The following is a 57,671-nucleotide window of genomic DNA, read 5'->3' as shown; positions in this document are numbered from 1 at the left end:
AGGGAACTATAGTTTTGAAGAAAGTTACCAATCAGATGTCACCACTTTGCTGGCGAAAAAAGCCAATCTTTGGTTAGCCCAAAGCTGCGCAGATATATCTAAAACAACAGGCTTAAACCTAGGTTTAAATGTTATATTTGCTGCCAGTGACAGCCCTAATTTTAAAGATTCTGATGAGGCATATTTACTCACTATCTCGCCGGAGCAAATCAGTATTCAGGCCCAAGCGAAAGCTGGTTTCTTTTATGCTGTCATAAGTTTGGTTCAAATAATTCAAGCCCAAGTCAAACAAGGGAAGTCTTTCATTGAGTGCCAAAAAATATTGGATGTCCCAAGATTTGGGCATCGCGGCATGATGCTTGATTGCGCGCGTCATTTTCATAGCATTGAGACCATCAAGCAGCTCATAGATACGCTTGCACAGTTAAAATTCAACCGCTTTCATTGGCATTTAACCGATGATGAAGGTTGGCGTATTGAGATCAAGGCATTCCCCGAACTGACGCAAGTTGGCGCATGGCGTGGAATTGATAAAACGCTTGAGCCGCAATATAGCCATTTGGCTGAGACCTATGGTGGTTTTTATACTCAAGATGAAATCAAGGATGTGATTGCTTTTGCTAAGGCGCGTCAAATTGAAGTGATCCCTGAAATTGATATCCCAGGGCACTGCCGCGCGGCAATAAAGTCTCTGCCACATTTACTTGTTGAAGATGCTGATAAGTCTATCTATCGCAGCGTCCAACATTATTCAGATAATGTGTTAAACCCAGGTTTAGCGGGAACTTATACCTTTATTGATACGGTTCTTGAAGAGGTCTGTGACTTGTTTGAGTCAGACTATGTACACATGGGCGCAGATGAAGTGCCACAAGGCGTATGGGAGAAAAGCCCAGCCGCGCAAGCTTTGATACAAAAAGAGCAACTTGATGATCCAAAAGCGCTGCAAGGTTATTTTTTACGTTATGTTGAAAACAAACTTAAAGCCTTAGGCAAACGCATGCTTGGTTGGGAAGAGATTTGTCATGGCGATAAAATCTCAACTGAAACCATTATTTGCTCATGGACCTCAGAAGAAGCCGCTTATGAATGTACCAAAAATGGGTTTGATGTGATCTTGCAACCTGCGCAATATACGTATCTGGATATTATTCAATCCAATAAAATTGATGCAATGGGCGCTAACTGGGCAGGTTTCACCCCAATTGAAAAAACTTACAGCTATGATCCGTTAAACCAACTAGACAGAGACAGCGCTGAGTTTAAGCATGTATTAGGGGTTCAATGTGGCCTTTGGTGCGAGCTTGTTAAAGATGAAAGCAGACTTAAACATATGCTCTTCCCGCGCCTGTATGCTGTCTCAGAAGTGGCATGGAGCGCAGCGAAAAATAAAAATTGGCAAGACTTTCAAACTAGGCTTGAGCAGCTTAATTAAAAATCACCGCGCGTGAGGTAGTTAAACTCAAGCGCACCTTCTCATCTAAGGCAAGGCATTGATCATGATAGACTTTCAATATCTTGCCTTGATATTCAATTAAATAATGGAAAATATCACCCATAAAGGTACGCTCGATGATTTGCCCTTGCCCCTCTTCATCCAAACTTAACGCCAGTTGACTTGGGCGGATCAAAGCTTGATAGGCATGGTTTGGCATCAATTCTTGATGACTTATATTGGTACAAATAGCGCCAAACTCTCCAAATAGGCTAAGAAACGCCTGCTCACCAATATAAGTGGCTGAGATATAATTGGCTTCGCCTAAGAAATTCGCGACAAACTTAGTTTTAGGCGCATGGTATAAGTCTTGCGCCAAGCCAAATTGCTCAATTCGCCCCTGATTCATCAGCGCCACCTTATCACTAAACGCAAAGGCTTCTTCTTTATTATGCGTGACAAAAATCGCGCTCACGCCTTGAGATTTAAAAATCTTTCGTATTTCCATAATGAGCTTTTGACGCACTTGCGAATCGATATTTGAAAACGGCTCATCGAGTAAAATCAGCTCAGGCTCATAAGCAAGACTGCGCGCAATAGCGACACGTTGCTGCTGACCGCCAGAAAGTTGATGTGGAAACTTATCGGCAAACTCTTCTAAATGCACTAGATTTAGCATTTTTTGAATCTGTCTTGCTTGCGCAGCTTTTTCTAGGTGAGTTAAGCCAAAGCCAATATTTTGCGCCACTGTCATATGTGGAAATAAAGCATAATCTTGGAAAATCAGCCCCATATTACGCAGCTCTGGCGGCACTTGCTCATTTGGCGAAGAAACTTGTTTCGCCCCAAGGAAAATACCGCCTTTGGTAATGGGCTGCAAACCTGCAATGACTTTGAGCAGTGTTGTTTTACCGCACCCGCTCGCACCGATAAGACATAAGATTTCACCCTTTTCTAAAGATAAATCAATATCTTCTAAAATCGTTTTATCTTGATAAGCACTGGCGATATTTTGCACAACTAGCGCATGTGTCGAGGCAATCATAAAGATCCTTTATCAATTGAGCGATGAATAAAAATAAGCGGTAAAGTGCCCACCACCACCAATAAAATCGCAGCCAAAGATGCGTGCTCTAGCATTTCATCAGAGGTGTAGTTGTAGACATAGGTGGCTAAGGTTTCAAAATTAAATGGGCGTAATAATATCGACGCATTAAGCTCTTTCATTGATTCAATAAAAACAAGTAAGAAGGCAGTTAAACTTGCACGCATAAGCAAAGGAAGATGTACTTTTTGTACCACCCCAAACCAAGACTCGCCCATGCTTCGCGCTGCGTAATCTAAATTTGGTGAAAGTCGTCCAAGGCCACTTTGTACACTACCAATCGCGACTGCGCTAAAACGCACCACAAAGGCAAAAATTAGCGCGACAATAGAGCCAGAAAACACTAGTCCAACAGGTGAAAAGCCTAATGCTTTCAATCCATTATTAAGAGCATGATCTAGCCCAAGTAACACCGTCATCGAACCAATCGCAAGAATCGTTCCCGGTAATGCATACCCTAAAGCGCCCATCAAACTCGGCGCCTTTGCCAAGCGATTAAGTTTAAATAAACCTATGCTTGAATGATGAAAATCATGATATTGATAATAGCGCTGATAGAAACATGCAGATAACGCAAAAATCAGTGCCACGCTGGCAGCAAGCGTCGAAACCATCAAGCTATTTTGAGTATAGATAAAAAACTCATTATTAAGGCTTTGCGAGAAATAACGCCACGCATAACTCAAAAGCTGCCATAAAGGAAGAATAAAGCCTGCGAATACAAGAAGGTAACACCAAACTACAATGCAATATTTCCTCCATCCATGCAGTGGCTTTTTTAGCGGCGCTTGGGGGCTAGACTCTTGAAACACTTTTTGCTTTCTGCGGCCATAGGTTTCAAAACCAATCAGCAAAAAGATCACCAGTAACATAAAGCTAGCAATCTGCGCGGCTGCGCCTAAATTAGAATAACCAAGCCAAGTATCATACACGCCTGTGGTTAAGGTATTGAGCGCAAAGTATTTTACTGTGCCAAAATCTGCTAGCGTTTCCATCGCAACTAAGGACAAACCAACCATGATGGCAGGTCTTGCTAAAGGCAGTGCGATTTTGAAAAAACTTTGACTCGAACTAGCTTTTAAAATACTCGCCGATTGCAGCAAACGCGTGTTTTGACTTAAAAAAGCACTACGTGCTAATAAGTAAATATAAGGAAATAAAACGAGCGAAAGGACTAAAATCGCGCCACTTAAACTGCGCATTTCAAAAAAAGAATAATCTTGAACTTGCCAACCTGTGATAGATCGTAGTGCAAGTTGAATTGGGCCTGCGACATCAAACCAATCGGTATAGATATAACCAATGATGTACGCAGGCATAGCTAACGGCAGCACTAAAAGCCATTGCAAATAACGTCCAGTTGGCACTTGATACATGGTCAAGCACCAAGCGGGCGGCAGCGCAAAGCATAAACTCAGTACACATACGCCAAGTACTAAGGCAAATGTATTGAGCGCATAGGTAGGTAATACGCTCGTGATTAAATGCTCAAATAAGGCACCTGTTTCAGCAATAGACTGGTAAAAGATTGCCACAATCGGCAAGCATAAACTCAAACTAAATAACCAAAACAGGCTTTGCAACGAAGCTTTTTTTAAGTACTGCAACATAAATTAAAGATCAAACTGCACTTCATCGAGCAACTTAACTGCTTTCTCTTTGTTATTCGCAATTTCATCTAAAGCTAGGTCATCCACTTTAAACTCACCCCATGACGCAACAAGTTCAGAAACAGGCGCGCTTGGTTTCACTGGGTGTTCATAGTTAACTTCAGCGTACATAGCTTGCGCTTTGTCTGAAGAAAGGAAGGTCATGAGTTTTAAAGCGTTTTCTTGGTTTGGTGCATGTTTTGCCATCGCCATACCGCTGACATTGACGTGCGTCCCGTTCGCTTCTTGACCAGGGAAGTTTAACTCTACAGCTTCTGCCCATGTTTTTTGCTCTGCATCTTCAAGCATTTTGCCAAGGTAATAGCTATTCCCTAGTGAAACATCACACACGCCCTCTTTAATTGCCTGAACTTGCGCGCGATCATTGCCTTGAGGTTTACGTGCAAGGTTTGCTTTCACGCCTTCTAGCCAAGTTTTAGCTTCTGCCTCACCGTGATGTGCGATCACTGACGCAACTAAAGATACATTGTAAGGATGCTTACCACTACGGGTACAAATTTTGCCTTTCCACTGCGGATCAGCAAGGTTGATGTAATCAAAGCTAGCCGGAAGTTTACCAACGCGCTCTTTTGAAGAATAAACCCCACGCGCACGAGTGGTTAAGGCAAACCATTCATTGTCAGCGCTTCTAAATTGCGCGGGAATATTTTGCTCAATTTCTTTGTTTTTAACTTGCTGGACTAAGTCATTCTTCGCAAGATCAGAAAGACGTGCAATATCAACAGTTAATAGTACATCTGCTGGGCTATATTCACCTTCTTGTTTAAGCTTTTCCACCAAGCCATCTTTGGCAAACTGAACATTAACTTTGATCCCTGTTTCTTTGGTAAAGGCATCTAGCATAGGTTCAATTAAAAAAGGTTGGCGGTAAGAATAGACATTGACTTCCTCTGCTGCAAAAGCTGGCGCAATACTGCTTAGCCCTAAACCAGTCAGCAAAGATAGTTTAACTGCAGATGAAACGTTAGAAGTTTGCTGTCGTGATGGTTTTGACATAAAAGATAGCTTTAACATAAGACTTTCCTTGTTTTTTGTAAGTGATAATAATTCTCAATGCGATTAATATTAAAGAACAAACCTAAAAAAACAAGATCTCATATTGCAAAAATGCAAAAAGCCCCGCGTTTTTTAGCGAGGCTTTTGTAAGCAAATATTTATACTCTTTATTCTTGAGTTTTTAATCTGTTATTACTTATTCACAGCAAACTCAGGGTAAGCAACCACACCACAATCGTGAATGTCCATGCCTTCCATTTCTTCTTCTTGTGTTACGCGGATACCCATTACAGATTTAAGAACCTGCCACACAATCAGACTTGCGATGAATACCCAAGCGAAGATAGATACTGCGCCTAGAAGCTGTGCACCGAATGTTGCATCTGCGTTGCTTAGTGGCACAACCATTACACCGAAGAAACCACATACACCGTGAACAGATAACGCACCCACTGGATCATCAACTTTGATTTTGTCAAAGGCTACGATACTTGCCACAACAATCACACCAGCAACCGCACCAATTACAACAGCAAATAGAGGTGATGGAGAAGCTGGGTCTGCAGTGATTGCCACAAGACCTGCTAATGCACCGTTCAGAATCATACTTAGGTCAGCTTTGCCCCAAATAGATTTAACAACAATTAGAGCACCAATTGCGCCAGCAGAAGCTGCTGCGTTAGTGTTTACAAAAACAGTACCGATAGCTGTTGCATCATCTGCACTTGCAAGTGCAAGTTGTGAACCACCGTTAAAGCCAAACCAACCCAACCATAGGATAAATGTACCTAAAGTTGCAAGCGGCATGCTTGAGCCTGGGATTGGGTGAATTTCACCGTTTTTACCATATTTACCACGACGCGCGCCAAGTAGTAGTACACCAGCTAGAGCCGCTGCTGCGCCTGCCATGTGAACAATACCAGAGCCTGCAAAGTCACTAAATCCAGCTGCAGATAGGAAACCGCCGCCCCATGTCCAGTAACCTGAAATTGGGTAGATAAATGCAGTTAGAATCACTGAGAAAACAAGGAAAGCAGAAAGCTTCATACGTTCAGCAACTGCGCCAGAAACTACTGACATTGCTGTTGCAACAAATACTACTTGGAAGAAGAAATCAGAACCAAGTGAGTGTGATGCATCTTCTGCTTGAGAGCCAATAAGTAGGCCAATTGAAGGTAGGAAACCACCTTCTGCGTTATCTACGTACATGATGTTATAGCCAACAACCAAATACATGGTGCAAGCAATTGCAAATAGCACAAAGTTTTTAGTTAAGATTTCAGTGGTATTTTTAGAGCGCACCATGCCTGCTTCTAACATTGCAAAGCCTGCTGCCATCCACATGACTAAAGCACCAGAAATGAGTAAGAAAAATGTATCAAGTGCGTATTTTAATTCACCAATCGTTGCTACTGTATCCATGCTCTTATCTCCCTTACAGTGCTTCGTTATCTGTTTCGCCCGTACGAATACGGATCGCTTGTTCTAAATCGTAAACAAAGATTTTACCGTCACCGATTTTGCCGGTTTGCGCAGCTTGTGTGATCGCTTCAATCACGCGATCAACGTTATCTGCTTGAGTGGCGATCTCTAGCTTCACTTTTGGCAAGAAATCAACTTGATATTCTGCGCCACGATAAAGCTCTGTGTGACCTTTTTGACGGCCAAAGCCTTTTACTTCAGTCACTGTCATCCCTTCAATGCCTACATCTGCAAGCGCTTCACGAACATCATCGACTTTAAATGGTTTGATGATTGCGGTAATTTGTTTCATAACGTTCCCTCTTTCTTAGGCGTCCGAGCAATTTTTTAAGTGGCCAGTGCAATCTAAAATAATGACTGCTACAACGAAGCCAATTTTTACAACTGATAATAGATATACAATATGCGTGCCAAAAAACCAAAAACCATCAAAAATAAAACATAAATAATTGATAAACAAATAAAAATAAACAAAACCTAGATGCATTTAGTTATTCATCACACTGTTTAATCACAAAAACCTCGATTGACACTAGGCACCAAAATACCTCAACGCACCAAAATAGTGCCAACAATTCAATCTAACTCACAAATAGTTGGAAAAGCGCAAAAAACAAATGCACAAAAATAGTGCAAACCTATTTAAAACTATCAAATGAAAAAAATAAGCATCAAAAATAGTGCGGATTTGCACCGGATCTGAGCAAGAGAAAGCTCAGTCAAAGGACAATGAAATTGTTATACTTATACAAAATCGTACGTTTAACGAAACAAAAGGCAAAGCTATGGACTTTGAATTTAAAAAAGATATTTTAGATGGCAGCTATCGCGCCGAGTTTTCACAAGGCCATGAAGCCATTGGTTTATGGTTAATTGAAGAAATTGGAAAAGATAAACAAAAGTTGGCCGCCATCCTAGCTGCAGCAAAAGCGCACCACGATAATTTGCAGACTTGGACTTATCAAGGAGATCAATGGCGCCTTCAAATTGAAAATAATGAAGTGCATATTCAGGCGATTTCCTTATTAGAAGAAAAAGAAACAGAAGCCTATGCTGATATTTTGGATGAAGTAGAATTTGTCGAGACTCAGAATTTTGATCCCGATGATATGCTCGATGAGTACCCAGATGAGAGCGAAGCTTTTTGCGGCGTCGAAGATTTTGAGCAAATGCTTGAATCTTGGGATGAGTTTGTACGCTAATCGCCCTTCAATAAATAAAAAAACAGCCCCTGAATGAGTATCATCACAGAGGCTGGTTTAGTTATCTAAGCTGTTAAGTTAAAACCAATCAACTAGACTGCTTTTTGGATAATCACTTCATTCGCAGGTTTCGTATAAGCATCCATACGGTGGAAGTTTAGATAGCGATAGGTATCCGCAGCAGTTGCATTGATCTTATCTGCAAACTCTAAGTATTCTGCAGGGGTTGGAATGCGTCCTAAAATCGCCCCGACCACAGCAAGCTCTGCCGATGCCAAGAAGACATTCGCGCCAGTACCTAAACGGTTCGGGAAGTTACGCGTTGAGGTTGAGATAACTGTTGCGCCATCTGCAACACGCGCTTGGTTACCCATACATAGCGAGCATCCCGGAGTTTCTAAACGTGCCCCAGCTTTACCGAAGATACTGTAATAGCCTTCATCAATCAGCTGATCTTTATCCATCTTAGTTGGTGGCGCGACCCAAAGTCTGGTATCAAGCACTGCGTTATGGCTATCAATCAGCTTACCTGCCGCTCTAAAGTGGCCAATGTTGGTCATACATGAACCGATAAAGACTTCATCAACTTCAGTATTTTGCACATCAGAAAGTAGACGCGCATCATCTGGATCATTTGGCGCACATAAAATTGGCTCTTTGATTTCAGCCAGATCAATGTCGATCACATGGGCATACTCAGCGTCTTTATCTGCTTCCATCAAGCTTGGGTTATCCAGCCACTCTTGCATCGCGACAATGCGGCGCTCAATAGTGCGGCGATCGCCATAACCTTCTGAGATCATCCACTTCAGCATAACGATGTTGGATTCAAGGTATTCAGCAATCGACTCTTGTGACAGTTTAATCGTACAACCCGCAGCTGAACGCTCCGCCGATGCATCTGAAATTTCAAACGCTTGCTCAACCGTTAAGTGCTCAAGGCCTTCAACTTCAAGTACGCGACCTGAGAATTCATTGATTTTGCCAGACTTTTCAACTGTTAATAGGCCATTTTTAATTCCGTAATAAGGGATCGCATGGACTAAATCACGCAAGGTAATACCTGGTTGCATCTTGCCTTTAAAGCGAACCAATACAGATTCAGGCATATCCAGAGGCATTACGCCAGTTGCCGCGGCAAAGGCAACTAGACCAGAACCTGCAGGGAAAGAAATCCCCATCGGGAAACGGGTGTGCGAGTCACCACCTGTACCGACTGTATCAGGCAAGAGCATGCGGTTTAGCCATGAGTGAATAATACCATCGCCCGGACGTAGCGATACGCCGCCACGGTTGGTCATAAAATAAGGCAATGTTTTATGCGTCGTCACATCAACAGGTTTTGGATAAGCTGACGTATGACAGAAAGACTGCATTACCAAATCTGCTGAAAAGCCAAGACATGCGAGATCTTTTAGCTCATCACGGGTCATTGGACCTGTGGTATCTTGTGAGCCAACCGTTGTCATTTTAGGTTCACAGTAAGTGCCCGGACGAATGCCTTCTACGCCACATGCTTTACCAACCATTTTTTGCGCAAGCGTAAAGCCTGCTGTTGAATCTTTGGCAGGCGCAGGACGGCGGAACACATCGCTTGGCTCAAGACCAAGTGATTCACGCGCGCGGTCCGTTAGCCCACGGCCAATGATAAGCGGAATACGGCCACCGGCGCGAACTTCATCATAAATCACATCGGTTTTTAGCTTGAAGGTTGAGAGCACTTCATCTGTGCCGGCTTTACATACCTTGCCTTCAAATGGGTAAACATCAATCACATCACCCATATTTAATTTTGAGACATCAAACTCAACTGGCAATGCGCCCGCATCTTCCATCGTATTGAAGAAGATTGGTGCAATTTTACCACCAAAGACAAAACCACCTGCGCGTTTGTTTGGCACGTAAGGAATATCTTCGCCCATAAACCAAAGCACTGAGTTGGTTGCAGATTTACGTGAAGAGCCGGTGCCCACAACATCGCCAACATAAGCGAGTGGATAGCCTTTTTCTTTTAGTTTATCAATGGTTGAAATTGGGCCAACTTCACCTGCTTTGTCAGGTTCAATCCCATCACGGGCATTTTTAAGCATTGCGAGTGCATGCAAAGGAATATCTGGACGTGACCAAGCATCTGGCGCTGGCGAAAGATCATCTGTGTTGGTTTCACCTGTGACTTTAAACACAGTCAGCGTGACTTTTTCATCAAGGTTTTTACGGTCAAGGAACCACTGCGCATCCGCCCAAGATTGCATGATCTTTTGTGCGTGTGGATTGCCGGCTTTGGCTTTTTCTTCAACATCATAGAAAGCATCAAAAACGAGTAATGTATGCGACAGCGCTTTGACTGCGATCTCAGCTAACTCTTCATCTTCTAAACATTCAATCAGTGGTTCAATGTTATAACCACCTTGCATAGTACCGAGCAGGCGCGTCGCTTCTTTGCGATCAATTAATGGTGAGCTTGCTTCTTTTTTGATGATTGCTGCAAGAAAACAGGCTTTGACATAAGCGGCTTCATCAACACCTGGCGGGATACGATTAACAAAAAGATCTAGAATAAAGTCTTCTTCGCCTTGTGGCGGCGTTTCTAACAATTTAACAAGTTCAGCAGTTTGCTCTGCATTTAGCGGCTGCGGCACCACACCTTGCGCAGCACGCTCTTCTACATGTTTACGATAAGCTTCAAGCACGACATCTTCCTCATATTGCGGTCTTCTCTCTTGATTTAGTTATATGAGAGAAAACTTCCTTGGATACTTGGCATTTTTGTAAGGATATCAATTACTCTTAAATGCCAAGATGTAAGAACTAAAGTAACAAATTTCACATACAATTAAAATCTGAGTTACATTTAAGATATTTTAATTTGAGATCAAACTTACAAAACAGCGAGAAAATTTTCTTTTTATATCAATAAAAAAATAACTTTGTATGACTAATTTAGCTTAGTTTATATCCAATTAAAATAGCGTGATCCTTTCTTGTTCTTTTAAACTCCCCTAGGCTATTTATTTAAAAGGGTGAACCTATCAATAAATAAACCGAGTCATAATTATTTTCTGTGCGTCCATAAGAGAAAATGATCGGTCCTAAAGGCGAGTCAATCCCAGTAAAAATTGAACCACCGATATGCATAGCATCAGAGTTGTAGTAATCATCTGGATCATTCCATACCCCAGCATATTCGACGGATGCACCGAGATAAACCGGTGAACGGAATAGCCCAAAGTCATTCTCAAACCAGCGGTAGCGATACACCAAACTGGCTAAAGCTTTATTGCGCCCAGCCAAGCTATCTCGCGGGATCCCTGACAAATTCAAAAAGCCGCCTAATTCATATAAAGTCACTGGGAAAGTGGAGTCTTGGCCTGTCACGACACCATATTCAAGCTGAGTGGAAATACTATGTTGTAAATAATTCTTCGCCGCCAAGAAGGTGCCACTGTACTCACTGACCCAGTTGCGCGTGCGGCCGTCATCAAAGACTCCATCGTCATCGATTTCATCATTTGAATATAAATAATTTAAATCAACGTAATAGCCATTTGTTGGGAAGCTAAAGCTATCTAAAGTATCGTTTCGATAACGGGCAAAAAAACCATAACGGCGATAGTTAAAGTCGACGCCTCCGGCAAAATTATCAACTTCGGTTTCACCATAAGTATAACGAAACCCTGTGCGTATATCTTGGTCCAGATCCGGCTGATAACCTAGCGCGAGCTCACCTTCATATTGAACATATTCAACATCATACGCATTGTCTATGTCATCAAGCGAACTACTAAAGCCATCTTCCAGATTATCCGCAAAAGCGAGTCGTGACATCTGATTGGTATATTTTAAGCTCGTATTGGCAAAGTAAGTTTGATCCGCGCTCAGTGGAGTATACAGCTCAGCCCCTACCAATTTATCTGTACCGAGCTCAAGGCTGGTGCGTACTTCGGTACCATTGTCGCTGAGATCGGTGAAGTTAGCGCTCATCCCCAGAGCATATTTACTCGTGCCAGCAAAGTCATCCTCAAGTGAAAATCTAAAATCAAGGTAGTTCGGCCCCCAAGACTTCTCTTCAACCTTGATATTTAAAATATCTCCTTTACGACCACCATCAACAAAGCTGTAGGTGACTTTTTCAAAACGATCAACAGAGTAAAGACTGCGCACCTTGGTTTCGATTTCTTCTTGAGTATAGCTTTCGCCGGGTTTGATGCCTAAACGGTTTTCAACCAAAACATCATTGTAATGGGTTTGATTATCCACCTTAACTTTGGCAATTTTACGCGACGTTTTTTGCTGTATTTTGGCGTACATATTACGCTTTTTAAGCTGATAGGCTTGGTAATCTAAGTTCGATAAGGCAAGTTTCTTGAGTTTATATGCTTGTGCAGTTGTCGCTTCTTCTCCAAGCTTAAAGGCGCGTGACATTTCAAAAAAGTCCGTAGTTTCCATTTTTCCCACTGCCGGCTTTAATAAAATGTCTTGATCTGACAATTTCTCAATTTGTTCTTGGGTGCTGCGGCGCACCATATAGTTAGTAAGCTGATCGGCTACCGAGATTAAGGTTTCGAGCTCTTCTTTGGTTTTATAATCGGTACTAATATCAACAGCGATCACCACATCTGCGCCCATGGCTTTGGCAACATCAACCGGCATGTTGTTGGTCACGCCACCATCGACCAGCAGCATATCTTGATATTCATAAGGTGGTAGCGCGCCCGGCACAGACATACTTGCCATCATAGCGTCTACCAAGTTGCCTTTGTCCAGAACCACAGGTTTTAGGTTCACCACATCGGTCGCCACCGCGCGATAGCGTACAGCAAGGTGGTCAAAATCTCTAAAAGTACTTGGATTGCCGGAGGTTTTACGGATAATTTGCAGCATGTTTTGTCCTTGCACCACACCTTTAGGCACCCGTATGCCTTTTTTATCTAACCCTAAGTCAGTTTGCAACTGGTAGGTATCATCGTAAGCTTTTTCACGTAAGCGCTTTTCATTGCGATTAACGCGATCGCGATAACCTAAATTCCAATCGACAGAAGTCATGGTATCTTCGATTTCTTGTGCATTCATCCCCATCGCGTATAAAGCGCCAACATACGCCCCCATACTCGTACCGGTAACGATATCAATTGGAATATTCATTGCTTCAAGTTGCTTGAGCACCCCAGCATGCGCCGCCCCTTTGGCGCCACCACCGGCAAAAACTAAGGCAATCGTTGGACGTACCTGGCCACTCGCGGTTTTTTCTGTCGCAAAACTAGGTATGGAAAAAAGAAGCGAAAATAGGGTGACCCAAAGTAAGAGATAACGAACTTGAAACCTAATGCTGCACATGTTGATGATCCTTCCCACAAAGCATATTCAAATATAGGGAATTTATAGTTGATTGGCGATCTAGAGTAATCAAAAGCATTGGCTTTGAAAACCACAAAGATAATGAGATGCGAATTATACCCGTAATTAGCCAAGATATAGTCGAAATAATTAGTCCATTTAGGTATAAAAAAGCTCAGCCTGTATCACACAAACTGAGCTTTTAGTTTTAGCTTTTTATATAACTATTTACTTATTCAGCAAACAGGCTTTGGAACCAATCACTGCTTTGATCTTGTGGCGCAGGCTTAGCAGCTTGTTTGCATTTCGCGCTTAGCTTGTCTGCATCTTCCCAAATCGGCAATTCTTGATTTCCTTTACAATCAAAGACCAAGGCACCATTTACCGAGCGGTATTTGGCTGTTGTGACGCCACTTGGCCACGGCAGAGAAAGCGTCTGCGGCTTACGCAAGGTTAAATACTCATCATAAGTACGTAATGAACCACTTGCACCAGTGAGTTTCATTGGCTTGTCATCATCACGCCCCGTCCAAATAGTTACCACTTCACGTCCGTCGACGCCGACAAACCAGCTATCACGTTCATTGTTACTGGTACCTGTTTTGGCTGCCAGCAAAGCTTTACTAAATTTAGCTTGCAGTGAACGACCTGTTCCTTCTGTGACCACACGTTTCATAATATATGTGGTCATCCAAGCCGCTTGATATGGTACCTGCTGTGACGCTTTTGGTAGTGAGCGATAAATAATTTCGCCGTCTTTATCAACCACATTACGCAGCGCTGTTAAAGTCGCACGTTTACCGCTATTGGTAATGGTCTGGAACATTTGCGCCACTTGATACGGCGTTAGACTATAAGCACCCAAGAACATAGACGGCACAGGCGTCACCGCATCTCTTGGCACGCCAAGTTTAGTCAAAGTATCTAGCACATCAGAGGTGCCAATTTGCATCCCCAAATTAACCGTTGGCACATTGAGTGATTTTGCCATCGCTAAATACAAAGGCACTTGACCACGATATTTACGATCATAGTTTTGTGGCTTCCATTGTTTACCATCTCCTGTTTTTAAGCTAATTGGCTTATCTTCAAGAGTGGTTGCAAGGTTAAACTTATCTGGATATTGGAGCGCAGTTAAATACACTGATGGTTTTGCCAGTGAACCAATTTGACGCTTAGCATGCAAGGCGCGGTTATAACCATCAAAACCTGCTTGCTTACTTCCCACCATAGCGCGGATCTCACCGGTTTTACGATCCACAGCAACCGCTGCGGTTTGCAGACCTTCACCAACACGCGCTTCAAGCTTAGGTACGCTTTGCTTAACCGCTTGCTCAATGTAACTTTGTGACACAGGATCAAGCGTAGTAAAAACGCGTAGACCAGAATCAGGCGTGAATTTATCGCCTACTTTTTCTGTTAGCTCATTTTTAAGCTGCTCAAAATAGTCCGGCTGACGGCGCGCCATATGCAAGTTCTGCTCGACATCTAGCGGTGCAGAAATAGCAGCTTTATACTCATCTTCAGAAAGAAGATCTTGTTGATTCATAAGCATTAATACAACATCTCGGCGCTCTTTAGCACGCTCAGGATAACGCTTAGGATTATAATAAGATGGGCCTTTTACCATACCAACAAGTAACGCCATTTGATCAACGCGCAGCTCATCAATCGGCACGCCAAAGTAATAGCGTGATGCTAACGCAAAACCGTGGATCGCTTCACTCCCATTTTGACCTAAATACACTTCGTTTAAATAAGCTTCAAGCACACGATCTTTGCTATAACGATAATCAATGATCAGCGCAATATAAGCTTCTTTGATCTTACGCCAGAGACTACGCTCACGGGTCAAAAATAAGTTTTTGGCTAACTGCTGGGTTAAAGTACTACCACCTTGAACGGTGCGACCTGCTTTAATATTCGCAACCAAAGCACGCATGATCCCAACCGGAGAAACCCCGTGATGGTGGTAGAAGTTCTTATCTTCTGTTGCGACTAAAGCTTCAACCATCACATCCGGAAATTGCTCACGTTTTAAGAATAAACGCTGCTCTTCTTGACCGGCTTCAAGCGAACCTAACATCTTCGGCTCTAAACGTACAAAGCCAAGATCGCCACGCGCTCCTTCTTCAAGAGATTCAATCCGCTCAATCTTATTTTGATTAAAGCTAACTGACAGATGACGCTCATCTTCAGGGCCATCAGTAAACTCAAATGGACGGCGGATCAGCTCAATTTTATTTGACCCAACACTGTACTCACCCGCGCGATTTGGCGTGCTCACTTTTTTATAGTTAAGCACATTCAATTCTTGTTGCAGTTCAGACTGGCTCATATCGCCGCCAACTTGCAAGTTCATGATGCGCGCATAGACAACAGTTGGAATCGAGAAAAGCTGTCCTGCAAAACGCTGAGTGACTAAATTATTAAGATAAAAACCTAGCGCAGCCACCAAGACGATGCCAACAATCGCTAACTTCCAGAAAATACTCCAAAGAGTACCTTTCCAAGAAGATTTTGGCGCCTTCTTTTTGGGGGCTTTTTTGCGCGTCGTTTTTTTCGCAGTCGTCGTTGACTTGCGGCGACGTGTCGCTCTCATACCGGATTCCTCTTTTGGGTCCATCGCAAATTTTTTGCGCCCAGAGGCCAATGCTTTATTTTTCAATACTTTCATTTTAATTCCATTGCCTAATTTAAATCCCTTGGCGAAATGTCGTCCCTTGGATCATTTTATGAAAAATGACGTTTGGTTTTTCGTGTCGCTTGATGATTTGCGGGATCATCAGGCCAAATATGTTTAGGATAGCGCCCTTTCATCTCTTTTTGGACATATTGATACGATCCTTGCCAAAAACTTGCAAGATCTTTGGTTCGCTGTAACGATCGCTGCGCTGGCGAAAGCAGATCCACCAAAATCGCTTGTCTGCCTTTTGCGATTAATGGTGATTTGGCTTGGCCAAACATTTCTTGCATGCGCACCGATAATACAGGATCTTGGCCAAATTGATAATCAATCCCCTGCATTCGACCGGTTGGCAGCAGCCAATGTGTCGGTAGTTCGGCATCTAAAAGCTGCATCAGTTCCCAGCCAAGGTAAGCTTTTAATGCTTCTTCTAAATTGACTTTTAAAAGTGCTTTTAAATCATGGACGCCGTTTAAATATGGCAAAAGCCACGCATCTAAATGAGCTTGCAGCGCCTCTTCGCTCATATCTGGCCAATCTTCCTCTGGTAGCCAAAGCCTGGCGCACAAGACGCGCTGCTGCAAATTTTGCGCACCTTTGTTCCAGTTCAGCGCAGCTAACCCATGACGACTGAGATAATTTATCAAGCCTTGCGTTTTTTGCGCGCTGGTTAAGGATTTTTGTTTATCAAAGGCTTGTTTGGCATAACAAATTTGCCCGATAGTTTGCACCTCCCAACCCATCATCTGGCCACGCTTTTGATCCCATTGGATCAGCTCTGAGTCTTGAAACCAATGCTGGCTTTCAAGATCGTGCGTTTGACTCAAATCTTTTAATAACTCAAAATCCAAATCAAGCGCGCTAAAGATCTGACTGCGTCCTTGCCCGCCTGAATGACGCAAAAGATCGATCACTACAATCCAATGCTGCTTAGCAAGGTTAGATAGCGGATCAAGAAACGCGCCATGCCCATTGGCAAGTAAAAAGCTCGCCTCTTGCCCCATTTGTGCTTGATAAGCGATTCTGTCTGGATAAGCAAAACTTGCCAGCACCCCAGCGTAATCTCTCTCTAAATGTTTAAAATCAGCCTTAAAGTTACGAAGCTTGAGAGCTGGGTAAGTAGGATTTAACTCTTTGATTTGTGAAAGTTGCACGCTCAAACTCAAGCTACGCTGAAGCAGTTGTCTTTGATTTGGATGCTTACCACTTTGAAGTAAAGCTAAATCACTCGCTAAATCCAAAGCTTTGCGTCTTTCTTCGAATAAGCAAATTAAGGCGGTACTGGTATCAAGCAAATGTGGCAAGTTTGCCGATTGTGCGAGCTCAAGGGTTTGGATCAGCATAGCCAAAAAACGAGGATCTAAGGATACCGCTCCCATGCGCAGCATTTTTGCGCTCAAATCACCTTTTTGATCCAACAAACCTAAGTTGCGAAGTAACTCATCCGCTTTATGTATTGCCACCGCCGGCGGTGGATTGAGCCAAGCCAGTTCATTCACATTTCGCGCGCCCCATTTAAGCGTTTCTAAGCGCAGCGAGGTCAAGTCACTGCGTAAAATCTCAGGTTGAGTTTCAAGTGGCTGGCGCTCAAATACTTCTTTGCTATATAAACGCACACAAATCCCCGCTTGCAAACGCCCTGCACGGCCGGCGCGTTGAACACTTGAAGCTTGCGAAATACGTTTAGATTCAAGGCGGGTGATCCCTGTTTTAAGATCAAAGCTTGCTGACTGCTCCATCCCAGCATCGAGCACCATGCTGATCCCATCTATGGTTAAACTGGTTTCAGCAATATTGGTTGCTAACACAATTTTACGACGATTAGCTTGAGTTGGCGCAATCGCAGCTTGTTGCGCTTTAAGATCCATCTGCCCATATAAGCAATAGAGATCGACATTTTGCAGACTAAGATCCTGCGCGAGTTGCTGGCTTAAATTGCGCTCAACGTATCGAATTGAACGCGTTCCATCTAAAAAGACTAATAAAGAGCCTTGCTGAGTGCGCAGCATATCTAGACTCGTTGCAATTACAGCATTGTTCAACTCTTGGTTTGGCTTGAGACTTTGATACGTTATCGCAACAGGAAAGGTGCGACCTTCACATTCAATAAAACAGCCATCTTCTAAAAAGTCAGCTTGATTCGATTTGGATGAATTAGCAAAAAAAGTTTCCTTTTCTAAAGTCGCCGACATAATCAAAAGCTTTAAATCCTCGCGCAAGGCCGCTTGGCTTTCCAAGCAAAAGGCTAAGCTAGTGTCTGCATTTAAACTGCGCTCATGAAATTCATCAAAAATAACTAAGGACACCCCAGTTAATTCCGGATCGCTTTGCAGCATCGCAAGCATAATGCCTTCGGTGACAATTAAAAGTTGGGTGTCCTGAGATTTAGCTTGCTCACCACGAATTTGATACCCCACCTTTTGGCCGACTTTCTCTCCCAGTTGCTTGGCTAAATAACTGGCAATGCTTTTCGCCGCCAAGCGTCTTGGTTCAAGCATAATGATTTGGCCTTGAAACTGCCCAGATGAGAGCAAAGCAAGTGGCAAAGCGGTGGATTTCCCTGCGCCGGTTTCAGCTTTTAAGACCACCTGAGCATGGGTGTCCAAACTTTGTAGGATATCTGCTACTTTGCTTGCAATCGGAAGTTGGCTTGAGATCTGGTGGGTTGTCATAGTCAATTTGAGTTCATCATTTGGATAAAAATGTATGGGTGTCCCATATATCAATTAGATTTAAATTCATGGGTGTCCCGTATATCATATCAAAAGAAACGATTAAAAAACGAATTGGAAACTGAAAGACTTATGCAATTTGATCCCCCTTTAAAGCCTGCGACCTTAGTGCGTCGGTATAAACGATTTCTCGCCGATGTGCTTTTGCAAGATAACGATGCGCTTTTGCCAGACAATAAAGTTAAAGAAACGACCATTCACTGCGCCAATACGGGCAAAATGACGGGATGTGCCGCGCCCAATAGCCAGATTTTTTATTCCACTTCTCCAAACTTAAAACGAAAGTATCCGCTTTCTTGGGAGTTGACCTTAACCGATAAAGAGCATTTTATTTGCGTCAATACCGCCAGAGCCAACCAACTTGTGGTCGAAGCGATACGCGCAGGTAAAATTAGTGAACTGTTGGGTTATGATGAGCTAAAAACTGAAGTTAAATATGGTGATGAAAATAGCCGAATTGATATTTTGCTCCAAGATGCGCCTCAACCTGATATCCAAAATGGCAAAAAGAGACCAAAACCAGATTGCTATATAGAAGTAAAAAGCGTGACTTTGTTAGATGAAAAGTCACTAGGACAAGGTTATTTTCCTGATACGGTCACGACCCGTGGGCAAAAACACTTACGAGAATTGACTCAAATCGCAAAAAAAGGGCAACGAGCAGTACTTTTTTACATTATTTTGCACACAGGTATTGAAAAAGTCGCTCCTGCACACCATATAGACCCAGATTATGGAAAGTTACTTATTCAAGCAATGGATGCTGGGGTAGAAATCATCGCTTATCAAACGCAAATCTCCCCGCAATCAATGGAAATTTCGACTGGTTTAAATTTCGACAAATATGCAAATTAATAGTCATCTTTGTCACCCATTTAACAAAACTGTCAGTCAAAGTTTGCCTAGAGCTTGCCTTTTTGATATAGATACCGCCCTTATTAGCTAATGGATAGCTAAAGGTGTAGTAATTAGGAGCGCTGTATGCCAGAAACAAATAAGAAAAAAACGCTAGGCATTCTAGCCATTGCAGGTGTTGAACCATATCAGGAACAGCCGGGTGAAGAGTATATGTCACCTGAGCAAGTGGAGCATTTTTCAAAAATTTTGACTGCTTGGCGTGATCAACTACGTGTTGAAGTTGACCGCACAGTAAGCCACATGAAAGATGAAGCTGCCAACTTCCCTGATCCAGTGGATCGCGCTTCGCAAGAAGAAGAATTTAGCCTAGAGCTGCGTAACCGTGACCGTGAGCGCCGCTTGATTAAAAAAATTGAGAAAACACTCAGCAAACTAAAAGAAGATGACTTTGGTTTTTGTGAGTCTTGTGGCGTAGAGATCGGCATCCGTCGTCTTGAAGCGCGTCCAACTGCTGATCTTTGTATTGACTGTAAAACACTTGCAGAAATCAAAGAAAGACAGATGCAAGGCTAAACTTTAGTTAAGTCTTTTGATAAAGAGGAGGGCTTGGTGTCTTCCTTCTTTACTCTTCAAACTTGAAGAGCGATGACTTGATCCAGTCATATATTCTTATATCCCCTAAAAGTTGAAAGCGATAAAGCATTGATGATGAATGAATATATCGGCCGCTTCGCCCCTTCTCCATCCGGCCCGCTTCACTTTGGCTCCTTAATTGCCGCCCTTGGTAGTTATTTTCAAGCCAAGGCAAACCAAGGTAAATGGCTCGTGCGGATTGAAGATCTCGATCCTCCCCGTGAAATGCCCGGCGCAGATAAACTCATCTTAGATACGCTTGAAGCCCACCAACTTTTTTGGGATGGCGAAGTCATCTATCAAAGCCAGCGCCATGCTGCCTATCAAGCGCAAATCGATGCTTGGCTCGCCAATGGCATGGCGTATTACTGCAACTGCACGCGCAAACAAATTAAAGCCGATGGTGGTTATTATTTAGGGCACTGCAGAAATGCAAATGTCCCTGCTGGCGACGCTGCAATTCGCTTACAACAAACCCATTGCATTGAAAGCTTTCAAGATTTAGCTTTAGGGGAAATCACTATCCCGCGCGCGCTGGCCCAAGAAGACTTTATTATTAAACGTCGTGATGGCTTATTTGCCTATAATCTTGCAGTGGTGCTAGATGATATTTATCAAGGCGTGACTCAAGTGGTACGTGGCGCTGATTTATTAGAACCCACTGGGCGTCAAATTAGCTTGTACCATTTATTAGGCCAAACGCCTGTTTCCTATTTGCATTTACCGCTTGCGCTTGATGAATCAGGAAACAAGCTTTCCAAACAAAATCATGCCCCTGCTATTGAAAATCAACATGCGAAGCAAAATATTATCCACGCGATGCAGTTTTTAGGTTTTGAAACGAGCAGTTTGATGGATCTCAGTCTTGCGGAGATCTTAGATTTTGGGATCAAACACTGGACGATACCTTAAATATCAGCCTCTGGAATTTCTAAAATTAAACAAATACGCTAAAAAGTGAATCAATTTGCTCAAAAAGCGTAGAAAAATGAAGTTTATTTTACAAAGCTAATTAAAAACTCAGCTTAGATTTTTCAAATCGCTCAACCTAAGTTATGATGTAGCAATTATTTTTACGATCGAGCTGATATATACCCAAACTTAAGGGTATCGCAAGCAATGGAGACATTCCTCTGAATATTATCACCCGTGACGCGCACCCTATTTCACGTAACCATATCAGTGATAATGCGCTCAAAGTTTTATATCGCTTAAATAAGTATGGCTATGAGGCATTTCTTGTCGGCGGAGGTGTGCGCGACCTCTTGCTTGGGCAAACCCCAAAAGATTTTGATATTGCCACCAATGCAACCCCAGAGCAGATCGAAAAAATATTTCGTAACTGCCGCTTAATTGGGCGTCGCTTTCGTTTAGCACATATTATGTTTGGGCGTGAAATCATCGAAGTCGCGACGTTTCGTGGCCACCATGAAGCGCCGCAAGAAGTCACCAAAGCGAAGAAAATTAAAGACGTTTCAGCGCAATCTAAAGAAGGTATGCTGCTGCGAGACAATGTCTATGGCACAGTTGATGAAGATGCGCAGCGTCGTGACTTTACGATTAACGCCATGTATTACAACATCAAAGATTTTAGCATTCATGACTATGCTGGCGGTGTTGAAGATTTAAAAGCTGGCCTTGTCCGTATGATAGGCGATCCTGAGCAGCGCTACCGTGAAGATCCCGTACGCATGCTGCGCGCGGTGCGCTTTGCTGCCAAATTAAATATGAAAATCGAGACGCAAACCTCTGCGCCGATTCGAAATATGGCAAATTTGCTGACAGAAATTCCACCCGCACGTTTGTTTGAAGAATCATTAAAACTGCTGCAATCAGGCCAAGGTGAAGCCACTTATTTAATGCTACGTGATTACAACTTGTTCTCACCGCTGTTCCCATTGGTTGCAGAGCACTTTACGCCCGATCATAGCTCAACCACAGAGCAGATGATTGACACTGTGCTGCGCTCAACCGATAAGCGCCTGGCAACAGGTAAGCGAATCAACCCTGCATTTATGTTTGCGGCATTTTTGTGGTATCCGCTTGAAATTTTAGCCCGCGATCTAATGAATGACCGCAAGCTTAGTTATTATGATGCGATCATGATGGCGAGTAACTTGATCTTAGATCGACAAGTCAAAAGCATTGCGATCCCACGTCGCCATACGACGACCATCCGAGATATTTGGATGCTGCAATTACGTCTGCCGCGCCGCGCTGGCAAACGTGCATTCCAACTCGCAAACTTAGCTAAGTTTAGAGCAGGCTTTGATTTGCTTGAAATGCGAGGTCAAATCGAAGGTGGTGAGACCCTTGAGCTTGCACATTGGTGGGAAACATTCCAGTCTGCGCCAGATGTACACAAGCAAAACATGGTCAACCAAGTTGTCGATCCGAAAACCACCGGACGCAAGCGTAAACGACCACATAAGAAAAAGCGTAAAATAAGCACCGCAGGCCCAAGCACAACATCAGAATAAATATCCGTTAAGCAAGACAAGAAGGGAGCCTTATGTCTCAAGATTTACAAAATATCGTATATATTGCGGTAGGCAGTAACTTAGGTGAACCGCTGCAAACCGCTCAAGAAGCTATTTTAGAACTTGTTGAGCATCCCGATCTTGAAGTGTTAGCCAGCTCTTCTTTATATTCGAGCAAACCTATGGGCCCACAAGATCAGCCCGATTATGTCAATGCGGTGGTCTGCGCCAAAACCAACCTCACGCCAATGGCACTCCTTGATGCGACGCAAGCCATTGAGAAAAAACATGGACGTACCAGAAAAGCAGAGCGTTGGGGACCGAGGACTTTAGATTTAGATATTATCTTATATAATGACCTCACTTTAGAATGTGATCGTTTAACTATCCCTCATTACGGAATGAAAGTACGTGAATTTGTACTTTATCCATTAGAAGAAATTGCACCTGATTTAGAGCTTCCAGATGGAACCATGCTCTGTGAATTATTAAAAACAGTGCCACGCAATGGCTTAACAATTTGGGCGGACTCTCCCCTTATTTCAAAGCTAAAAATGGCTCAAAGGTAATAAAATGAAAAAAATTAGCATTAATGACTTGATGAAGTGGAAAAAAGAAGGCCAAAAATTTGCAAGCTCAACCGCTTATGATGCAAGTTTTGCCAAACTTTTTGAAGATCAAGAAATGCCTGTACTCCTTGTTGGTGACTCATTAGGAATGGTTTTACAAGGCCATGATGATACCCTGCCAGTGAGTGTTGAGGATATTGCATATCATACTCGCTGCGTCCGCGCAGGTAGCCCAAATGCTTTATTATTAGCTGATTTGCCTTTCATGAGCTATGCAACCCCAGAACAAGCTTGCCACAGCGCGGCTAAACTCATGCAAGCGGGCGCAAACATGGTCAAGCTTGAAGGTGGTGACTGGCTCGTTGAAACGGTTAAAACCTTGACTGAGCGCTCTGTGCCTGTATGTGCCCACTTAGGCTTAACGCCACAATCTGTCAATATCTTTGGTGGTTATAAGATCCAAGGCCGTCAATCCGATGTGGCTGACCAAATCGTACGTGATGCCTTATCTCTGCAAAATGCTGGCGCGCAACTGCTAGTACTTGAATGTGTGCCAAGTGGGCTCGCCAAACGTATTACGGATGCCCTACATATTCCAGTGATCGGGATTGGCGCAGGTAAAGATACAGACGGTCAAATCCTAGTGATGCATGATATGTTCGGGATCTCTGCTAACTATATGCCAAAATTTTCGAAAAACTTTTTAACTGAAACAGGTTCAATGCAAGAGGCCGTTTCAAAGTATATTCAGGATGTTCAACAAGGGATCTTCCCTGCTGCTGAACATACTTTTGAATAAGGATAATCCATGCAAACTTTTGCTGATGTAGCTCAACTTAGAGAGCAATTAAATAGTGCGCGTCGTGAAGGCCGCCGTATTGCTTTTGTTCCAACTATGGGTAACCTGCATGAAGGTCACTTAACTTTAGCGCGTAAAGCCCGTGAAAATGCGGACATTGTTGTGGTGAGCATTTTTGTTAATCCGATGCAATTTGAGCGCAGCGATGATCTCAACAGCTACCCACGCACGTTAGATGATGATCTAGCGAAGTTAAACACGGAAGGCGTTGATTTTGTGTTTACGCCAACCCCAGAAATTATGTACCCAGAAGGTCTTGAAAAGCAGACTGCTGTTGAAGTAACGGGTCTGTCAAACATTTTAGAAGGTGCATCACGTCCGGGGCATTTTCGTGGCGTCAGTACGATTGTGACCAAGCTTTTTAATATCGTCCAACCGGATGTCGCCTGTTTTGGTGAAAAAGACTTCCAGCAACTGGCTGTGATCAAAAAAATGGTGAGCGATCTTTCAATGCCAATTGAAATCATCGGCGTGCCAACTGTGCGTGAAATGGATGGCCTTGCGATGAGTTCGCGCAATAACCTCCTGACTTTAGGGGAGCGTCAGCGTGCACCTGTGCTAGCTCGCACCATGCGTTGGATCAGCAGCCAAATTCGCGGCGGGCGTGATGATTGGAGTTCTTTAATTGAAGATGCGAGCGATCAACTGCGCGCAGCAGATTTAGAGCCTGATGAAATCTTTGTGCGTGATGCGCAAACCTTACTTGTACCAACAGAAAGCAGCACTCAGCTAGTGATCTTAATGTCGGCTTACTTAGGTAAAGCGCGTTTGATTGATAATATTGTTGTGGATATCACGCCAAGTGAAAGCAGCGACGATTCAGCGCAAGATGTTGAAGAAGAATAACTAAAAGTTTAAATACTAAGTATTTAACATATAAAATAAAAAACGCAGCGAATCTCTCGCTGCGTTTTTTTATGGCTTTAGCTGAGTCAACAGCTTGAGTGGTCTAAAAAGATTAACTTCTTAGTCCTTTGCCTTTTGAAATCAAGTAATAAGCTAACGCATAAAGCGCAGCAATAAACACCAACAAGACACCAAAAGCTGTGGTCACATTGACATCCGAGACGCCTAAAAAGCCATAACGGAAACCATTGACCATATACACGATTGGGTTGATCTTAGATACTGCCTGCCAAAATTCAGGTAAGAGATCAATCGAATAAAAGACCCCACCTAAGTAAGTCAGCGGCGTGAGCACAAAGGTTGGAATAATCGAGATATCATCAAACGTTGTGGCAAACACAGCATTGATTAAACCGCCAAGGGCAAACAAGACTGAGGTTAAGAACACAATCGATACCACGATAAACCAGTGCTGCACGGTTAAATCGACAAAAAAGAGTGCCACGCAAGTGACTAAAATGCCAACTAACAAGCCGCGCGTTACCCCGCCCATCACATAGCCGGCAATGATGATATGGTTTGGTACTGGCGCGACCAATAACTCTTCAATGTTCTTTTGAAATTTAGCACTAAAAAATGACGACGCCACATTTGAATAAGAGTTGGTAATAACCGACATCATAATCAAACCTGGAACGATATATTCCATATAACTAAAGCCGTGCATTTGGCCAATACGTGAGCCAATCAGATTACCAAAAATAATAAAATATAAGGTCATGGTAATTGCTGGTGGGACTATGGTTTGCACCCAAATTCGCATGAAGCGATTGATTTCTTTATAAACTAAGCTTTTAAAAGCCGTCCAATATAGTTCAAGCATTTTATTTCCTATTTCTCACCCGAGCGGATAATTTCTACAAATAACTCTTCAAGACGGTTCGCCTTGTTACGCATCGACAATACTTCGACACCCTGCTCTGTGAGCTGGCTAAAGACGGCATTCAAACCTTGTGATTTTTCAACTTCGACTTCAAGGGTTTGATGATCAAAATAGCTAATTTTGGCATCTTTAAGTACTGGCTGTTGCGGGCAATCTTTTAGATCTAAGATAAAGGTTTCAACACTTAATTTGCCTAGCAAGGCTTTCATTGAAGTGTTCTCAATCACTTCACCTGCGTTAATGATACCTATATTGCGACACAGCATCTCAGCTTCTTCAAGATAGTGCGTGGTGAGAATAATCGTCACGCCCTCTTTGTTGATCTTTTGCAAGAACTCCCACATCGAGCGGCGCAGTTCAATATCAACCCCAGCGGTAGGTTCATCTAAGATAAGCAGTTTCGGCTCATGCATCAGCGCACGCGCAATCATCAGGCGACGTTTCATCCCACCTGAAAGGTTTCTTGCTCTTTGGTCACGTTTTTCCCACAAATCGAGCTGAGTGAGGTATTTTTGTGCTCTTTCTTTGGCAACAGAGCGCGGCACGCCATAGTAACCGGCCTGCTGAAGCAGAATTTGTTGAACCGTTTCAAAGGGGTTAAAGTTAAATTCTTGTGGGACTAAACCTAGTTGCTGCTTAGCGCGAACTAAATCTTTATCAATATCATAGTCAAATACTTTAACTAGCCCAGAAGTTTTATTAACGAGGGAGCTAATGACACCGATTGTCGTCGACTTACCTGCGCCATTTGGACCTAAAAGTGCGTAAAAATCACCTTTTTCCACAGATAAACTAATGCCTTTTAGCGCTTTCACGCCGCCTGCATAAGTTTTGGTTAAATTTTCAATTTCTAATGCATACATAGTGAATATCTTTTATCTTTTTATTAATTTAGGTTATGTTAGTACAAATCTGATTTGATTTTTATCAATTTTTAGTTATACCCAGAATGATCGAAAGGTATATATACAAATATGCCAGATATAAGAGCAAGTTAAGAGGATGATAACATGCCAGATATAAAACAGTTATTCGAAAACAACCAAGCTTGGTCAAATCAAATAAAGTCTGATTGCCCTGAGTTTTTTACCAATCTTGAAGGCTCTCAGCACCCAGAATATTTATGGATCGGTTGTTCAGATAGCCGAGTCCCAGCTGAGCGTTTAACCGGCCTGCATTCAGGTGAGCTATTTGTGCATCGAAACGTAGCCAACCAAGTGATCCACACGGATCTCAACTGCTTATCTGTGGTCCAGTATGCAGTCGATGTACTCAAAGTAAAACACATTATTATCTGTGGTCACTATGGCTGTGGTGGTGTGCAAGCCTCTATTGATAATCCAAACCTAGGGCTTATCAATAACTGGTTGCTGCATATTCGCGATCTTTACCTCAAGCATAGAGACTGGCTGGCTAAATACCCGAAAGAAGAATGGGGTAATAAGCTGTGTGAAATCAACGTTGCAGAGCAAGTGTATAACTTAGGCAACTCAACCATCATTCAACAAGCTTGGGAGCGCGGTCAGAAGACGCAAATCCACGGCTGGGTATATGGTATTGGTGATGGTATCTTAAACGACCTAGGCGTGCGTTGTCACAGCCGTGAGAGCTTAGAATTATCGCACCAAGCATCGCTTGATAAAATCATGAATGATGAAGTCACAGCAGTAAAAGGAATAGGCTCTGATTCAGAAGCTTAACCCTTTGCATTTAGAAAATACTAACACTTTTTAGTGATTAAAAAATTATGCCCAAGTCATTATTAAAACAGACTTGGGCATATTTATATCTATCAGATTTTAGCTTTAAAAGATTAGTCTTCTAATAAAGTTACTTTACCAATATATGGTAAGTGGCGATATTTTTGAGCATAGTCAATGCCGACGCCAACCACGAACTCATCTGGGATTTCAAAGCCAATCCAACGTGCGTCAACTTCAACTTCACGGCGTGAAGGTTTGTCTAGCAGAGTACAGATTTGAATGGATTTAGGTTCGCGAATTTCAAGGATTTCTTTTACCTTGCTTAGCGTATTGCCCGTATCGATAATATCTTCAACCAGTAGCACATCCTTGCCTTTGATATCATCATCTAAGTCTTTTAAAATACGAACATCGCGAGAAGAGTTCATGCTATTGCCATAGCTTGACGCTGTCATGAAGTCCACTTGGTGTGGGAGTTCAATCGCACGTGCAAGGTCTGCCATAAAAACAAATGAACCGCGTAGTAGGCCAACCATGACTAAATCTTCGCTGCCTTGATAAAATTCGGTGATCTCTTTACCTAAGGTCTGAATGCGTTGTGCGACTTCTTCTTCAGAAATCATGACATCAATCGTGTGCTTTTTCATTGTTTCTCAATCTTAGTTCGATGTAAAAATAAGTCGGCTATTCTATCACCTGTGACTCAAACTTGCCAATAGCGATTCGCCTCAAGGCTTTTCGTGATTTGCATAACTAAAAAACCGCAACTCATGATAATCACAAGTTACGGTTTTCTATATACTTTTAATTCTTAACTGATATGAAAAAAGTTAAAAATTTAACTGCGAAAATGAATTATTTTTTCTTCTTCACAGCTTTTGCATTTGGAAGATCGGTAATTGAACCTTCAAATACTTCTGCAGCAAGACCAACTGACTCATGCAATGTTGGGTGCGCGTGAACGGTTAGTGCGATATCTTCTGCATCACAACCCATTTCGATTGCAAGGCCGATTTCGCCAAGAAGTTCACCACCGTTTGTACCAACGATAGCACCACCGATTACGCGGTGAGTTTCTTTATCAAAGATAAGCTTAGTCATACCATCAGCGCAGTCAGATGCGATTGCACGACCTGATGCAGCCCATGGGAATGTTGCCACTTCGTACTTGATGCCTTCTTCTTTTGCTTCTTTTTCAGTTTTACCAACCCAAGCAACTTCTGGCTCAGTGTACGCAATTGAAGGAATAACTTTCGGATCAAAGTAGTGTTTTTTACCAGAAATAACTTCTGCAGCAACGTGACCTTCATGCACACCTTTGTGCGCAAGCATAGGTTGACCAACGATATCACCAATCGCGAAGATGTGTGGAACATTGGTGCGCATTTGCTTATCAACATTGATAAAGCCGCGCTCATCAACTTCTAGGCCAGCTTTTTCAGCATCCAGTAGTTTACCGTTTGGCACACGACCGATTGCAACCAATACTGCGTCATAACGCTCAGGTTCAGCAGGTGCTTTTTTACCTTCCATTGAAACGTAAATGCCGTCTTCTCTTGCTTCAACAGCTGTTACTTTGGTTTCAAGCATTAGGTTGAACTTGTCTTTAATGCGCTTAGTGTAAACCTTAACAACGTCTTTATCCGCAGCTGGGATCACTTGGTCAAACATTTCAACAACGTCGATTTGAGAACCTAGTGAGTTGTACACTGTACCCATTTCAAGGCCGATGATACCACCACCCATGATAAGAAGTTTTTCAGGGACTTCTTTTAGCTCAAGTGCATCCGTTGAATCCCAAATACGTGGATCTTCATGTGGGATAAATGGCAGTTGGATTGGACGTGAGCCCGCAGCAACGATAGCATTATCAAAAGTGACAGTTGTGCTTTCTTCGCCTTCAACTTGAAGCGTATTTGGACCTGTAAATTTACCTAGGCCGTTCACAACAGTCACTTTACGTGCTTTTGCCATGCCGCCAAGGCCGCCAGTAAGTTGGCCGATTACTTTGTCTTTCCAGATACGGATTTTGTCAATGTCTGTTTGTGGTTCGCCGAAAACAACGCCGTGCTCAGCCATAGCTTTTGCTTCTTCAATTACTTTTGAAACGTGAAGCAATGCTTTTGACGGAATACAACCTACGTTTAGACATACACCACCAAGCGTGTTGTAACGCTCAACGATGACTGTTTCTAAACCTAAATCTGCACAACGGAATGCCGCTGAATAACCAGCAGGACCTGCGCCAAGTACTACGACTTGTGCTTTAATTTCTTTGCTCATTTCGACCTCTTTTAGTCATTATCCCTAACAGGCTAAACGAATGCTCAACCAGACCATTTACATCTTCTATTCTATCTAGATTACTGCTTTCTAGTCTATCTAGACTTGGTCTTGGTTGAAATCTAAATCCGAAAAGCTTGTGAGCTAGACATCATTCTTGTGATCAAGGCGGCATTGTATAACCGCCTTATTTGTCTTATCTTTTTCGACTATAGCACTAAATTACTACAGAACTAAACGACGAATGTCTGTTAGGCAGTTGTTTAGATAAGTAATGAAACGTGCACCTTCCGCACCATCGATCACGCGGTGATCATAAGATAGTGATAGTGGAAGCTGTAGGCGTGGTTCGAAATCTTTACCATTCCATACAGGTTTCATTTCAGATTTAGACACACCTAAGATAGCAACTTCTGGCGCGTTGACGATAGGTGTAAATGCAGTACCACCGATGCCGCCAAGGCTTGAGATAGTGAAACAGCCACCTTGCATGTCAGATGCAGTTAGTTTGCCATCACGTGCTTTCTTAGAAATAGCTTTTAGCTCATCAGATAGCTCGTAGATGCCTTTCTTGTTCACATCTTTAAATACAGGAACAACTAGGCCGTTTGGCGTATCAACAGCGATACCAATGTTCACATATTTCTTCAGAATCAAGCTTTCGCCATCTTCAGAAAGTGAAGAGTTGAAGCTTGGGAACTGCTCAAGTGCTTTCGCAGCAGCTTTCATGATGAACACAAGTGGTGTGATCTTCATGCCGCTATCTTTCTTCGCTTCGATTGCATTTTGCTCTTTACGGAATGCTTCAAGCGCAGTGATATCTGCGTTGTCCCACTGTGTAACATGCGGGATCATCACCCAGTTACGATGTAGGTTAGCACCAGAGATCTTCTTAATGCGAGAAAGTGCTTTCGTTTCAGTCTCACCAAATTTAGAGAAATCAACTTTTGGCCAAGGAAGTAGACCAAGCGCACTGCCGTCGCCATTACCCGCTGCTGCGCCAGATTCTAGGCGTTTTAGCGCTTCTTTAACGAAGTTTTGAACGTCTTCTTTTAGGATACGGCTCTTACGACCAGTACCTTTCACTTTCGCAAGGTTAACACCAAACTCACGTGCTAGACGACGAACAACTGGTGATGCGTGTGCATATTCATTGTTCTCTTGGAAATCACCTGTGCTTGCTGCTGGAGCCGCTGCTGCTTTTGGCGCTGCTGGCGCAGATGCTTGAGCTGGCGCTGCAGGAGCTTGTGCCGCCGGCGCTGCTGCTGGCGCGCTTCCAGCGACTTCAAATACCATGATTAGGCTACCAGTTGAAACTTTATCGCCTGCGGCAACTTTGATTTCTTTAACTGTACCTGCAAATGGCGCTGGAACTTCCATTGAAGCCTTGTCACCTTCTACAGTGATAAGTGATTGTTCTTCTTCAACGCTGTCACCCACGGCAACCATGATTTCAGTGACTTCAACTTCATCACCGCCGATATCAGGAACGTTAACTTCCTGAACACTTGGCGCGCTTGCTGCTTGTGGCGCTGCTGCTGGTGCTTCGGTCGTTGCTGCTGGTGCAGATGCGCCCGTTTCAAATACCATGATTAGGCTACCAGTTGAAACTGTATCACCTGCGGCAACTTTGATTTCTTTCAATGTACCGGCAAATGGCGCTGGAACTTCCATTGAAGCCTTGTCACCTTCTACAGTGATAAGTGATTGTTCTTCTTCAATTGAATCACCTACTGCAACCATGATTTCAGTCACTTCAACTTCATCACCGCCGATATCTGGTACGTGAACTTCTTTAAGCTCAGATGCCGCTGCAGGCGCTGGCGCTGCTGCCGGTGCTTCTGCTGCTGGAGCAGGCGTTTCTGCCGCGCCGCCTTCAGCTTCAAATACCATGATTAGACTACCAGTTGAAACACTGTCGCCTTCTTTAACTTTAATTTCTTTAACTACACCAGCACTTGATGCAGGAACTTCCATTGACGCTTTATCACCTTCAACAGTGATAAGAGACTGCTCTTCTTCTACTTTGTCGCCAACGTTAACAAGAATCTCGGTGACTTCTACTTCATCAGCGCCGATATCTGGTACGAAAATTTCGATAGACATATTACTTTCCTAATTCTATGCAAGAAAGCGCAACCTAGAGTCACTCTGGCTGCGCTTATCAATTGAGTGTTATGCGTAAAGTGGGTTCACTTTATCTGCATCAATGTTGAATTTAGCAATTGCTTCAACAACTACTGATTTCTCAACTTCACCACGTTTCGCAAGCTCTGACAGTGCTGCAACAACAACATAACCTGCGTTCACTTCGAAGTGGCGGCGTAGGTTGTCACGGCTATCAGAACGACCAAAGCCGTCAGTACCTAGCACTTTATAGCTTGCAGTTGGCATGAATGCGCGAACTTGCTCAGCATAGTTCTTCATGTAATCCGTTGCAGCGATTGCTGGCTCAGAGCCTAGAACTGTTGCGATGTAAGGTACTTTTTGCTCAGCTTCTGGGTGTAGCATGTTGAAGCGTTCTGCATCTTGACCGTCACGCGTTAGTTCGTTGAAAGAAGTTACAGAGAACACATCAGATGCGATGCCGTACTCTTCGCTTAGGATACCCGCAGCTTTACGAACTTCGTTCATGATAGTACCAGAGCTCATTAGCTGAACTTTAGACTTGCTACCTGCATAGCTTTCTAGCTTGTAGATACCTTTACGGATACCTTCTTCAGCGCCTTCAGGCATAGCTGGCATGTGGTAGTTTTCGTTCATTAGCGTTAGGTAGTAGAAGACGTTCTCTTGCTCGCCGTACATACGACGTAGACCATCTTGTAGTAATACCGCTACTTCATAAGCGAACGTTGGGTCATAAGACACACAGTTAGGGATAGTGTTAGCAAGAACATGGCTGTGACCATCTTCGTGCTGTAGACCTTCACCGTTAAGCGTTGTACGACCAGCTGTTGCGCCAAGTAGGAAACCACGTGCTTGTTGGTCACCAGCCATCCACGCCATGTCGCCAACACGTTGGAAACCGAACATAGAGTAGTAGATATAGAACGGGATCATTGGAAGATCGTTTGTGCTATATGACGTCGCTGCTGCCACCCAAGAAGACATTGAACCAAGTTCATTGATACCTTCTTGCAATACTTGACCTGAAGTCGCTTCTTTATAGTAAGACACTACGCTGCGATCTTCTGGTGTGTAAGTTTGACCGTGTGGGTTATAAATACCGATTTGACGGAACAGGCCTTCCATACCGAAAGTACGTGCTTCGTCGGCAATGATTGGAACGATGTTCTTACCAATGCCTTTATCTTTAAGCATGATGTTTAGCGCACGGACATAAGCCATAGTGGTTGAAATGTCACGTTTTTGCTCGCTAAGTAGCGCATCAAACTCAGAAAGTTCAGGAATTTCTAGTGCTTGTGTAAAGTTAGGCAGACGTTTTGGCGTGTAACCTTTCAGTGCTTTACGACGTGCATGTAGATATTCGTATTCAGCGCTGCCTTCTTCTAGTTTTAGATAAGGTAGGCTTTGAACATCTTCATCAGAAATTAAGTCTTCAAGACATAGACGGTCACGTAGGCTCTTCACGTGAGTCATATCTAGTTTTTTAACTTGGTGCGCGATGTTTTTACCTTCCGCAGCGTCACCCATGCCGTAACCTTTAACTGTTTTCGCAAGGATTACAGTTGGTTTGCCTTCAGTGTCTTGTGCATTTTTAAATGCTGCGTAAAGTTTAGATGAATCGTGACCACCACGTTTAAGCTCAAAGATTTGCTCATCAGTCATGTCAGCAACAAGTGCTGCAGTCTCTGGGTATTTACCAAAGAAGTGCTCACGCACGTATGCGCCATCTTTTGATTTAAATGTTTGGTAGTCGCCATCGATGGTTTCATTCATCAATTGAAGCAGTTTACCAGAGGTATCTTTTGCGATAAGTGCATCCCAGTTGTTACCCCAGATAACTTTCACAACGTTCCAACCAGCACCTTTGAATAGACCTTCAAGTTCTTGAATGATCTTACCGTTACCCATTACAGGGCCGTCAAGACGCTGTAGGTTACAGTTGATTAGGAAGCATAGGTTGTCTAGTTTCTCACGCGCTGCGAAAGAAAGAGAACCGCGTGATTCTGGCTCATCCATCTCACCATCACCTAGGAAGGCATAAACGCGCTGCTCAGAAGTATCTTTTAGACCACGGCCGTGAAGATATTTCAAGAAACGAGCTTGATAGATAGCTGCGATTGGGCCAAGACCCATAGATACAGTTGGGAACTGCCAAAATTCTGGCATTAATTTAGGGTGTGGGTATGAAGGGATACCTTTACCATCAACTTCTTGACGGAAGTTATCAAGTTGCTCTTCAGTTAGACGGCCTTCAAGGAAAGCACGTGCGTAGATCCCTGGAGAAATGTGACCTTGATAATAAACTAAATCGCCACCGTCTTTTTCGTTTGCAGCGCGGAAGAAGTGGTTAAAGCACACTTCATAAAACGCAGCAGCAGACTGGTAAGAAGCCATGTGACCACCAAGCTCTAAGTCTTTCTTAGAGGCGCGTAGTACGATCATGATTGCATTCCAGCGAATGATCGAACGAATACGACGCTCAAGTGTGATATCACCTGGGTAAGCTGGTTCTTGAGTTGGGGCAATAGTATTCACATAGTTAGATGTGATACCAGTTGGCATGTCAACACCGTCTAAACAAGCTTTTTCTAGAACTTGTTCAAGTAAATATTGTGCACGCTCAACACCTTCTTCGCGGACCACTGACTCAAGTGCTTCTAGCCATTCTTGAGTTTCCAGTGCATCAACGTCATTATTCATGACTTCTGACATGGCGATCTATCCTTTTGTTGGTTGGACTGCTTGTTATTTTAAATAACAGTCATTGTGATTCATTACTTTGCTTGATTCGGCGCAGTGAGCGTTTACGTCGCCCTTCTTCCATCGACAAATCCAGCAAGGTTTCTTCAATATAAGCCAAGTGTGCATGCGACGCATTACGAGCATCTTCAGGGCGACGCTCGATAATCGCCTGCACAATCGCGGCACGGTGATCACTCACCTTAGCTATAACCTCATCGCGACGATGAAGTAATTCAAAATTCTGTAGTATGTTTTGCTCAAGTAATGGCGCAAGGCTTTTGACTATGTGGAGCAAAACCATATTGTGTGAGCCTTCGGTAATCGCTATCAGCATCTTCATGACAGCGCAAACTTCTTCGCTCATATTTTTCTCAAGAGTCGCTTGAGCGGCAAGTTTTTGATAGCGCTCGATACGTTCAAAATCTTCTTGAGTGCCACGCAGCGCGGCAAAATATGCAGAAACACCTTCCATTGCATGGCGGGTTTCAAGTAAATCAAGTTGCGTCTCTTTGTGTGTGCTTAATAAATCAAGTAAAGGATCTTCAAATGATTTACCTAAGCTTTCGCTGACAAAGGTGCCACCACCTTGACGGCGCCTAAGCAGTTTCCTCGCTTCTAAGCGTTGAATCGCTTCACGTATAGAAGGCCTTGAAACTTCAAATTGCTTGGCAAGCTCCCGCTCTGGCGGTAATTGCTGCCCTGCGGATAAGCTTCCTTCGATGATGAGTTTTTCGAGTTCTTTCTCGATCACATCCGATAATTTAGGTTGCTTAATCCGAGCCATTGCACTTCTCTATTTGTCCATCTTGATTTTGATTGTAAATTGGTCTTACCAATTACTTAACTCATACAAAATAGTACCGAATCAAATATCAAGTGTCCAGACAAAACTTGATTTAGGTCATGGAAATCAGCCTAAAATAACAAGTCTCTAACCATTTATAGGTGCACATGTTAAATATTTTATTCGGTAAAGTTATTATTTTGTGTTTTTAATGACATTTAATGCCTATCTTAACCAAGAAAAAGCGTAGAAAAAATTGCGCATAGTTAAGCTGTGGCTAGGCTCACACGCAACAATGAAATTTAGCTTTGTTACCTTGTTTAACCGACATCCAAGCAGTCAATAGCTAAATTAACCAAGAGATGTGACATCAAGGTGATCCATCCTTCATCTTTTGATATCAAAGATAAGGCTTGGATCAGCACCTGCAAGTATTAATACGAAAGTATTAGAAGCTTATAACGAAGAATAAACCTAATTAAAATATGCGTTTAAGAGTACCCAAGGTTTTTTCTTTTCAGTAGTAAAATTAATCAAATTTAGCCTAATAAACCGAAATAATAACGCCAGTTAAAGGTCAGTCCTGGGTCCGGTTTACGTAATGGGGCGATAAATTGGTGTCCGGTGATCCGCTGACGGGTGATTTTCGGATATCGCGCCTGCAAACTTTTAGTGACGGCTTGCAGGCTTTGATATTGCGCTTCGGTGTAAGCATCTAGCTCACTCCCCTCAAGCTCAATTCCAATTGAGTAATCATTGCATGCCTCGCGCCCTGCAAAACTTGAAACCCCAGCATGCCAAGCACGCATATCAAAAGGCACAAACTGGATCACCTCGCCATCTCGGCGAATTAAACAATGGGCTGAAACTTTTAGATGCTTAATCGATTCAAAAAATGGATGATCATCTGGATTGAGCGTACCCGTGAAAAGCTGCTCGATATAAGGCCCACCAAATTGCCTTGGCGGCAGACTAATATGGTGTAGCACTAGCAATGAGATATCTAACTCATCGTTTTCAAGCGTCTGTCTTTGATTACAAAATGGTGATGGGCAGTGCTTGACCCCTTCAAGCCAATGCTCTGCGTTGATGTGAAACTTGTTCATGAAATACCTGTAGTTTATTGGTTAATTTTGTACAATCACAGCCGTTTTGTAGAATCAAACGCTGATGAAATGCTGAATTTCCAGTATGATAAAAACATAACATCTAATTTCATGTTCAAGGAATAAATTTATGACAAATGCTCACAATAGTATTGCGCGTTTAGAAGATCTCAAGCAGCGCCTTCCAGCTGAAATCACGCGCATGGTCAGCGACACTTTAAAAGAAGACCTTGGCGGCACGCTTGATCCAAATGCGGATATTACGGCAAGCCTTATTCCTGCGGACACGATTAACACCGCAACCCTTATCACACGAGAAGCAGGCGTTTTTTGTGGCGTGGCTTGGGCGGAAGAAGTGTTTAAGCAACTTGGCGGCGAAGTGACGATCGATTGGCAGGTCCAAGACGGCGATACCCTTGAGCCAAACCAAGTAATTTGCACTTTAACTGGCCCTGCGCGTATTTTGCTTACCGGTGAGCGTAATGCCATGAACTTTATTCAAACGCTATCTGGTTGCGCGACTGAAACCGCGCGCTATGTCAAAGCCCTTGAAGGTACACACTGCAAACTGCTTGATACGCGTAAAACGCTGCCAGGTCTGCGCTATGCATTAAAATATGCTGTCTCTTGTGGCGGCGGCTTTAATCATAGAATCGGCGTTTATGATGCTTATTTAATTAAAGAAAATCATATTATCGCTTGCGGTGGTCTTGAAAAGGCAATCCAAACAGCCAAAGCGCTAAACCCAGGTAAGCCGGTTGAGATTGAAACTGAGTCTTTAGATGAGTTATCACGCGCGATTGATGCCGGCGCTGATATTGTGATGCTAGATAACTTTAGCGTTGAGATGATGCTAGAAGCAGTGAAAATTAACCAAGGCCGCGCTGCACTTGAAAACTCAGGTAATGTGACCATGGAAACCCTGCGCACTTATGCTGAAACTGGCGTGGATTATATCTCTGTTGGCGCTTTAACTAAGCATATTAAAGCACTCGATCTTTCTATGCGCTTTCAAGATTAATCTTTCACCTTTTTAAGACATTTCTTAAAAGTGTGACAACGCTCTGCGTGCTCCTTAGCTAAATTTCTTGTGTCATATCGACATTTTTAGCTAGGAGCCGCTATATGTTTTTATTTAGATCTATTTTTAACCACACCTTTTCCTTCAAACCTCGCAAAAATACGAATCATCTTCGCACCAAAGCCCTTGGTTTTACGTTAATTGAATTAATGATGGTGCTTGCCGTAATTGCCCTATTAGTCAGTATGGGGATCCCTAAATATCAAAAGTATCTGCAAAAAGCAGCGCTCAGTACCAGCCTTGCTCAAGCCAGTGCGCAAAAGCTCGATGTGGAATTAGCAATTAGTGAACAAGGCACTTTCCCTACACATGCTGAGCGAAAATTTAACTTAGGCAATATACGCTTTACCCCACAAAGCGGGATAACGGGTGAGATCGTGGCAGATATTACGTCTGGCGCTGCTGCCAATAGTACGCTTAGCCTGCTGCGAGATGCGGATGGACAATGGCAATGCATAGTCACCAGCAGCGACATTCAAGCTGAACAACTCCCAAATTCATGTCAACTCGCAGCTAAATAAGGAGCGCAAGATGCAATCTCAAGTTCATACTTATCAATGGCAAGGGATCCGCAAACAAGCAACTTGTCATGGGATCTCTTTAGGTGAAAGTAAAAAAGAGGTGAGTTTGCATCTGCGCCAGCAAGGGATCTTGCCCTTAAAGCTCACATCGACTAAATCCTATTACGCTAAATTCACCAGAGCAAAACCTAAAAGTGAACTTAAATATGAGTTTACTGAGACAATGGCAAGCTTACTCAAAGCCAATATTCCTTTACTGCAAGCTTTAGATATAGCAGCCAAACAGCAAACAAAAGATAAGCTCTTTCAAGCTCAAGTTTTTTATATTCGACGCTTAGTACAAACAGGCGCACCGCTGCATTTATCCCTTGCTCGATTTGACGCTTGCTTTGATCCCTTATATTGCCAACTTATTCGCCTTGGTGAGCAAACCGGCGCACTTGCTGAAAGCTTCGAGTTTTTGAGTTCGCATTTAAAAAAGCTTTTAGAGATAAACAAGCAAATCAAAAAAGCCATGCTTTACCCTACTTTGGTGCTAGTGATGAGTTATGCCCTGTTTTTATTCACTTTTTTATTTGTGCTACCTAAATTTGCTTTAATTTTCAGCCAATTTAATGCCAAACTGCCTAGCTTTAGTGAAAATTTATTTATGCTTAATCAGGTATTTTTAGATCACTTAGGCTTATTTTTTGCTATCCAAGCAGGCTTATTCGCTGTGGGCGTGATTTATTTTAAACGTCATGCTTTTGAGATTGCAGCGAAGATCCCGATATTAAAGCAATATGTTCTTGAACTTGAGTTGTACTTAAGCATCCAAACACTTGCAAGCGCATGTTCAGCCGAACTTGAATTAACTAAAAGTTTATTGCTCTGCCAACGAACAAGTCGCTTAGATAAGCTTTCTTTAGCCTATCAAAATTTATATATTTCCATTCGCCAAGGGAGCAGTCTCAGTGATGCCATGCGCAATGAAAAAATATACCCTGATTTTGTGATCGAAGGGATCAAAATTGGTGAGACTTCAGGTACACTAAGTGCTCAGTGTCAACGCGTTGCAACCAATTTACAGCAAGACTTAGATAAAAAAATCACCCCTGTTTTAAGCTTTATTGAACCTATCTTTCTATTATTTATAGGCACCATGATAGCTTTTGTGTTGTTAGCGCTATATTTGCCTATTTTAGATTTAATCCAAAGTGTATAAATCAACCCGAGGATCCACATGCCAGTAGTATTCGAACTTTATCCGTGGTTACTTCCTGTTTTGGCGGGGATCTTCGGCTTGATTATCGGTAGTTTTTTAAATGTGGTGATCTACCGCTTGCCGATTATGCTTGAGCGCCAATGGGAGCAAGATGCTAACATTCACTCTAACTTAGATCCCAAAACACAAAAACCTATCACACAAGCGCCACTCGATACATCTGAATTAAACTTAAGCCTGCCGCGCTCGCATTGCCCTAAGTGTAAAAGCTTGATTCCTTTTTGGTATAATATTCCACTCCTTAGCTGGATTATGCTTAAAGGAAAATGCCATCATTGCAATACAAAGATCTCTGCCAGATACCCTTTAATTGAGCTCTTAACAGCTTGCGCTTCGAGTTATGTGGCTTATAAATTTGGCTATTCACCTTATACTTTATGTCTTCTAGGCGTGACTTATGCTTTGATTTGCTTAGCTTTTATCGATTCGGATCATTTTATTCTGCCAGACAATATTACCTTGCCATTATTATGGGCAGGGATCATTGCAAGCCTTATCGGCATCAGCCCAATTTCCATTGAATCTAGCCTTTGGGGCGCCATTGCCGGTTATTTAAGTTTATGGTCTTTGTATTGGGGATTTAAACTTATTACGGGCAAAGAAGGTTTAGGCTACGGGGACTTTAAACTCTTTGCGGCAGCTGGCGCTTGGCTGGGTTGGATGCCCTTGCCGAGCATGATCTTAATTGCTGCGATTTTGGGGATCATTGGCGGGATAATCTCACTCAAGCGTAACCAGCAAGACTTGCAAAATATGTTCCCATTTGGCCCATACTTAGCACTTGGCTTTTGGATTATCTTAATCTTTAAAGACAACTTATTTTCAGCCTATTTCTCACTGCTCTCATAAGAGTATTTTCTCATTTTCAGGATAAGGACAAAGCATGCCTTTTATTATCGGACTTACCGGCGGGATTGCGAGTGGTAAAACCCAAGTGTCGGATCACTTTGAGCGTGCACATCAAATTGATATCATCGATGCCGATGTGATTGCAAGGCAAGTGGTAGAGCCAAACACTCCTGCATTAAAAGAAATCGAGAATAGATTTGGCGCCGAGATTTTACGCTCAGACAAGAGCCTAAATAGAGGTAAATTAAGGGATATTATTTTTAATCATGAAGCAGAAAAAGACTGGTTAAATCAGCTTTTACATCCACTTATCCGCAAGCAAATCCAAGCTAGCTTGGCTCAAGCAACCAGCCCTTACGCAATTTTAGTTGCACCGCTTTTAATTGAAAATAAGCTTGAATATTTAGTTGATCGCGTCTTAGTTGTCGATGTGGATGAGGCAACCCAACTCAAACGCACCACAGCACGCGATAATGTGTCTATTAGCCAAGCAAAAGCAATCCTAAGTGCCCAAATTGACAGGAAAACTCGTCTTGCGCAGGCAGATGATGTGATCAACAATAATGACATAGATTTGAATCAATTAAAGCAGCAAGTCGATACACTGCATTATCAGTACTTAGCGATGGCGAAGGCTAAACAAGACTCATAATAAAGGCTAAGCTTGCGCACTCATCATTAAAGGATCAGATGACAGACTCATGTATATATTCGAACATCCTCTAACAGAAAAAATTCGCATGTATCTTAGAGTAGAATCTTTACTAAAGGGTATATACACAGCGGCGCTTGAACATGAAACCGTTCATTATCATGTATTATTTCGCAATACCTTTGATCTGCTTGAGCTTTTAGATCAGTTCCAACTCAAACAAGATCTCACTAAAGATTTTGAAGCCCTGCGTAATCAATATCAAGGTTGGCTCAATATCCCTGATATTAACCAAGATGCGTTGCAAAATGCCTTAGATAAAATCACGCATACAATTACTGGGTTAAAGTCTAGCCCGCGTTTCGGAGAGCAGTTGCGTAATGATAAGTTTTTACTCAACATCCGTCAGCGATTTTATATCTCCAAAGGCTTATGCAGTTTTGACTTGCCTATGGTGCATCATTGGCTAAACTCACCACTAGAAAAGCGTGAGCAAGATTTAGCCCTTTGGACACAAAGCCTTGATACGATGAAAGACTCATTGGATTTATATCTTTATTTCATGCGTAATGCGACGCCATTAAAACCTATTACGGCCAAGCGTGGCACTTATCAAAGTGATTGTGATGATGCGCAATTGCTGCGACTTGATATTCCGATGGAGCTTAATTGCTATCCAATGATTTCAGGTAGCCGCCAACGTTTTAATATTAAATTTATGAAATTTGAAACTGGCGAGGCGTATTTGCAGGATTTAGATTTTAAATTAGCGATTTGTTAATACTGAACTGACTTTAGACTTTAGGAAACCCCATGTCTCAACCTAGTAGCCCGAAAAAACAAACCATAGTGAAATGCCCAACCTGTAAGACAGATGTGGTCTGGGGGGAAGAAAGCGAATATCGCCCATTTTGTAGCAAAAAGTGCCAACTGATTGACTTTGGCACTTGGGCTGATGAAGAAAACGCCATCGCTGGCGCGCCAGATATGTCTGACTCAGATGGCTGGAGTGAAAGCTAATTAAAGCTTCGGCACAAGCTTTTGCATTACAGGAACATTGGCACTTGGAAACTCATACTTAGTTAAGTCTTCAAGTGCAACCCATTCACCAATTTGCCCTTCTTTACCAAAAGGCTTGCTAGCAAACTTAGTCACGCTGAAAAACTCAAATGAAAGTGATTTGTTTGGGTAGTCATAATCAAAGCTATCAAAGAGTTCAAGCTCACTAACTTGAATACCTACTTCTTCGTCTAACTCACGAATAAGCGCAGCGCTGCTCTCCTCGCCAAGCTCAACCTTACCTCCAGGAAACTCCCAAAAGCCGCCTTGGTCTTGGTGATTACCACGCTTAGTAATAAATATTTTGTCTTGCTCTGCGTTAAAAATGATGCCAGCGACGATTTTAATTCTTTTCATTTTTTTTACCTAAAAAAAGCCCTAGAAAGATAACTAGGGCTTGGTTATGTTTGAATCCAGATTTAACTATACATGATTTAAATTTGAGCGCATTCCCATTCAGGATAATGCTTGCGAATATAAGCATTTAGATCTCGGTCTGCTTTGGTATATTCACGTAGCACGCCATCTTGCTGATCTTTTAATTGATGCACCATACCTGCGCCAACCGTCACATTCGAGTGGCGATCAATAATAATAAAGGCACCCGTTTTTGGCAGGTCGTCAAACTTGTCGAGCACGATTTTTTCAGAGAGTTGCACGCTCGCATTCGCTATCTCATTGAGCATGATTGAGTCTGTTGAGTCTTCAAGTTGCTCGAGCGTATTCACATCAATTTTATGATGCAATTCGCTTATCTTACCAAAACAAGACTTGCTGCCGAACTTAAAGTTGTACTCTTTATTCGTGCGCAGTGGCGTTTCACCCATCCACACAATATGTGCTTCACAATGGTTGGTCACTTCAACCTCTTGGGTCGAATGAGTGATCACATCGCCGCGCGAGATATCAATCTCATCTTCAAGGGTTAAGGTGATCGCCATTCCCGGCGTTGCCATTTCAAGCTCACCATCATAGGTGTAGATAGACTTCACGCGGCTAGTTTTACCTGACGGCAGCGCTTTAATTTCATCTCCAACGCTGACAATCCCAGAGGCGAGCGTGCCACAAAAACCGCGAAAATCTAAATGTGGTCGATTCACATATTGAACAGGGAAGCGCATATTCTCAAGATTCTTATCTTGATCTATCTTCACCGTTTCCAAAAGTTTCATCAAGGTTGAACCCGGATACCAATCCATATTCTCACTTGGCGTCACCACGTTATCACCCATCAGGGCTGAGATTGGCACAAAACGAATATCATCAATATTCAAATGCTTTGCCATTTCACGATAATCAGATTTAATCTTTTGATAAACCTTTTGGTTATAATCCATCAGATCCATTTTGTTGATCGCAACGATCACATGCTTGATCCCAAGTAAGCTACAAATGTAGCTATGACGACGGGTCTGGGTTTGGATCCCGTAACGCGCATCGACCATAACAATCGCAAGATCAGAGGTTGATGCTCCGGTTGCCATGTTACGCGTATATTGCTCATGTCCTGGAGTATCTGCAATAATAAATTTGCGCTTATCGGTTGAGAAATAACGATAGGCAACATCAATGGTAATCCCTTGCTCACGTTCAGATTGCAAGCCATCAACTAAAAGCGCTAAGTCAAATTCTTGATTCGTGGTATTAAATTTTTGCGAGTCTTTTTCAATCGCAGCCATTTGATCTTCATAGATTAGCTTGCTATCAAAAAGCAGGCGTCCAATCAGTGTTGATTTACCATCATCCACGCTACCGCAAGTGATAAATCTTAATAAATCTTTGTTTTCATGTACTTTCAAGTAAGCTTCAATATCTGTAGCAATAAGCTCTGAGCTATGTGACATAGTGTGTCTTCCCTTAGAATTATTTTTAAGTGCGCTAACGACTTTTAAAATCAGTAATCTTCAGATATGAAGAAGATTAGAAATAACCCTCTCGCTTCTTCTTCTCCATCGACCCCGACGAATCATGATCAATCGCCCGCCCTTGACGCTCAGATGTTGTCGTGAGCAGCATTTCTTGAATGATTTCAGGTAGTGTTGTCGCATGGGATTCGACCGCACCTGTTAACGGGTAACAGCCTAAGGTGCGAAAGCGAACCATCTTCTCGACCAGTTTTTCACCTTCTTTGAGTTGCATACGCTCATCATCTTTCATGATCAGCATGCCATCACGCTCTACCACTGGGCGCACTTTAGAGAAATAAAGATCAGGAATTTCAATATTTTCTAGGTAGATATATTGCCAAATGTCGAGTTCAGTCCAGTTTGAAAGCGGGAATACACGAATGCTTTCACCTTGATTTACTTTGCCGTTATAAATATCCCACAATTCAGGACGTTGGTTTTTCGGATCCCATCTGTGTTGTGAATCACGGAAAGAATAGACACGCTCTTTAGCGCGAGATTTTTCTTCATCACGGCGTGCACCACCAAATGCAGCGTCAAAGCCATACTTGTCCAATGCTTGCTTTAAGCCTTGGGTTTTCATGATGTCAGTGTGCTTTGAGCCATTTTCAAATGGACTAATATTGAGCTCAAGGCCTTCTGGGTTTTGGTGCACGATAAGCTTCATGCCGACCTTTTCGGCCATTTGATCACGAAATTCAATCATTTCTTTGAATTTCCAAGTCGTATCCACATGCATTAATGGAAATGGTGGCACGCCTGGTGCAAAGGCTTTTTTGGCAAGGTGGAGCATGACAGAAGAATCTTTACCGACAGAATAAAGCATCACAGGGTTATCAAACTCTGCTGCCACTTCACGAATGATATGAATTGACTCAGCTTCAAGCTGTTTTAAGTGAGTCATTCTTTCTACGGATAAATCTTTTTTTAGCTGAGATTTCATAGCGAGTCCGTTCTAATTTCTGGAATTAAATTGTTAATCCATTGTAAAACCCGCCAATAAAAAAGCCACCCCGAATGAGGTGGCCTGTTAAAACGTTTCGTTTTAAGTTATATACGCTTAAACCATAAGGTAGTGCGTTTAAGCAATATTTTCGCTAAGCAATCTTACCGTGGCACTGCTTGAACTTCTTACCGCTACCACAAGGGCAAGGCTCGTTACGTCCAACTTTTGGCATGCCTTCGTTTGGCTGCGTCGCAGTGTTCTCACCTGTCGTTGCGGACTGGTGTTGAAGTTGCTGCTGACGCGCAAGAGCTTCGGCTTCAGCGCGGCGCTGCTCTTCCATTTGATCCACTTCTTCTTGACGCTGAACATGGACTTTACTCAAGACTGAAACCACATCGTATTTCAAGCTATCAAGCAAGTTTTCAAATAGTTCAAATGACTCACGCTTATACTCTTGTTTTGGATCTTTTTGCGCATAACCACGCAAATGAATACCTTGACGTAAGTGATCCATGGCAGAAAGATGCTCTTTCCATAATGTATCAAGCGTTTGCAGCATCACTTGTTTTTCAAAGTTACGTAGCACCTGTGCGCCGACTGCATCTTCTTTGCTGCGATATTCAGCAAGTGCAGTCTCGATAATACGCTCACGTAGGTTTTCTTCGTGTAATTTGTCATCTTCATCTAGCCATTCTTGGATAGGTAGATTTAAACCAAAGTCCGCTGCTAGGCGCTCTTCAAGACCTTTCACATCCCACATTTCATCAAGTGATTGAGGCGGAATATATTGCTCGAAGACTTGAGAGTAAACATCATGTGCGTTTTGCTCTAGCATCTCGCTGATGTCATCACTCATCATTAACTCATCACGTAGCTCATAGACAACTTTACGTTGGTCATTGGCAACATCATCGTAATCAAGCAATTGCTTACGGATATCAAAGTTACGGCCTTCAACTTTACGCTGCGCTTTTTCAATTGAGCGAGAAAGCATACGACTTTCAATCGCTTCACCGTCACCCATACCGTTTTGGATCATGCTTGCCATGCGATCTGAGGTAAAGATACGCAGTAATGAATCTTCCATTGATAGGTAGAAGCGAGAAGAACCTGCATCACCCTGACGACCTGCACGACCACGTAACTGGTTATCGATACGACGAGACTCGTGACGCTCAGTACCTATGATGTGTAGACCACCTGACGCCAATACTTGGTCATGTTTTTCTTGCCATTTCGCTTTGATTTGTGCGATTTGCTCATCGGTTGGATTTTCAATTTTCGCAACTTCAGTCTGCCAACTACCGCCAAGCATGATATCTGTACCACGACCAGCCATGTTGGTTGCGATGGTTACAGCGCCTGGTTCACCTGCATAGGCGATGATTTCAGCTTCTTTTTCGTGGAATTTTGCGTTCAAGACGCTATGTTTAATTTTAGCTTTTTTCAGTGCGTCAGATAAAAGCTCAGATTTTTCAATCGAAACCGTACCCACAAGCACTGGCTGACCATTGGCCACACGCTCTTTAATATCTTCGATGATAGCAGCAAATTTATCTGCTTCAGTGCCATAAACAATGTCTGGCATATCATTACGTTGCATTGGACGGTTGGTTGGAATTACCACTGTCTCAAGGTTGTAGATTGATTTGAATTCGAATGCTTCAGTATCTGCTGTACCTGTCATACCAGATAGTTTTTCATACAGACGGAAGTAGTTCTGGAAGGTGATCGATGCCAAAGTTTGGTTTTCATTTTGGATCTTCACGCCTTCTTTTGCTTCCACCGCTTGGTGCAAACCTTCAGACCAGCGACGACCCGGCATAGTACGACCTGTGTGCTCGTCGACAATCACGATTTCGCCATCATCAACAATGTAGTCAACGTCTTTTTCAAACAACACATGCGCGCGTAAACCAGCGTTCACATGGTGCAGTAGACTGATGTTGGCAGGAGAATAAAGCGTATCACCTTCTTCCATCAAGCCGTTTTGAATCAGCAGCTCTTCAACATATTCTTGACCAGTTTCTGTCAGATACACTTGTTTCGCTTTTTCATCTAAAGTGTAGTGACCTGTGCCGCGATACTCTTCAGAATCTTCTTCATCTTGCAGTTCAAGGCTTGGGATTAGCTTGTTCACTTTGATATATAGATCTGAGCTATCTTCTGCTGGACCTGAGATGATCAAAGGCGTACGCGCTTCATCGATTAAGATTGAATCCACTTCATCGACAACTGCAAAGAAACGTTCACGTTGAACGCGATCTTCTTTACGGAAAGCCATGTTGTCACGTAGGTAATCGAAGCCAAACTCATTGTTTGTGCCATATAAAATATCACATGCGTAAGCGGCTTGTTTTTCAGGAGGCATCATGTTGGCAATGTTAACGCCAACTGTCATGCCTAGGAATTCAAAGAGTGGACGGTTAGTTTCCGCATCACGAGAAGCAAGATAGTCATTGACTGTAATGACGTGCACACCTTTTTGCGGCAAGGCGTTGAGGTAAGCGGCAAGCGTTGCGGTTAGGGTTTTACCTTCACCTGTACGCATCTCTGCGATTTGACCATTGTTAAGCACCATGGCACCGATAAGCTGAACATCAAAGTGACGCATGCCAAAAACACGCTTTGAAGCTTCACGAACTGTCGCAAAGGCTTCTGGCATTAGTGCATCTAATGATTCACCTTGCGCTAGACGCTCACGAAACTCAATTGTTTTAGCCTTGAGCTCTTCATCGCTTAACTTTTCAAATTCTGGCTCAAAGTTGTTGATCACTTTTACAATTTTTCTTAAACGTCGCAGCGTTCTATCATTACGACTACCAATAACACTGGTAATTAGCTTGCCTATCATGTGCTTTATTTCTCTCTTTGATGATCGGATACCGAGGCGGCATATCAATCTAGCTTGATATAATTTTTGTATGATAAATCAGATATAAGGGCGATCCCTGCTTGTTTCAAGGTCCAACTTGCTCAAAGTGGATAATAAGCTTTGAGACGCGGATCTTTTACGTGCTTCTATTCTATGAAATTTAAGCAGTTTAAGCTATCTTATCTAAAGCTGAAGCGATATTATTATGCTTAAATTAAGAGTTATAAATCAAATTCTATGGTGTTTTATGCAAGATCGAGATCACAGGCCACAGCTTGCACATACCCTTTTTAAACATCAAGGTTTAGAAAGGCTTCAAACACAACTAAATAGCATGCAAGCGCTCAATAAAGTTCTTGCCAGTGCGCTTCCAAAGCAACTTAGCCACCTTTGTCATGCCACTCAAATCCATCAAGGGGTGCTTGTAATTTTAGTCGCAAGTGCGGCGCAAAAACGTCAACTCGAGTTCGAGCGTATTTCGATCCTATCAAAACTACGCCAATCCGGATTTGCGAGTTTAAGCTCCATCGAATTTAAGATAGATCCTAACTTATACCGCTCTCAAGCGCCGACTTCTGCGCAACCAATTAACCGTTTCACTCAAGCAAAAAAGGAACAAGACGCTTTACGCACTGAGAATGGGAAACGTAAAATGAGCGCAGAAACTGCGGCAAATCTACTAGCACTTGCCGAAAATGCACCACCTAAGATGAAAGCGAGTCTCGAGCGCTTAGCTAAACTTAAAAAATAAGTATAAAAAAACCAGACACTATATTGAATGTCTGGTTCTTTAGATATTTCACTAATTTTAAGCAAGAATCATGTTTGGTTCGACGAAAGCCACTGGCGAGCCAGCTTTTTCTTCGAATGTTGTCCATTCCCATGCTTCTTGGTTTTCAAGCAATGCACGCAATAGTTTATTATTTAATGCATGACCTGTTTTATATGCACGTAGTTCACCAACAATGCTATAGCCTGACATATACAAGTCACCAATCGCATCAAGAACTTTGTGGGTAACAAATTCATTATTATAGCGAAGGCCATCTTCGTTCAGGATTTTGAATTCATCTAAAACGATCGCATTATCAAAACTACCACCTAAACATAAGTTTTGTGATTGCAGTTGTTCAATATCACGCATAAAGCCGAATGTACGCGCACGCGAGATATTTTTAATAAATGCTTGAGATGAAAAATCAAACAGCATGTGTTGTTCATCAGCATCGATCGCAGGGTGATCAAAATCAATTTGAAAATCCATACGGAAACCATTGTAAGGCACAAGTTCAGCCCACTTATCGCCATCTTCGATGCGAACAGGTTTCTTAATGCGGATAAAACGCTTCGCTGCGTTCAATGTTTCAATGCCTGCAGATTGCAGCAAATATACAAACGGGCTTGCGCTACCGTCCATAATTGGGATCTCAGGTGCATCTACTTCAATGATGATATTGTCGATACCCATTCCAGCCAAAGCAGCATTTAAGTGCTCAACGGTTGAAATGCGAACGCCTTCATCATTCACAAGAGCTGTACACAACATAGTGTCACGAACAGAATATGCATCTGATTTAAAATCTACCGGTGGATTCACATCCATACGACGGTAAATAATACCAGTATTTGCAGGTGCTGGGCGCAACGTAAGTGTGACTTTACGTCCAGAGTGTAGACCCACTCCAGTCGTTTTCACCATCTCTTTTAAAGTACGTTGTCTTATCATGAATATTGCCTCGTTATATGCTACAAATTGCAAGCTACCGCAATCAGCTTATTTATTAAGCTAGTTTATACACTAGCCTAAATGAGATTTATTCTCAAGTAATTTTATTGCGGTAGTCCATTATAGCACAATTGTGCAGCATATCAAAGATGATTAAATACTGCACGATTGGACAAACCAAATATTTTAAAGTTTCACGCTAATTTGAGTAACTTAGTTAAGATTACTCAATGACGGCTAAAAAATTAGTCTGCTTGGTTACGCAAGAAAGTAGGAAAATCGTAATTATCCATATATGTTGCATCTTTCTCTGGGCGCGCAGCCGGTTTTGGTTCTTCTGCTTTTTCTGCCGCTGCAGGTTGTGCTGCTGGCGTGTCAGTTTTTGCTGCTGTCGAACTAGTATTGCCCGCAACAAGCTTAATGTTGTTGGTCTGTAGTTCGCTACCAATACCTGTTGCAACAACAGTTACGCGTAGCTCATCACCAAGATCTGGTTCGATAGAAGTACCTACAACCACTGTTGCGTTATCTGATGCGAATTGACGAACACTATCACCAACAGTGATGAACTCTTCAAGACCAAGGTTTTCACCCGCAGTGATGTTAACCAGTACGCCACGTGCGCCAGCCAGATCGATATCTTCAAGTAGTTGACTTGAAATCGCTTCTTCTGCAGCGCGGATCGCACGGTCTTCACCTGTTGCTGATGCACTACCCATCATCGCATGACCCATTTCAGACATAACTGTACGTACGTCTGCAAAGTCAACGTTCATGTCACCAGGGCGTGTGATAAGGTCAGCAATACCTTCAACCGCGTCTTTTAGTACATCGTTAACTTTTGAGTAAGCTTCAAGTAGCGTCACGTTGCGACCAAGAACTTTTAAAAGCTTATCGTTTGGAATAGTGATCAGGGAATCAACGTGCTCAGATAGTTCTTTGATGCCTTGCTCAGCAAAAGTCATACGCTTTTTGCCTTCAAAGCTAAACGGCTTAGTGACAACAGCAACAGTTAGGATACCAAGCTCTTTGGCAACTTCTGCTAGAATTGGCGCTGCACCAGTACCAGTACCACCACCCATGCCAACAGCGATAAAGACCATATCTGCACCTTCAAGTGCATTACGGATCTCTTCTTTTGATTCTAAAGCTGAATCACGACCAATTTGAGGGTTTGCCCCAGCACCAAGACCTTTTGTGATTTCTTGACCAATTTGGATAGTGTTTTCAACATTCATTTTACGCAGTGCTTGTGCATCTGTGTTGACACAAATAAAGCCTACGCCTGCAATCGATTCACGAATCATATGAGCCACAGCGTTACCGCCGCCGCCGCCGACACCGACTACCTTAATGACAGCTTCGATTTCGTTGTCGGACATTCCTGATGTAGTTTCTGGTTCAAACATTTGTTGTCTCCGTTTCTTCCCTGTTTGCATAAGTTTAGCCTTTAACGTCGTAAAACCTTAGCTAAATGATGTAAGATTTACTGTTTTTTTACTTTAACGTAAAACTTGCTACTTCAACCTAGTGGTAAAACTTATACTTCAGGTGAAAACTTATATAATATTAAGAGATATTAAAATTAAAATTCGTTTTGTACCCAAGAGCGCAGCTTCTTAAACACCCCTTTAAAGGATGATTCAGTTTCTGGATTCTTTTGCGCTGGTGGATGCTCGCTCTCGTCATATAACTGACTATCTTTTGCATAATGCAACAAACCCACTGCAGTTGAATGGCTGGCATCTTTAACATACTCAGTCAAGCCACTTACATCTTGTGGTTTACCTATGCGAACTTGTTCTCTGAACACGCGCTCTGCGCATTCAACTAAACCTTCAATCTGAGATGCACCGCCTGTTAATACAACACCAGCTGCAAGATGGTATTTAATGCCTTTTTCACGCATTTTATCTTGCTGGGTACAAATAACTTTATTTGCAAGCCCCATTAGCTCTGTATATCTAGGTTCGATGATATCAGACAATCTTTGTCGCTTAAGGCTGCGAGAAGGACGTCCGCCCACACTTGGCACGTTAATCGTATCATCTTGCTCGACTAATTCAGCCAGGGCGCAGCCATGTTTCACTTTTAAAGCTTCGGCATCTGCGATTGGTGTACTAAATGCATACGCGATATCACTCGTCACTGCATTCCCTGCATAAGGAATAACTTCGACATGACGTAATGAGCCACCGGTCCAAATGGAAATATCCATTGTCCCTGCACCAATATCAATCACGCACACACCTAAATCTCGCTCATCTTCGGTGATCACAGCATTACTTGATGCTAGACCTGAGAAGATCAATTGCTCAACTTTAAGATCGCAACGCTCAACAGCTTTAATAATATTACGAGCCATATCATTATGGCAAGAAATTAAGTGAACACTGACTTCCATTCGTACCCCAGACAAGCCAAGTGGATTGCGGATACCTTCTTGGTAGTCGATGGTAAATTCTTGCGGTATGACGTGTAATATACGTAATTCTTCGCCAATTTTGATAGACTTAGCAGTATGAACGACGCGGTCCATATCTTCTTGGGCAACTTCTTCATCGCTGATAGCGCCCATGCCTTTTTCAATCCGGCTACCAATATGGCTTCCAGATAAAGAAAGATAAACCTCTGAAATCTGGCATTCGGCCATTAATTCGGCTTGATCTATTGCTCTACGTACGGATTTTACAACAGATTCCAGATCATTAACACCGCCTTTATCCATGCCGCGCGATGGGCTTTCGCCTGCGCCAATCACATTGACTTGGCCGTCGGGTAAGACTTCGCCAACAAGTGCGGAAATCGTTGCGGTGCCAATATCAAGACCTACAACTATATGTCCTTCTGTGGTCTGATTCATTTATTTACTCTCTTGTGTTAATTTTTCATCTGACAGCCAACCGACTGCTGCGCCTATATCATATCTTAAATCTATATAACTGATTTGATCGACTTTATCACCTAAATAACGATAAAGCTTAATAAATCGACCTAATCTTTCTTTACGTGAGTCTTTGCCTAGCTCAAGACGAATGCCATTATCTAAAATAATTTGCCAAGCATTACGCTCATTTAATATTAATGCATCCATCTGACGACCTATTTGTGAAAGCTGAGCTTTGGTTTCAAACCAAACTTGTAACACTTCACTGCCTGCAATATCAGGACCAAAAAGCTTAGGCAAATCTTGGGAGACTAAACTTGGATCACCTTTAAATACATTACCATCAACGTCTAATAAATCGGTGCCATTCCAAATCGCACCCGCTTTATGTTCTGTAATTTGGACTTGAATTAAATCAGGCCAACGCTTACCAACAGCTGCATGCTCGACCCAAGGCATATCTTCAATACGCTTTTGCAACGCATCAATATCTTGAGTCATAAAGTTACCGAGTGGCTCACCAGAAATAAGCTGATCTCTGACAAGCTCTGGTGTCACATGAGTGAGTTCACCTTTCACAGCTAATCGTGCAAAAGGTAAACGTTGCGTATCAACCATCCAATTATATGCATTATAAACTAAGATCACTGTTGCAAAGATGACCGCAAGCAAAAATAAACCACCAAAAACCTGATGATTTCCCTTAGTTTTACTCGCCTTACTTGGCTTTTTTGCCATTTGAATACTCTCAATACTTGACACGGATGCCATCATCTTCACTTTATTTATATTCTTATTGATTAAATTAAACTTATTTATTAATAATTAAATTAACATTAGCAAACTAATTATATTTACTTAAAGCTTCGCATTTTATCAATATTTAATTCAAGCTCTGCTAATGTTTTGGCGATTTTACCAACATTGCCAGCGCCTTGAGTCAACACTAAGTCACCATCTTGGATAAGATTAGCGAGCGCTTGTGGAACTTCATTGTGATCATCCACAAAAATTGGTTCAACTTTACCACGAGTACGTATGGTTCGGCAAAGTGAGCGGCTATCTGCCCCTGCAATTAATTTCTCTCCCGCTGAATATACATCTAACATGATTAAAACATCAACTTTTTCGAGTACATTTGCAAAATCATCGTATAAATCACGTGTACGACTGTAACGGTGCGGTTGAAAAATCATCACAAGGCGTTTTTCTGGCCAACCTGAACGTGCTGCAGCAATGGTCACATCCACTTCACTTGGGTGATGACCATAATCATCGACCAACATAGCGCTGCCATTTCCGATATCAAATTCACCGTGATGATCAAAGCGACGGCCTGTGCCTTGAGTCTGCATTAAAGCATTCGCAATTGCTTCATCTGAGATTTCATCTTCCGTTGCAACCGCAATCGCAGCAGCTGCGTTAAGCGCATTATGCTTACCCGGAATATTCAAGCATACCTCAAGATCAGGACGACCTTTGCGACAGACGCGAAAACGCCCTTGCTGACCAGCTTGACTATAGTCACATAAACGCACATCTGCATCATCACTAAAGCCATAAGTGATCACTTGGCGGCTAATACGTGGGATCAACTCTCGCACCACAGGATCATCAATACACATAATCGCTTGCCCATAGAAAGGCAAGTTATGTAAGAAGTCGATAAAAGTTTGCTTGAGGGTTTCAAAGTCACCACCATAAGTTTCCATATGATCGGCTTCTATATTCGTGACAATGCTGACCATAGGTTTTAAGTGCAAAAATGACGCATCACTTTCATCTGCTTCAGCAATCAAATAACGACTTGAGCCTAAACGCGCGTTTGTGCCAGCGCTTTTCACCAGACCACCATTCACAAATGTTGGATCAAGACCCGCTTCTGAATAAATTTGCGTCACAAGCGCTGTGGTTGTGGTTTTACCATGTGTGCCTGCCACTGCAATACCATGACGAAAACGCATTAATTCTGCTAGCATTTCTGCGCGGCGCACAACGGGAATACGTTTTTCTTTTGCTGCGACAATTTCAGGGTTTTCAGTTGAAATTGCAGTAGAGACGACAACCACGCTTGCCATTTCGATATTTTCAGCGCTGTGACCGATAAAAATTTTAGCGCCTTTTTCAGCTAAACGCTCGGTGACAGGGTTTTGCGCCATATCTGAGCCGCTAATCGCATAACCTTCGTTTAATAATACTTCGGCAATCCCACTCATGCCTGCGCCACCGATACCGATGAAGTGAATACATTTAACGCGACGCATTTCAGGAATAATGGCACGAATCTCGGATAAATTTGGGTTTTGTTTTTCTAACATCTCGCTATATTCCTTAGCTTAAATCTTTAATTGCTTGCGCCACACGTACGTCCGCATCTGTGATTGCAGTTTGATGAGTTTTCTCAGCCATTTCAAGAAGCTTGCTACGATCAAGTTTTGCCAGTGCATCGGCAAGTGACTCTGGCGTGAGATCAGGTTGCTCGATCATCAACGCGCCACCGCATGCAACTAAGTGATCCGCATTGAGTGCTTGCTGGCGATCTTTATGCATGAAGGGAACGAAAATACAGCCAACACCAGCAGCAGAAACTTCTGAAACCGTTAACGCGCCAGAGCGGCACACAAGCACATCAGCCCATGCATAAGCCTCGGCGACATCTTCGATAAAATCAGTTGCTTGTGCATTTTCAACGTCAAGCTTGGCATAGTGGGCTTGAACCTCTTCGGCATTGCCTTTGCCCGCTTGGTGGCGAATTTGATACTTAACTTCTGTCTGAGTCTTTAATAAGGATAAAGTTTCAGGCAAGGTTTTATTTAAAATTGCAGCGCCTTGACTGCCGCCCATAACCAGAATACGCAGCGCATCATCACGCTTTGCAAATCGCTGCGCAGGCGGTGCTAATTCAACCACATCTTGGCGTACTGGGTTGCCGACAACGTCTGCATTTTCAAATGCACCAGGGAAGGCTTGCATCACGCGGCTGGCAATTTTAGATAGCCATTGGTTGGTTAAACCCGCCACTGCATTTTGCTCATGCAAGACAAGTGGAATGCCTAGCATTTTTGCCGCAACGCCGCCCGGGCCACTTACATAACCGCCCATGCCAAGGACGACATCTGGCTTCCAAGCTTGCAGGTGTTTACGTGCTTGCATCACTGCGTTGCTAATTTGAAACGGCGCTTTTAAAAGCTTAGCAACACCTTGACCACGCAGGCCTTTGACATGAATAAAATCGATTTCAATCCCATGTGCTGGCACCAAGTCCGCTTCCATACGATCAGGCGTACCTAACCAACGAATTTCCCAACCTTCTTGTTGAAGTTTTTTGGCCACAGCAAGCCCAGGAAACACATGTCCACCTGTACCACCGGCCATCACGAGTAATCGTTTTTTACGATCTGTTTGCGCTGCTTGCTCCATGTCTTCTTCCTGAGTTGGTTAATCGTTTAAATTCAATATTATTTCTTAGCTGGCTTTTTAAGCTTCAGCTTAGGTTTTAATTTAGGCGTCGCTTTCTTCACATCTGCTCTGGTCGCAGCTTGTGTTGTTTCTTGATTGCTAGGCGCTACCGCTTCATCCTGAATCACTTCTTTATCTGCTTCATCTTTTATATCAGCCGGGCTAGCTGAGCTTGCAAGCGGCGCCGGTTGATCTGCTTGAAGATTATTCGTTTGATCCTCTTCTTGCTCATCGATTGATTCATCTTGTTGAGAGTCCACTGGCTCTTGTGAATCAATGTCATCAAAAGCTGAATCTGGCGTGATCTTACGCTCAAACCTTGCTTTGATGCGGCACTCATAGTCAATGCGCAAAAGCAAAGCCACAGCCACGCTCATGATGATTAAACTCGAACCACCGTAACTAATCAAAGGCAAAGTCAGGCCTTTGGTCGGCACAATACCTGCAGCAGCGCCAACGTTAACGAGCGTTTGGAATGCAAACCAAATGCTGATACTCATCGCCAAGAAACCGCCAAAAAGTTGGCCTTCTTCAAGTGCTTTACGACCAATGCTCATGGCTTTAAAGATCAATGCAAAGATCAGCACTAAAATAGCTGCCACACCAATAAAGCCTAACTCTTCGCCAACAACAGCAAATACGAAGTCAGTATGCGCTTCAGGTAAGTATTCTAATTTTTGAATCGAGTTGCCAAGACCTTGACCAAACCAATCACCACGGCCAAACGCCATCAAAGATTGTGACAACTGATAACCTGTATCATACGGGTCTGAGAATGGGTCCCAGAATGAAGTCACGCGGCGCATACGATAAGGTTCGGCGATGATAAGTAAAGCAATCAAAGCGATCCCAGCCCCTATCAAAGCGATGAACTGCTTAAGCTTTGCACCTGCGATAAATAGCATGGCAAAAACTGTAACAAGCATTACAACCATGGTTCCGAGATCCGGCTGTAAGAGTAGCAAAAAGCCAAGTACGCCAAAAATCACTAATGGCTTTAAGAAGCCACCAAAAAATGAGCGACGTACTTCATCATTCTTACGCATTAAGTAGCTGGAAATAAACACAAATAATGAGAGCTTAGCAACTTCCGCAGGCTGTAAGTTAAATACTCCAAGTGGGATCCAACGCGCTGCACCATTTACCGACTTACCTGCGACTAATACCACCACAAGCAAGAAAATAGTGATCAGCAAAAAGTGCCCACTGTGTTTGATCCAACGCTCCAAAGGAATCGACATCACCACACCAGCTGCAATGATGGCAAGACCTAAGTTCAAGGCATGGCGCACCATAAAGTGATAGTGGTTGTCCACAAGCTTAGTACTAATCGGGAAAGAAGCTGAGGTTACCATAACCAAACCGGTAAGCATTAAGCTAAAGGCGATCCATACCAATTGACGATCATAAATACTATTTTTGGAGCCTTGCATAAACCAAGCCCCAAGCTTGCCAAAAGGTTGCATGAGTTTACTTTCTGTCACTTGTATCTCTTCTTATTTATTTAGCGCTGGCTGATGACTGACAAAGCGCAATAAAAGCATCACCGCGTGCCATGAAATTAGGGTATTGATCTAAGCTTGCACAAGCTGGGGACAACAAGACAAGATCGCCGGCTTGAACATTTTGTTTAATCTCAGCAATCGCTTGATCCATAGTTTGATATAAACACCCGCTTGGATGTAAATCTATAAGTTTTTCACCATCTTGGCCAAAACAATACAAAGCTAAGTCGTATTGTGCAAGCAGAGGTTTAAGCGGTGAAAAGTCAGCGCCTTTGCCGAGCCCGCCCATTAATAGATGTAAGCGCCCTTCAAGGGTTAAATTACCAAGCGCTGCTTCAGTGCTAGCAACATTGGTCGCTTTTGAG

At 42.8% G+C, this 57,671-nt stretch carries 46 protein-coding genes and 1 pseudogene (2 of these 47 running past the window's edge); 18 read left to right on the top strand and 29 right to left on the bottom strand.

Annotation, left to right across the window (positions count from 1 at the left end; all coding sequences use genetic code 11):
- On the top strand, nt 1-1,435 hold the 3' portion of the coding sequence (locus AC2VOY_RS08715; protein WP_491830936.1) for a beta-N-acetylhexosaminidase. It extends 497 nt beyond the left edge of the window; 1,435 of the gene's 1,932 nt are visible here — the last part of the coding sequence; its start codon lies beyond the left edge, outside the window; it ends in the stop codon at nt 1,433-1,435.
- Here AC2VOY_RS08715 and AC2VOY_RS08710 read toward each other — a convergent pair.
- The 5 genes from AC2VOY_RS08710 to glnK form a co-directional block, all read right to left on the bottom strand.
- Complete coding sequence (locus AC2VOY_RS08710; protein WP_491830934.1) at nt 1,428-2,480, bottom strand: ABC transporter ATP-binding protein; 1,053 nt, start codon at nt 2,478-2,480, stop codon at nt 1,428-1,430. The genes AC2VOY_RS08715 and AC2VOY_RS08710 overlap by 8 nt on opposite strands.
- Nucleotides 2,477-4,150 carry an ABC transporter permease gene (locus AC2VOY_RS08705; protein ID WP_491830932.1) on the bottom strand — a complete coding sequence of 558 codons (1,674 nt, stop codon included), beginning with the start codon at nt 4,148-4,150 and terminating at the stop codon, nt 2,477-2,479. The genes AC2VOY_RS08710 and AC2VOY_RS08705 overlap by 4 nt, the downstream gene beginning before the upstream one ends.
- A gap of 3 nt (nt 4,151-4,153) precedes the next feature.
- Nucleotides 4,154-5,206 (bottom strand): Fe(3+) ABC transporter substrate-binding protein, encoded by a 1,053-nt coding sequence (locus tag AC2VOY_RS08700; RefSeq protein WP_491833059.1) that lies wholly within the window; start codon nt 5,204-5,206, stop codon nt 4,154-4,156.
- 192 nt (nt 5,207-5,398) lie between these two features.
- A complete protein-coding gene (locus tag AC2VOY_RS08695) occupies nt 5,399-6,628 on the bottom strand; it encodes an ammonium transporter (RefSeq protein WP_491830930.1) in 1,230 nt (409 codons plus the stop codon).
- 13 nt (nt 6,629-6,641) lie between these two features.
- Complete coding sequence (gene glnK / locus AC2VOY_RS08690; protein ID WP_491830929.1) at nt 6,642-6,980, bottom strand: P-II family nitrogen regulator; 339 nt, start codon at nt 6,978-6,980, stop codon at nt 6,642-6,644.
- Nucleotides 6,981-7,473: 493 nt separating this feature from the next.
- Here glnK and AC2VOY_RS08685 point away from each other — a divergent pair, with 493 nt between their 5' ends.
- Nucleotides 7,474-7,890, top strand: a complete 417-nt coding sequence (locus AC2VOY_RS08685; RefSeq protein WP_491830927.1) for a YacL family protein — start codon at nt 7,474-7,476, stop codon at nt 7,888-7,890.
- A 92-nt stretch (nt 7,891-7,982) separates the two neighbouring features.
- On the opposite strand, the gene acnB is transcribed toward AC2VOY_RS08685, so the two are convergent.
- The 4 genes from acnB to hrpB all read right to left on the bottom strand — a co-directional run bounded on the left by acnB (nt 7,983) and on the right by hrpB (nt 18,582).
- Nucleotides 7,983-10,580 carry a bifunctional aconitate hydratase 2/2-methylisocitrate dehydratase gene (gene acnB / locus AC2VOY_RS08680; RefSeq protein WP_491830925.1) on the bottom strand — a complete coding sequence of 866 codons (2,598 nt, stop codon included), beginning with the start codon at nt 10,578-10,580 and terminating at the stop codon, nt 7,983-7,985.
- A gap of 322 nt (nt 10,581-10,902) precedes the next feature.
- Nucleotides 10,903-13,224, bottom strand: a complete 2,322-nt coding sequence (locus tag AC2VOY_RS08675) for a patatin-like phospholipase family protein (RefSeq protein WP_491830923.1) — start codon at nt 13,222-13,224, stop codon at nt 10,903-10,905.
- Nucleotides 13,225-13,456: 232 nt separating this feature from the next.
- Nucleotides 13,457-15,850 (bottom strand): penicillin-binding protein 1B, encoded by a 2,394-nt coding sequence (gene mrcB / locus AC2VOY_RS08670; protein ID WP_491833058.1) that lies wholly within the window; start codon nt 15,848-15,850, stop codon nt 13,457-13,459.
- 107 nt (nt 15,851-15,957) lie between these two features.
- The gene (gene hrpB, locus AC2VOY_RS08665) at nt 15,958-18,582 is read right to left on the bottom strand and encodes an ATP-dependent helicase HrpB (RefSeq protein ID WP_491833057.1); all 2,625 of its coding nucleotides are present in this window, start codon (nt 18,580-18,582) and stop codon (nt 15,958-15,960) included.
- Nucleotides 18,583-18,714: 132 nt separating this feature from the next.
- On the opposite strand from hrpB, the gene sfsA reads away from it, so the two are divergent.
- The 7 genes from sfsA to panC all read left to right on the top strand — a co-directional run bounded on the left by sfsA (nt 18,715) and on the right by panC (nt 24,887).
- Nucleotides 18,715-19,497: a DNA/RNA nuclease SfsA gene (sfsA, locus tag AC2VOY_RS08660; RefSeq protein ID WP_491830921.1), complete on the top strand. Its 783-nt coding sequence runs from the start codon at nt 18,715-18,717 to the stop codon at nt 19,495-19,497.
- Nucleotides 19,498-19,623: 126 nt separating this feature from the next.
- Nucleotides 19,624-20,073, top strand: a complete 450-nt coding sequence (dksA, locus tag AC2VOY_RS08655; protein ID WP_491830919.1) for an RNA polymerase-binding protein DksA — start codon at nt 19,624-19,626, stop codon at nt 20,071-20,073.
- A 135-nt stretch (nt 20,074-20,208) separates the two neighbouring features.
- Nucleotides 20,209-21,045, top strand: a complete 837-nt coding sequence (gene gluQRS, locus AC2VOY_RS08650; protein ID WP_491830917.1) for a tRNA glutamyl-Q(34) synthetase GluQRS — start codon at nt 20,209-20,211, stop codon at nt 21,043-21,045.
- A gap of 179 nt (nt 21,046-21,224) precedes the next feature.
- Complete coding sequence (pcnB, locus tag AC2VOY_RS08645; RefSeq protein ID WP_491833056.1) at nt 21,225-22,613, top strand: polynucleotide adenylyltransferase PcnB; 1,389 nt, start codon at nt 21,225-21,227, stop codon at nt 22,611-22,613.
- A gap of 32 nt (nt 22,614-22,645) precedes the next feature.
- Entirely contained in the window at nt 22,646-23,182 is a 537-nt protein-coding gene (gene folK, locus AC2VOY_RS08640) for a 2-amino-4-hydroxy-6-hydroxymethyldihydropteridine diphosphokinase (RefSeq protein ID WP_491830915.1), read from the top strand.
- A gap of 4 nt (nt 23,183-23,186) precedes the next feature.
- Entirely contained in the window at nt 23,187-23,981 is a 795-nt protein-coding gene (panB, locus tag AC2VOY_RS08635; RefSeq protein WP_491830914.1) for a 3-methyl-2-oxobutanoate hydroxymethyltransferase, read from the top strand.
- Nucleotides 23,982-23,990: 9 nt separating this feature from the next.
- Nucleotides 23,991-24,887 (top strand): pantoate--beta-alanine ligase, encoded by an 897-nt coding sequence (gene panC, locus AC2VOY_RS08630; protein WP_491830912.1) that lies wholly within the window; start codon nt 23,991-23,993, stop codon nt 24,885-24,887.
- 112 nt (nt 24,888-24,999) lie between these two features.
- Here the strand turns inward: panC and AC2VOY_RS08625 are convergent, their stop codons facing one another.
- Together AC2VOY_RS08625 and AC2VOY_RS08620 are read right to left on the bottom strand one after the other, a co-directional pair.
- A complete protein-coding gene (locus AC2VOY_RS08625) occupies nt 25,000-25,770 on the bottom strand; it encodes an ABC transporter permease (protein ID WP_491830911.1) in 771 nt (256 codons plus the stop codon).
- An 8-nt stretch (nt 25,771-25,778) separates the two neighbouring features.
- Nucleotides 25,779-26,693 carry an ABC transporter ATP-binding protein gene (locus tag AC2VOY_RS08620; protein WP_491830910.1) on the bottom strand — a complete coding sequence of 305 codons (915 nt, stop codon included), beginning with the start codon at nt 26,691-26,693 and terminating at the stop codon, nt 25,779-25,781.
- A 147-nt stretch (nt 26,694-26,840) separates the two neighbouring features.
- Here AC2VOY_RS08620 and can point away from each other — a divergent pair, with 147 nt between their 5' ends.
- Nucleotides 26,841-27,530, top strand: a complete 690-nt coding sequence (gene can, locus AC2VOY_RS08615; RefSeq protein WP_491830909.1) for a carbonate dehydratase — start codon at nt 26,841-26,843, stop codon at nt 27,528-27,530.
- A 113-nt stretch (nt 27,531-27,643) separates the two neighbouring features.
- On the opposite strand, the gene hpt is transcribed toward can, so the two are convergent.
- From hpt to ampD, 6 genes are all read right to left on the bottom strand, one after another.
- Entirely contained in the window at nt 27,644-28,180 is a 537-nt protein-coding gene (gene hpt / locus AC2VOY_RS08610; RefSeq protein ID WP_491830908.1) for a hypoxanthine phosphoribosyltransferase, read from the bottom strand.
- 208 nt (nt 28,181-28,388) lie between these two features.
- Nucleotides 28,389-29,816, bottom strand: coding sequence for a dihydrolipoyl dehydrogenase (gene lpdA / locus AC2VOY_RS08605; protein ID WP_491830907.1), 1,428 nt, complete (start codon nt 29,814-29,816; stop codon nt 28,389-28,391).
- Nucleotides 29,817-30,041: 225 nt separating this feature from the next.
- Nucleotides 30,042-31,922 carry a pyruvate dehydrogenase complex dihydrolipoyllysine-residue acetyltransferase gene (aceF, locus tag AC2VOY_RS08600; RefSeq protein WP_491830906.1) on the bottom strand — a complete coding sequence of 627 codons (1,881 nt, stop codon included), beginning with the start codon at nt 31,920-31,922 and terminating at the stop codon, nt 30,042-30,044.
- Between the two features lie 69 nt (nt 31,923-31,991).
- Nucleotides 31,992-34,655: a pyruvate dehydrogenase (acetyl-transferring), homodimeric type gene (gene aceE, locus AC2VOY_RS08595; RefSeq protein ID WP_491830905.1), complete on the bottom strand. Its 2,664-nt coding sequence runs from the start codon at nt 34,653-34,655 to the stop codon at nt 31,992-31,994.
- A gap of 49 nt (nt 34,656-34,704) precedes the next feature.
- Nucleotides 34,705-35,469 (bottom strand): pyruvate dehydrogenase complex transcriptional repressor PdhR, encoded by a 765-nt coding sequence (gene pdhR / locus AC2VOY_RS08590; protein ID WP_491830903.1) that lies wholly within the window; start codon nt 35,467-35,469, stop codon nt 34,705-34,707.
- A gap of 539 nt (nt 35,470-36,008) precedes the next feature.
- Entirely contained in the window at nt 36,009-36,575 is a 567-nt protein-coding gene (gene ampD, locus AC2VOY_RS08585; protein WP_491830902.1) for a 1,6-anhydro-N-acetylmuramyl-L-alanine amidase AmpD, read from the bottom strand.
- A gap of 130 nt (nt 36,576-36,705) precedes the next feature.
- Here ampD and nadC point away from each other — a divergent pair, with 130 nt between their 5' ends.
- The 7 genes from nadC to yacG all read left to right on the top strand — a co-directional run bounded on the left by nadC (nt 36,706) and on the right by yacG (nt 41,962).
- Nucleotides 36,706-37,596: a carboxylating nicotinate-nucleotide diphosphorylase gene (gene nadC, locus AC2VOY_RS08580; RefSeq protein ID WP_491830901.1), complete on the top strand. Its 891-nt coding sequence runs from the start codon at nt 36,706-36,708 to the stop codon at nt 37,594-37,596.
- A gap of 104 nt (nt 37,597-37,700) precedes the next feature.
- Complete coding sequence (locus AC2VOY_RS08575; RefSeq protein WP_491830900.1) at nt 37,701-38,177, top strand: pilin; 477 nt, start codon at nt 37,701-37,703, stop codon at nt 38,175-38,177.
- A gap of 10 nt (nt 38,178-38,187) precedes the next feature.
- Nucleotides 38,188-39,381: a type II secretion system F family protein gene (locus AC2VOY_RS08570; RefSeq protein WP_491830899.1), complete on the top strand. Its 1,194-nt coding sequence runs from the start codon at nt 38,188-38,190 to the stop codon at nt 39,379-39,381.
- Nucleotides 39,382-39,399: 18 nt separating this feature from the next.
- The gene (locus AC2VOY_RS08565; RefSeq protein WP_491830897.1) at nt 39,400-40,290 is read left to right on the top strand and encodes a prepilin peptidase; all 891 of its coding nucleotides are present in this window, start codon (nt 39,400-39,402) and stop codon (nt 40,288-40,290) included.
- Nucleotides 40,291-40,324: 34 nt separating this feature from the next.
- On the top strand, nt 40,325-40,942 hold the full coding sequence (coaE, locus tag AC2VOY_RS08560; RefSeq protein WP_491830896.1) for a dephospho-CoA kinase: 618 nt from the start codon (nt 40,325-40,327) through the stop codon (nt 40,940-40,942).
- A 49-nt stretch (nt 40,943-40,991) separates the two neighbouring features.
- On the top strand, nt 40,992-41,723 hold the full coding sequence (gene zapD, locus AC2VOY_RS08555; RefSeq protein ID WP_491830895.1) for a cell division protein ZapD: 732 nt from the start codon (nt 40,992-40,994) through the stop codon (nt 41,721-41,723).
- A gap of 32 nt (nt 41,724-41,755) precedes the next feature.
- Nucleotides 41,756-41,962: a DNA gyrase inhibitor YacG gene (gene yacG, locus AC2VOY_RS08550; protein ID WP_491830894.1), complete on the top strand. Its 207-nt coding sequence runs from the start codon at nt 41,756-41,758 to the stop codon at nt 41,960-41,962.
- Here yacG and mutT read toward each other — a convergent pair whose 3' ends face one another.
- The 4 genes from mutT to secA all read right to left on the bottom strand — a co-directional run bounded on the left by mutT (nt 41,963) and on the right by secA (nt 47,708).
- Complete coding sequence (mutT, locus tag AC2VOY_RS08545; protein ID WP_491830893.1) at nt 41,963-42,358, bottom strand: 8-oxo-dGTP diphosphatase MutT; 396 nt, start codon at nt 42,356-42,358, stop codon at nt 41,963-41,965.
- Between the two features lie 77 nt (nt 42,359-42,435).
- Nucleotides 42,436-43,845 carry a sulfate adenylyltransferase subunit CysN gene (gene cysN / locus AC2VOY_RS08540; protein WP_491830892.1) on the bottom strand — a complete coding sequence of 470 codons (1,410 nt, stop codon included), beginning with the start codon at nt 43,843-43,845 and terminating at the stop codon, nt 42,436-42,438.
- 76 nt (nt 43,846-43,921) lie between these two features.
- Nucleotides 43,922-44,851: a sulfate adenylyltransferase subunit CysD gene (gene cysD, locus AC2VOY_RS08535; RefSeq protein ID WP_491830891.1), complete on the bottom strand. Its 930-nt coding sequence runs from the start codon at nt 44,849-44,851 to the stop codon at nt 43,922-43,924.
- Between the two features lie 154 nt (nt 44,852-45,005).
- Nucleotides 45,006-47,708, bottom strand: a complete 2,703-nt coding sequence (gene secA / locus AC2VOY_RS08530; RefSeq protein ID WP_491830890.1) for a preprotein translocase subunit SecA — start codon at nt 47,706-47,708, stop codon at nt 45,006-45,008.
- 268 nt (nt 47,709-47,976) lie between these two features.
- Here secA and AC2VOY_RS08525 point away from each other — a divergent pair, with 268 nt between their 5' ends.
- Entirely contained in the window at nt 47,977-48,480 is a 504-nt protein-coding gene (locus AC2VOY_RS08525) for a DUF721 domain-containing protein (protein WP_491830889.1), read from the top strand.
- Between the two features lie 57 nt (nt 48,481-48,537).
- On the opposite strand, the gene lpxC is transcribed toward AC2VOY_RS08525, so the two are convergent.
- The 8 genes and pseudogenes from lpxC to murD form a co-directional block, all read right to left on the bottom strand.
- Entirely contained in the window at nt 48,538-49,455 is a 918-nt protein-coding gene (lpxC, locus tag AC2VOY_RS08520) for a UDP-3-O-acyl-N-acetylglucosamine deacetylase (RefSeq protein WP_491830888.1), read from the bottom strand.
- A 245-nt stretch (nt 49,456-49,700) separates the two neighbouring features.
- On the bottom strand, nt 49,701-50,864 hold the full coding sequence (gene ftsZ / locus AC2VOY_RS08515; RefSeq protein WP_491830887.1) for a cell division protein FtsZ: 1,164 nt from the start codon (nt 50,862-50,864) through the stop codon (nt 49,701-49,703).
- Nucleotides 50,865-51,040: 176 nt separating this feature from the next.
- Nucleotides 51,041-52,318 (bottom strand): cell division protein FtsA, encoded by a 1,278-nt coding sequence (gene ftsA / locus AC2VOY_RS08510; RefSeq protein WP_491830885.1) that lies wholly within the window; start codon nt 52,316-52,318, stop codon nt 51,041-51,043.
- Nucleotides 52,319-53,116, bottom strand: coding sequence for a cell division protein FtsQ/DivIB (locus tag AC2VOY_RS08505; RefSeq protein WP_491830883.1), 798 nt, complete (start codon nt 53,114-53,116; stop codon nt 52,319-52,321). It abuts the gene before it with no gap.
- An 80-nt stretch (nt 53,117-53,196) separates the two neighbouring features.
- Nucleotides 53,197-54,660, bottom strand: a complete 1,464-nt coding sequence (gene murC, locus AC2VOY_RS08500; RefSeq protein WP_491830882.1) for a UDP-N-acetylmuramate--L-alanine ligase — start codon at nt 54,658-54,660, stop codon at nt 53,197-53,199.
- Between the two features lie 13 nt (nt 54,661-54,673).
- Nucleotides 54,674-55,762: an undecaprenyldiphospho-muramoylpentapeptide beta-N-acetylglucosaminyltransferase gene (gene murG, locus AC2VOY_RS08495; protein ID WP_491830881.1), complete on the bottom strand. Its 1,089-nt coding sequence runs from the start codon at nt 55,760-55,762 to the stop codon at nt 54,674-54,676.
- A gap of 356 nt (nt 55,763-56,118) precedes the next feature.
- Nucleotides 56,119-57,267: pseudogene (gene ftsW / locus AC2VOY_RS08490) on the bottom strand (cell division protein FtsW); the annotation flags it as partial.
- A 34-nt stretch (nt 57,268-57,301) separates the two neighbouring features.
- Nucleotides 57,302-57,671, bottom strand: the final stretch of a protein-coding gene (gene murD, locus AC2VOY_RS08485; RefSeq protein ID WP_491830880.1) for a UDP-N-acetylmuramoyl-L-alanine--D-glutamate ligase. 1,034 nt of this gene lie beyond the right edge of the window; the window shows 370 of its 1,404 coding nt (coding positions 1,035-1,404); its start codon lies off the right edge, out of view; its stop codon occupies nt 57,302-57,304.

This window comes from Vibrio sp. KMM 9700, from assembly GCF_058545285.1.
Note: the sequence above shows the minus strand (reverse complement) of the source record. Positions and strands in the feature narration are given on the sequence as shown.

Coding starts and splice junctions, on each gene's coding strand:
- AC2VOY_RS08695 (WP_491830930.1), bottom strand. CDS start 6,628: ATGGATACAGTAGCAACGATTGGTGAATTAAAATACGCACTTGATACA.
- pdhR (WP_491830903.1), bottom strand. CDS start 35,469: ATGGCTCGGATTAAGCAACCTAAATTATCGGATGTGATCGAGAAAGAA.
- cysD (WP_491830891.1), bottom strand. CDS start 44,851: ATGAAATCTCAGCTAAAAAAAGATTTATCCGTAGAAAGAATGACTCAC.
- ftsZ (WP_491830887.1), bottom strand. CDS start 50,864: ATGTTTGAACCAGAAACTACATCAGGAATGTCCGACAACGAAATCGAA.
- folK (WP_491830915.1), top strand. CDS start 22,646: ATGTCTCAAGATTTACAAAATATCGTATATATTGCGGTAGGCAGTAAC.
- zapD (WP_491830895.1), top strand. CDS start 40,992: ATGTATATATTCGAACATCCTCTAACAGAAAAAATTCGCATGTATCTT.
- ampD (WP_491830902.1), bottom strand. CDS start 36,575: ATGAACAAGTTTCACATCAACGCAGAGCATTGGCTTGAAGGGGTCAAG.
- aceE (WP_491830905.1), bottom strand. CDS start 34,655: ATGTCAGAAGTCATGAATAATGACGTTGATGCACTGGAAACTCAAGAA.
- can (WP_491830909.1), top strand. CDS start 26,841: ATGCCAGATATAAAACAGTTATTCGAAAACAACCAAGCTTGGTCAAAT.
- panB (WP_491830914.1), top strand. CDS start 23,187: ATGAAAAAAATTAGCATTAATGACTTGATGAAGTGGAAAAAAGAAGGC.
- panC (WP_491830912.1), top strand. CDS start 23,991: ATGCAAACTTTTGCTGATGTAGCTCAACTTAGAGAGCAATTAAATAGT.
- murG (WP_491830881.1), bottom strand. CDS start 55,762: ATGGAGCAAGCAGCGCAAACAGATCGTAAAAAACGATTACTCGTGATG.
- AC2VOY_RS08625 (WP_491830911.1), bottom strand. CDS start 25,770: ATGCTTGAACTATATTGGACGGCTTTTAAAAGCTTAGTTTATAAAGAA.
- hrpB (WP_491833057.1), bottom strand. CDS start 18,582: ATGACAACCCACCAGATCTCAAGCCAACTTCCGATTGCAAGCAAAGTA.
- murC (WP_491830882.1), bottom strand. CDS start 54,660: ATGTTAGAAAAACAAAACCCAAATTTATCCGAGATTCGTGCCATTATT.
- AC2VOY_RS08505 (WP_491830883.1), bottom strand. CDS start 53,116: ATGATGGCATCCGTGTCAAGTATTGAGAGTATTCAAATGGCAAAAAAG.
- glnK (WP_491830929.1), bottom strand. CDS start 6,980: ATGAAACAAATTACCGCAATCATCAAACCATTTAAAGTCGATGATGTT.
- secA (WP_491830890.1), bottom strand. CDS start 47,708: ATGATAGGCAAGCTAATTACCAGTGTTATTGGTAGTCGTAATGATAGA.
- hpt (WP_491830908.1), bottom strand. CDS start 28,180: ATGAAAAAGCACACGATTGATGTCATGATTTCTGAAGAAGAAGTCGCA.
- AC2VOY_RS08685 (WP_491830927.1), top strand. CDS start 7,474: ATGGACTTTGAATTTAAAAAAGATATTTTAGATGGCAGCTATCGCGCC.
- AC2VOY_RS08565 (WP_491830897.1), top strand. CDS start 39,400: ATGCCAGTAGTATTCGAACTTTATCCGTGGTTACTTCCTGTTTTGGCG.
- AC2VOY_RS08570 (WP_491830899.1), top strand. CDS start 38,188: ATGCAATCTCAAGTTCATACTTATCAATGGCAAGGGATCCGCAAACAA.
- AC2VOY_RS08700 (WP_491833059.1), bottom strand. CDS start 5,206: ATGTCAAAACCATCACGACAGCAAACTTCTAACGTTTCATCTGCAGTT.
- nadC (WP_491830901.1), top strand. CDS start 36,706: ATGACAAATGCTCACAATAGTATTGCGCGTTTAGAAGATCTCAAGCAG.
- mutT (WP_491830893.1), bottom strand. CDS start 42,358: ATGAAAAGAATTAAAATCGTCGCTGGCATCATTTTTAACGCAGAGCAA.
- AC2VOY_RS08710 (WP_491830934.1), bottom strand. CDS start 2,480: ATGATTGCCTCGACACATGCGCTAGTTGTGCAAAATATCGCCAGTGCT.
- dksA (WP_491830919.1), top strand. CDS start 19,624: ATGCCAGAAACAAATAAGAAAAAAACGCTAGGCATTCTAGCCATTGCA.
- AC2VOY_RS08675 (WP_491830923.1), bottom strand. CDS start 13,224: ATGTGCAGCATTAGGTTTCAAGTTCGTTATCTCTTACTTTGGGTCACC.
- gluQRS (WP_491830917.1), top strand. CDS start 20,209: ATGAATGAATATATCGGCCGCTTCGCCCCTTCTCCATCCGGCCCGCTT.
- coaE (WP_491830896.1), top strand. CDS start 40,325: ATGCCTTTTATTATCGGACTTACCGGCGGGATTGCGAGTGGTAAAACC.
- yacG (WP_491830894.1), top strand. CDS start 41,756: ATGTCTCAACCTAGTAGCCCGAAAAAACAAACCATAGTGAAATGCCCA.
- lpdA (WP_491830907.1), bottom strand. CDS start 29,816: ATGAGCAAAGAAATTAAAGCACAAGTCGTAGTACTTGGCGCAGGTCCT.
- lpxC (WP_491830888.1), bottom strand. CDS start 49,455: ATGATAAGACAACGTACTTTAAAAGAGATGGTGAAAACGACTGGAGTG.
- ftsA (WP_491830885.1), bottom strand. CDS start 52,318: ATGAATCAGACCACAGAAGGACATATAGTTGTAGGTCTTGATATTGGC.
- AC2VOY_RS08525 (WP_491830889.1), top strand. CDS start 47,977: ATGCAAGATCGAGATCACAGGCCACAGCTTGCACATACCCTTTTTAAA.
- AC2VOY_RS08620 (WP_491830910.1), bottom strand. CDS start 26,693: ATGTATGCATTAGAAATTGAAAATTTAACCAAAACTTATGCAGGCGGC.
- AC2VOY_RS08705 (WP_491830932.1), bottom strand. CDS start 4,150: ATGTTGCAGTACTTAAAAAAAGCTTCGTTGCAAAGCCTGTTTTGGTTA.
- aceF (WP_491830906.1), bottom strand. CDS start 31,922: ATGTCTATCGAAATTTTCGTACCAGATATCGGCGCTGATGAAGTAGAA.
- cysN (WP_491830892.1), bottom strand. CDS start 43,845: ATGTCACATAGCTCAGAGCTTATTGCTACAGATATTGAAGCTTACTTG.
- sfsA (WP_491830921.1), top strand. CDS start 18,715: ATGCAATTTGATCCCCCTTTAAAGCCTGCGACCTTAGTGCGTCGGTAT.
- mrcB (WP_491833058.1), bottom strand. CDS start 15,850: ATGGACCCAAAAGAGGAATCCGGTATGAGAGCGACACGTCGCCGCAAG.
- AC2VOY_RS08575 (WP_491830900.1), top strand. CDS start 37,701: ATGTTTTTATTTAGATCTATTTTTAACCACACCTTTTCCTTCAAACCT.